The sequence below is a fragment of the Bacillus sp. THAF10 genome (assembly GCF_009363695.1).
In the GTDB taxonomy this organism is placed as follows: Bacteria; Bacillota; Bacilli; order Bacillales; family Bacillaceae_I; genus Sutcliffiella_A.
In genome coordinates this window covers 37,501-95,171 of record NZ_CP045403.1, presented here as the reverse complement: position 1 = coordinate 95,171, position 57,671 = coordinate 37,501, and the positions used below count along the sequence as shown (strand labels likewise).

Annotated in this window: 56 protein-coding genes, 2 tRNA genes and 2 rRNA genes (1 of these 60 running past the window's edge); 3 read left to right on the top strand and 57 right to left on the bottom strand. The window is 41.3% G+C overall.

Annotated elements, in window-relative coordinates; translation table 11 throughout:
* Positions 1 to 309 precede the first annotated feature (309 nt).
* The 19 genes from lysS to spoIIE all read right to left on the bottom strand — a co-directional run bounded on the left by lysS (position 310) and on the right by spoIIE (position 20,724).
* A complete protein-coding gene (gene lysS / locus FIU87_RS00475; RefSeq protein ID WP_152442806.1) occupies positions 310 to 1,800 on the bottom strand; it encodes a lysine--tRNA ligase in 1,491 nt (496 codons plus the stop codon).
* 149 nt (positions 1,801 to 1,949) lie between these two features.
* Complete coding sequence (dusB, locus tag FIU87_RS00470) at positions 1,950 to 2,951, bottom strand: tRNA dihydrouridine synthase DusB (protein ID WP_152442805.1); 1,002 nt, start codon at positions 2,949 to 2,951, stop codon at positions 1,950 to 1,952.
* On the bottom strand, positions 2,951 to 3,181 hold the full coding sequence (locus FIU87_RS00465; protein ID WP_152442804.1) for a helix-turn-helix domain-containing protein: 231 nt from the start codon (positions 3,179 to 3,181) through the stop codon (positions 2,951 to 2,953). The genes dusB and FIU87_RS00465 overlap by 1 nt, the downstream gene beginning before the upstream one ends.
* On the bottom strand, positions 3,133 to 3,651 hold the full coding sequence (folK, locus tag FIU87_RS00460; RefSeq protein ID WP_152442803.1) for a 2-amino-4-hydroxy-6-hydroxymethyldihydropteridine diphosphokinase: 519 nt from the start codon (positions 3,649 to 3,651) through the stop codon (positions 3,133 to 3,135). Before folK ends, FIU87_RS00465 begins: the two co-directional genes overlap by 49 nt.
* Positions 3,648 to 4,013: a dihydroneopterin aldolase gene (gene folB / locus FIU87_RS00455; RefSeq protein WP_152442802.1), complete on the bottom strand. Its 366-nt coding sequence runs from the start codon at positions 4,011 to 4,013 to the stop codon at positions 3,648 to 3,650. Before folB ends, folK begins: the two co-directional genes overlap by 4 nt.
* Positions 4,006 to 4,860, bottom strand: a complete 855-nt coding sequence (gene folP, locus FIU87_RS00450) for a dihydropteroate synthase (RefSeq protein WP_152442801.1) — start codon at positions 4,858 to 4,860, stop codon at positions 4,006 to 4,008. The genes folB and folP overlap by 8 nt, the downstream gene beginning before the upstream one ends.
* Positions 4,832 to 5,731: an aminodeoxychorismate lyase gene (gene pabC / locus FIU87_RS00445; RefSeq protein ID WP_152442800.1), complete on the bottom strand. Its 900-nt coding sequence runs from the start codon at positions 5,729 to 5,731 to the stop codon at positions 4,832 to 4,834. The genes folP and pabC overlap by 29 nt, the downstream gene beginning before the upstream one ends.
* Position 5,732: 1 nt before the next feature.
* Complete coding sequence (gene pabA / locus FIU87_RS00440; protein WP_152442799.1) at positions 5,733 to 6,314, bottom strand: aminodeoxychorismate/anthranilate synthase component II; 582 nt, start codon at positions 6,312 to 6,314, stop codon at positions 5,733 to 5,735.
* Entirely contained in the window at positions 6,311 to 7,744 is a 1,434-nt protein-coding gene (locus tag FIU87_RS00435) for an anthranilate synthase component I family protein (RefSeq protein WP_152446356.1), read from the bottom strand. The genes pabA and FIU87_RS00435 overlap by 4 nt, the downstream gene beginning before the upstream one ends.
* Before the next feature lie 94 nt (positions 7,745 to 7,838).
* Positions 7,839 to 8,765, bottom strand: coding sequence for a cysteine synthase A (gene cysK / locus FIU87_RS00430; RefSeq protein WP_152442798.1), 927 nt, complete (start codon positions 8,763 to 8,765; stop codon positions 7,839 to 7,841).
* Positions 8,766 to 8,866: 101 nt separating this feature from the next.
* Complete coding sequence (locus FIU87_RS00425) at positions 8,867 to 9,796, bottom strand: peptidyl-prolyl cis-trans isomerase (RefSeq protein ID WP_152442797.1); 930 nt, start codon at positions 9,794 to 9,796, stop codon at positions 8,867 to 8,869.
* A 9-nt stretch (positions 9,797 to 9,805) separates the two neighbouring features.
* Positions 9,806 to 10,687, bottom strand: coding sequence for an Hsp33 family molecular chaperone HslO (hslO, locus tag FIU87_RS00420; protein ID WP_152442796.1), 882 nt, complete (start codon positions 10,685 to 10,687; stop codon positions 9,806 to 9,808).
* A 17-nt stretch (positions 10,688 to 10,704) separates the two neighbouring features.
* On the bottom strand, positions 10,705 to 11,484 hold the full coding sequence (locus tag FIU87_RS00415; protein WP_152442795.1) for a type III pantothenate kinase: 780 nt from the start codon (positions 11,482 to 11,484) through the stop codon (positions 10,705 to 10,707).
* A gap of 394 nt (positions 11,485 to 11,878) precedes the next feature.
* Positions 11,879 to 13,810 carry an ATP-dependent zinc metalloprotease FtsH gene (gene ftsH, locus FIU87_RS00410; protein ID WP_152442794.1) on the bottom strand — a complete coding sequence of 644 codons (1,932 nt, stop codon included), beginning with the start codon at positions 13,808 to 13,810 and terminating at the stop codon, positions 11,879 to 11,881.
* 84 nt (positions 13,811 to 13,894) lie between these two features.
* Complete coding sequence (hpt, locus tag FIU87_RS00405) at positions 13,895 to 14,443, bottom strand: hypoxanthine phosphoribosyltransferase (RefSeq protein ID WP_152442793.1); 549 nt, start codon at positions 14,441 to 14,443, stop codon at positions 13,895 to 13,897.
* Positions 14,440 to 15,858: a tRNA lysidine(34) synthetase TilS gene (gene tilS, locus FIU87_RS00400; protein WP_152442792.1), complete on the bottom strand. Its 1,419-nt coding sequence runs from the start codon at positions 15,856 to 15,858 to the stop codon at positions 14,440 to 14,442. The genes hpt and tilS overlap by 4 nt, the downstream gene beginning before the upstream one ends.
* A 123-nt stretch (positions 15,859 to 15,981) precedes the next feature.
* Complete coding sequence (locus FIU87_RS00395; RefSeq protein WP_152442791.1) at positions 15,982 to 17,016, bottom strand: protein kinase domain-containing protein; 1,035 nt, start codon at positions 17,014 to 17,016, stop codon at positions 15,982 to 15,984.
* Entirely contained in the window at positions 16,982 to 17,719 is a 738-nt protein-coding gene (locus FIU87_RS00390) for a VWA domain-containing protein (RefSeq protein WP_152442790.1), read from the bottom strand. The genes FIU87_RS00395 and FIU87_RS00390 overlap by 35 nt, the downstream gene beginning before the upstream one ends.
* A gap of 512 nt (positions 17,720 to 18,231) precedes the next feature.
* On the bottom strand, positions 18,232 to 20,724 hold the full coding sequence (gene spoIIE, locus FIU87_RS00385) for a stage II sporulation protein E (RefSeq protein WP_152446355.1): 2,493 nt from the start codon (positions 20,722 to 20,724) through the stop codon (positions 18,232 to 18,234).
* Between the two features lie 333 nt (positions 20,725 to 21,057).
* On the opposite strand from spoIIE, the gene FIU87_RS00380 reads away from it, so the two are divergent.
* Together FIU87_RS00380 and FIU87_RS00375 are read left to right on the top strand one after the other, a co-directional pair.
* Positions 21,058 to 21,134: transfer RNA gene (locus FIU87_RS00380), tRNA-Met, on the top strand.
* Positions 21,135 to 21,144: 10 nt separating this feature from the next.
* A tRNA-Glu gene (locus FIU87_RS00375) sits at positions 21,145 to 21,216 on the top strand.
* A 125-nt stretch (positions 21,217 to 21,341) separates the two neighbouring features.
* On the opposite strand, the gene FIU87_RS00370 is transcribed toward FIU87_RS00375, so the two are convergent.
* From FIU87_RS00370 to metG, 26 genes are all read right to left on the bottom strand, one after another.
* Positions 21,342 to 21,800, bottom strand: coding sequence for a S1 domain-containing RNA-binding protein (locus FIU87_RS00370; RefSeq protein ID WP_152442789.1), 459 nt, complete (start codon positions 21,798 to 21,800; stop codon positions 21,342 to 21,344).
* A 91-nt stretch (positions 21,801 to 21,891) separates the two neighbouring features.
* Positions 21,892 to 22,275: an FtsB family cell division protein gene (locus FIU87_RS00365; RefSeq protein WP_152442788.1), complete on the bottom strand. Its 384-nt coding sequence runs from the start codon at positions 22,273 to 22,275 to the stop codon at positions 21,892 to 21,894.
* Between the two features lie 15 nt (positions 22,276 to 22,290).
* Complete coding sequence (yabQ, locus tag FIU87_RS00360) at positions 22,291 to 22,929, bottom strand: spore cortex biosynthesis protein YabQ (protein ID WP_152442787.1); 639 nt, start codon at positions 22,927 to 22,929, stop codon at positions 22,291 to 22,293.
* Positions 22,926 to 23,231 carry a sporulation protein YabP gene (yabP, locus tag FIU87_RS00355; RefSeq protein WP_152446354.1) on the bottom strand — a complete coding sequence of 102 codons (306 nt, stop codon included), beginning with the start codon at positions 23,229 to 23,231 and terminating at the stop codon, positions 22,926 to 22,928. Before yabP ends, yabQ begins: the two co-directional genes overlap by 4 nt.
* Positions 23,232 to 23,305: 74 nt before the next feature.
* Positions 23,306 to 23,575 (bottom strand): RNA-binding S4 domain-containing protein, encoded by a 270-nt coding sequence (locus FIU87_RS00350; RefSeq protein ID WP_152442786.1) that lies wholly within the window; start codon positions 23,573 to 23,575, stop codon positions 23,306 to 23,308.
* Positions 23,576 to 23,590: 15 nt separating this feature from the next.
* Complete coding sequence (gene mazG, locus FIU87_RS00345) at positions 23,591 to 25,054, bottom strand: bifunctional methyltransferase/pyrophosphohydrolase YabN (protein WP_152442785.1); 1,464 nt, start codon at positions 25,052 to 25,054, stop codon at positions 23,591 to 23,593.
* 26 nt (positions 25,055 to 25,080) lie between these two features.
* Positions 25,081 to 26,673: a putative polysaccharide biosynthesis protein gene (locus FIU87_RS00340; protein ID WP_152442784.1), complete on the bottom strand. Its 1,593-nt coding sequence runs from the start codon at positions 26,671 to 26,673 to the stop codon at positions 25,081 to 25,083.
* Between the two features lie 118 nt (positions 26,674 to 26,791).
* Positions 26,792 to 27,328 (bottom strand): stage V sporulation protein T, encoded by a 537-nt coding sequence (gene spoVT / locus FIU87_RS00335; RefSeq protein WP_152442783.1) that lies wholly within the window; start codon positions 27,326 to 27,328, stop codon positions 26,792 to 26,794.
* A 207-nt stretch (positions 27,329 to 27,535) separates the two neighbouring features.
* On the bottom strand, positions 27,536 to 31,069 hold the full coding sequence (gene mfd / locus FIU87_RS00330) for a transcription-repair coupling factor (RefSeq protein ID WP_152442782.1): 3,534 nt from the start codon (positions 31,067 to 31,069) through the stop codon (positions 27,536 to 27,538).
* Between the two features lie 101 nt (positions 31,070 to 31,170).
* Entirely contained in the window at positions 31,171 to 31,401 is a 231-nt protein-coding gene (locus FIU87_RS00325; protein ID WP_152446353.1) for an anti-sigma-F factor Fin, read from the bottom strand.
* A 273-nt stretch (positions 31,402 to 31,674) separates the two neighbouring features.
* Complete coding sequence (gene pth / locus FIU87_RS00320) at positions 31,675 to 32,235, bottom strand: aminoacyl-tRNA hydrolase (RefSeq protein ID WP_152446352.1); 561 nt, start codon at positions 32,233 to 32,235, stop codon at positions 31,675 to 31,677.
* Between the two features lie 157 nt (positions 32,236 to 32,392).
* Positions 32,393 to 33,037 (bottom strand): 50S ribosomal protein L25/general stress protein Ctc, encoded by a 645-nt coding sequence (locus FIU87_RS00315; protein ID WP_152442781.1) that lies wholly within the window; start codon positions 33,035 to 33,037, stop codon positions 32,393 to 32,395.
* Positions 33,038 to 33,120: 83 nt separating this feature from the next.
* Positions 33,121 to 34,074: a ribose-phosphate diphosphokinase gene (locus FIU87_RS00310; RefSeq protein ID WP_152442780.1), complete on the bottom strand. Its 954-nt coding sequence runs from the start codon at positions 34,072 to 34,074 to the stop codon at positions 33,121 to 33,123.
* Positions 34,075 to 34,098: 24 nt separating this feature from the next.
* Positions 34,099 to 35,469, bottom strand: a complete 1,371-nt coding sequence (gene glmU / locus FIU87_RS00305; protein ID WP_152442779.1) for a bifunctional UDP-N-acetylglucosamine diphosphorylase/glucosamine-1-phosphate N-acetyltransferase GlmU — start codon at positions 35,467 to 35,469, stop codon at positions 34,099 to 34,101.
* 860 nt (positions 35,470 to 36,329) lie between these two features.
* Positions 36,330 to 36,620, bottom strand: a complete 291-nt coding sequence (spoVG, locus tag FIU87_RS00300) for a septation regulator SpoVG (RefSeq protein WP_152442778.1) — start codon at positions 36,618 to 36,620, stop codon at positions 36,330 to 36,332.
* 129 nt (positions 36,621 to 36,749) lie between these two features.
* Positions 36,750 to 37,127, bottom strand: a complete 378-nt coding sequence (gene ridA / locus FIU87_RS00295) for a 2-iminobutanoate/2-iminopropanoate deaminase (RefSeq protein ID WP_172971147.1) — start codon at positions 37,125 to 37,127, stop codon at positions 36,750 to 36,752.
* A 200-nt stretch (positions 37,128 to 37,327) separates the two neighbouring features.
* The gene (gene purR, locus FIU87_RS00290; RefSeq protein WP_152442776.1) at positions 37,328 to 38,173 is read right to left on the bottom strand and encodes a pur operon repressor; all 846 of its coding nucleotides are present in this window, start codon (positions 38,171 to 38,173) and stop codon (positions 37,328 to 37,330) included.
* A gap of 57 nt (positions 38,174 to 38,230) precedes the next feature.
* Positions 38,231 to 39,100, bottom strand: a complete 870-nt coding sequence (gene ispE, locus FIU87_RS00285) for a 4-(cytidine 5'-diphospho)-2-C-methyl-D-erythritol kinase (RefSeq protein WP_152446351.1) — start codon at positions 39,098 to 39,100, stop codon at positions 38,231 to 38,233.
* Positions 39,101 to 39,247: 147 nt separating this feature from the next.
* Positions 39,248 to 39,427, bottom strand: a complete 180-nt coding sequence (locus FIU87_RS00280; RefSeq protein WP_152442775.1) for a small, acid-soluble spore protein, alpha/beta type — start codon at positions 39,425 to 39,427, stop codon at positions 39,248 to 39,250.
* A gap of 310 nt (positions 39,428 to 39,737) precedes the next feature.
* Positions 39,738 to 40,001, bottom strand: coding sequence for a biofilm formation stimulator Veg (gene veg, locus FIU87_RS00275; protein WP_078378395.1), 264 nt, complete (start codon positions 39,999 to 40,001; stop codon positions 39,738 to 39,740).
* A gap of 250 nt (positions 40,002 to 40,251) precedes the next feature.
* Positions 40,252 to 41,160, bottom strand: a complete 909-nt coding sequence (gene yabG, locus FIU87_RS00270; RefSeq protein WP_152442774.1) for a sporulation peptidase YabG — start codon at positions 41,158 to 41,160, stop codon at positions 40,252 to 40,254.
* A gap of 174 nt (positions 41,161 to 41,334) precedes the next feature.
* Positions 41,335 to 42,213, bottom strand: a complete 879-nt coding sequence (rsmA, locus tag FIU87_RS00265; RefSeq protein ID WP_152442773.1) for a 16S rRNA (adenine(1518)-N(6)/adenine(1519)-N(6))-dimethyltransferase RsmA — start codon at positions 42,211 to 42,213, stop codon at positions 41,335 to 41,337.
* Positions 42,214 to 42,768: a ribonuclease M5 gene (rnmV, locus tag FIU87_RS00260; RefSeq protein ID WP_152442772.1), complete on the bottom strand. Its 555-nt coding sequence runs from the start codon at positions 42,766 to 42,768 to the stop codon at positions 42,214 to 42,216.
* 324 nt (positions 42,769 to 43,092) lie between these two features.
* Positions 43,093 to 44,301 carry a G5 and 3D domain-containing protein gene (locus FIU87_RS00255; protein WP_152442771.1) on the bottom strand — a complete coding sequence of 403 codons (1,209 nt, stop codon included), beginning with the start codon at positions 44,299 to 44,301 and terminating at the stop codon, positions 43,093 to 43,095.
* A 225-nt stretch (positions 44,302 to 44,526) separates the two neighbouring features.
* Positions 44,527 to 45,294 carry a TatD family hydrolase gene (locus tag FIU87_RS00250; protein WP_152442770.1) on the bottom strand — a complete coding sequence of 256 codons (768 nt, stop codon included), beginning with the start codon at positions 45,292 to 45,294 and terminating at the stop codon, positions 44,527 to 44,529.
* Positions 45,295 to 45,431: 137 nt separating this feature from the next.
* The gene (gene metG, locus FIU87_RS00245; protein WP_152442769.1) at positions 45,432 to 47,420 is read right to left on the bottom strand and encodes a methionine--tRNA ligase; all 1,989 of its coding nucleotides are present in this window, start codon (positions 47,418 to 47,420) and stop codon (positions 45,432 to 45,434) included.
* Between the two features lie 544 nt (positions 47,421 to 47,964).
* Here metG and FIU87_RS00240 point away from each other — a divergent pair.
* Entirely contained in the window at positions 47,965 to 48,246 is a 282-nt protein-coding gene (locus tag FIU87_RS00240) for a transition state genes transcriptional regulator AbrB (protein ID WP_152442768.1), read from the top strand.
* A 217-nt stretch (positions 48,247 to 48,463) separates the two neighbouring features.
* Here FIU87_RS00240 and rsmI read toward each other — a convergent pair whose 3' ends face one another.
* The 12 genes from rsmI to FIU87_RS00180 all read right to left on the bottom strand — a co-directional run.
* Positions 48,464 to 49,348 (bottom strand): 16S rRNA (cytidine(1402)-2'-O)-methyltransferase, encoded by an 885-nt coding sequence (gene rsmI, locus FIU87_RS00235; RefSeq protein WP_152442767.1) that lies wholly within the window; start codon positions 49,346 to 49,348, stop codon positions 48,464 to 48,466.
* A 2-nt stretch (positions 49,349 to 49,350) separates the two neighbouring features.
* Positions 49,351 to 50,121, bottom strand: a complete 771-nt coding sequence (locus FIU87_RS00230) for a tRNA1(Val) (adenine(37)-N6)-methyltransferase (RefSeq protein WP_152442766.1) — start codon at positions 50,119 to 50,121, stop codon at positions 49,351 to 49,353.
* An 86-nt stretch (positions 50,122 to 50,207) separates the two neighbouring features.
* Entirely contained in the window at positions 50,208 to 50,579 is a 372-nt protein-coding gene (yabA, locus tag FIU87_RS00225; RefSeq protein WP_152442765.1) for a DNA replication initiation control protein YabA, read from the bottom strand.
* Between the two features lie 12 nt (positions 50,580 to 50,591).
* On the bottom strand, positions 50,592 to 51,419 hold the full coding sequence (locus FIU87_RS00220; protein WP_152442764.1) for a PSP1 domain-containing protein: 828 nt from the start codon (positions 51,417 to 51,419) through the stop codon (positions 50,592 to 50,594).
* Positions 51,420 to 52,415, bottom strand: coding sequence for a DNA polymerase III subunit delta' (gene holB, locus FIU87_RS00215; RefSeq protein ID WP_152442763.1), 996 nt, complete (start codon positions 52,413 to 52,415; stop codon positions 51,420 to 51,422).
* Between the two features lie 15 nt (positions 52,416 to 52,430).
* Positions 52,431 to 52,871 (bottom strand): YaaR family protein, encoded by a 441-nt coding sequence (locus tag FIU87_RS00210; RefSeq protein WP_152442762.1) that lies wholly within the window; start codon positions 52,869 to 52,871, stop codon positions 52,431 to 52,433.
* A gap of 173 nt (positions 52,872 to 53,044) precedes the next feature.
* Positions 53,045 to 53,374 carry a cyclic di-AMP receptor DarA gene (locus tag FIU87_RS00205; protein ID WP_152442761.1) on the bottom strand — a complete coding sequence of 110 codons (330 nt, stop codon included), beginning with the start codon at positions 53,372 to 53,374 and terminating at the stop codon, positions 53,045 to 53,047.
* Positions 53,375 to 53,422: 48 nt separating this feature from the next.
* Positions 53,423 to 54,061, bottom strand: coding sequence for a dTMP kinase (gene tmk / locus FIU87_RS00200; RefSeq protein WP_152442760.1), 639 nt, complete (start codon positions 54,059 to 54,061; stop codon positions 53,423 to 53,425).
* A 6-nt stretch (positions 54,062 to 54,067) separates the two neighbouring features.
* Complete coding sequence (locus FIU87_RS00195; protein WP_152442759.1) at positions 54,068 to 55,513, bottom strand: aminotransferase class I/II-fold pyridoxal phosphate-dependent enzyme; 1,446 nt, start codon at positions 55,511 to 55,513, stop codon at positions 54,068 to 54,070.
* A gap of 198 nt (positions 55,514 to 55,711) precedes the next feature.
* Entirely contained in the window at positions 55,712 to 55,912 is a 201-nt protein-coding gene (locus FIU87_RS00190; protein WP_152442758.1) for a sigma factor G inhibitor Gin, read from the bottom strand.
* 1,021 nt (positions 55,913 to 56,933) lie between these two features.
* Positions 56,934 to 57,050, bottom strand: a 5S ribosomal RNA gene (rrf, locus tag FIU87_RS00185).
* An 84-nt stretch (positions 57,051 to 57,134) separates the two neighbouring features.
* Positions 57,135 to 57,671: ribosomal RNA gene (locus tag FIU87_RS00180) — 23S ribosomal RNA — on the bottom strand (it continues 2,397 nt past the right edge of the window).

Genomic DNA, 57,671 nt, shown 5'->3' with positions numbered 1-57,671 from the left:
GTAAGGTCAACGTGGACGCTGTTGTTTTGTTTAGTTTTCAAAGAGCATCTTGTCAAAAGAGCGACTTTATTATCTTACCAAAACCAAATGATTAAGTCAACATCTTTTTTCATGTTTTTTAAAACTGATGTGTTGTCGTTTGTGACAACGAATATTAATATACCACCCTCTGAAACTAAAGGCAATAGGTTTTTTCTATTATTTTAAGAAAGTGATAATGTTGTAATAGTCTTATAATTCTAAGAGAAGATACGAATGAAAAAACACGACCTCAGATTGTCCCCTGAGGTCGTGTTGTGGTGTTCCTTATTAACGATGTCTCATCTGTGGGAATAGTAGTACATCCCTAATAGATGGAGAGTTTGTTAAGAGCATTACTAGACGGTCGATACCGATACCGAGTCCGCCAGTTGGTGGCATTCCGTATTCTAGGGCTTCAATGAAGTCATGATCCATCTCATGCGCTTCGTCGTTTCCTTGTTCCTTTTCCACAAGCTGGGCTTCAAAGCGCTCTTTTTGATCGATTGGATCATTTAGCTCTGTGAAGGCATTAGCGTGCTCACGACCAACAATGAAGAGCTCAAAGCGATCTGTGAAGCGTGGATCTTCTGCGTTTTTCTTTGCAAGTGGAGAAATTTCCACAGGGTGACCATAGATAAAGGTCGGCTGTATCAACGTTTCTTCCACTTTTTGCTCGAAGAATTCATTAACAATATGACCAAATTGCATGTGTTCGGTTACGTCTACGCCATGTTCTTTTGCAAGAGCACGCGCTTCTTCGTCGGTCATTTGTTGCCAGAAATCGACACCCGTTGCTTCTTTTACCGCATCTACCATATGCAGTCTTTTCCATTGAGGTGTAAGATCAATTTCACTGTCTGCATATTGTACTTTTGTAGTGCCTAATACTTCTTGTGCGATGTGCGCAACAAGGTTTTCTGTTAGTGCCATGATATCCTTGTAATCAGCATAAGCTTCATATAACTCAATCATCGTAAATTCTGGGTTATGTCGCGTGGATACTCCTTCGTTACGGAAGACGCGGCCAATCTCATACACTTTCTCGAGACCACCAACAATTAGGCGCTTTAGGTGAAGCTCAATAGCAATACGCATATATAAAGTCATATCTAGTGTGTTGTGATGCGTAATAAATGGACGTGCAGATGCTCCGCCGGCAATGGAATGCATCATAGGCGTTTCCACTTCTAAATATCCGTGGTCATCTAGGTAGCGACGCATTGCTTGGATGATTCTTGAACGAGCAATAAATGTTTCTTTGCTTTCTGGATTGGTGATGAGATCTAGATAACGCTGACGATAGCGTTGTTCCACATCTTTTAAGCCGTGGTACTTTTCCGGTAGCGGACGTAGGGCTTTGGATAGCAATTCAAAGGACGTTGTTTTAATAGACAGCTCCCCTACTTTAGTTTTAAACACATAGCCTGTTACGCCAACGATATCTCCAATGTCGATAGAATTGAAAATTTCATATGCGTCATCTCCAACTGCATCTTTTCTAACGTACAATTGGATTTGTCCTGTTAGGTCTTGGATATGCGCGAATCCAGCTTTCCCTTTTCCGCGTTTGGTCATGATCCGACCAGCGAGGGTAACTTCGATTGGCTCTTCGTCTAATTGTTCTTTTTCAATTTCGCCATATTTAGCGATTAATTGTTTGGAATCAGCATTGCGCTCAAATCTTGCGCCAAATGGATCCAACCCTTTGTCGCGATGCTTTTGCATTTTTTCCCGTCTTACTAGCAACTGGTCATTGAGATTTAATTCTTCTTGACTCATTTTATATCAACTCCAACTGTGAATTTATCTACTGGTCTATGTAGAATCGTTTCTTTTATCTATCATATAGACTTTCCAACTAATAATAAAGCTAAAACTGCCAGCAATCACTTACTGGCAGTTTCATGGGGCTTCTTGCGTGTAAACCATTAGACTACTTGAGAATTCATTGCTTCTTTTTGTTCCATCTCTTCTACTAATTGATCAACCAGGGTAACAACGTCCAAACGGGTATTACACTCATTAATGGCATTGCGAGCCTTGGCATTTCCTCGAATTCCCTTCAGGTACCATGCAGCATGCTTCCTCATTTCCCGAACTGCCACATTTTCCCCCTTAAGGTCAATGAGACGGTCAAGGTGCAGCTTGCATACATCCATTTTTTCACGTACGGAAGGTTCTCCTACAAGTTCGCCGGTTTCAAGGTAATGAACGGTACGGTAAATCATCCACGGGTTTCCAAGGGCTGCGCGACCAATCATCACACCGTCTACACCAGTTTCATTTAGCATACGCTTTGCATCCTCTGGGGTTTGGACGTCTCCGTTACCGATTACTGGAATGTTAACGGACTCTTTTACACTCTTAATGATATTCCAGTCAGCATGACCTTCATACATTTGCACACGAGTACGTCCATGCAACGCTACAGCCTTACCTCCCGCACGCTCGACTGCTTGGGCGTTTTCAATAGCAAAGATGTGATCCTCATCCCATCCTGTACGCATTTTCACAGTAACCGGTTTGTCCACGGCATCTACAACCGCTGCTACCATTTCATAAATTTTATTTGGGTCTAAAAGCCATTTTGCCCCTGCGTCACATTTTGTGATTTTCGGAACTGGACAGCCCATATTGATGTCTATAATGTCTGCCGTGGTATTTTTATCGACAAATTTAGCCGCTTCTACAAGGGTGTCTTTTTCGCCACCAAAGATTTGCAGGCTTAATGGTTTTTCGCGTTCGTCAATGTAAAGCATGCCCATTGTTTTCGCGTTTTTATAAAGGATCGCTTTATCACTTACCATTTCCGCACATACTAGTCCCGCTCCGAACTCTTTGACTGTTAGGCGAAAGGCAGCATTACACACGCCTGCCATCGGCGCTAAGACAACTGGGTTTTTCATGGTGATATCGCCAATTTTCAGCATTAGTGTTTTACCTCCTCTCTAACTAAATCCGGTGGAGTGAGTTCTTCTACTGTGATGTTTAATTCTTTTGCAATCGATAGAATTAACTCATCATTGGGTAGCCGATTCCCCCGTTCTACTTCTCCTAATACAGAGACGGATATATGAAGATTCTTTGCAAATGATTCTTGGGTATATCCTTTTAGCTTTCGGTATGCCCGGATACGTCTTCCCCATTTTTCGGCTTCCATATGCGTACCCCTTCTCTTTCTTGTAGTGCAAGAAGTTCTTGTTCATTTATTTTTTCGGGTAGATCCTGTCTATCCGCAATCTCTAGTAATGGAATAAAAACAAAAGCCCGCTCCCACATACGTGGATGGGGGACAATAAGCTCTTCATTTTCAATATTTTCTTGGTTAAACAATAAAATGTCAAGGTCTAACGTTCGCGGACCCCAACGAATCACTCTTTTTCTGCCAAAGAATTGCTCCAGCCCCTGCAGAACCGTTAATAAATCAATAGCAGGGAGATCTGTTTTAACTTTAATTACCATATTCAAAAATTGATCCTGATCTGTGTAGCCCACCGGGTCTGTTTCGTAAATGGAAGACCTGGCAAGCAAAGAGATTTCGGCGTGTTGGTCTATTTCTCTAATGGCGTTCTCTAGGTAGGCGGCTCGGTCCCCTTGGTTAGATCCTAGAGCGATGTAGGCAACCTTCATTTCAATCGGCCTCTTGTAATCTCCACTGCTACTGATTCATAGTGACCAGGGATAGGTGGATCGGGTTTTATCACTTTAATGGTGCAGGTTTCAATGATAGAAAATCCACCGAGAACCTCCGCGGCAATTCTCTCGGCAACGGTTTCTACTAGTTTATAGGTTTCGCCCTCCACTACCTTTTTACAGGTATTATAGAGGTCTGCATAGTTCACAGATTGGGTAAGGTCATCGGATGTACCGGCTTTAGAAAGGTCCAACTCTATTTCTAAATCAACGATAAAACGTTGGCCAAGCTTTGTTTCTTCTGGAAAAACACCATGATAGCCATAAAACGTCATCTTGTTCACATAAATTTTATCGATAGGTACCCTCTCCTTTACTAAGCATGGCGTCCATCATTTTTGCCATGCGTGATATTTCTTTCACATCGTGTACACGAACAATCTGGCAGCCCTTTTGAATACCAAGACACACGGTCGCACCTGTGCCTTCCATTCTTTCCTCTGCAGGAAGATCTAAAACATGACCGATAAATCGTTTTCTAGATGTACCGAGTAACAAAGGATAGCCGAGTATGTGGAACTGGTCGAGTTCTCTCATCACCTCAAGATTATCCTCAAACGTTTTGGCAAAACCGATACCAGGATCTAAGATGATATTTTCATTCTTCACGCCGGCTTTTCTCACAAGTGAGATGCTTTCGTATAAATCAGCTATCATGTCAGGAATCAATTGCTGGTAATTTCGCTCTTCGCGGTTTTGCATTAACACAATCGGCACGCCAAGCTCTGCAGCAACACGCGGCATGGCCGGGTCACCCTTTGCACCCCAAACATCATTGATAATATGGGCTCCCGCCTTAATGGCTCTTCTTGCGACTTCCGCTTTATACGTATCAATGGAAATGGGTACGTTTACTTCTTTGGCAATCGCTTGGATGACTGGAATCACCCTCTCTAGCTCCTCAGACTCTGATACCTTTGTCGCACCAGGCCTGGTGGATTCGCCGCCAATGTCCAGAATGTCAGCACCCGCTTCGACTAGTTCCCGTGCCCGCTCCACCGCTTTTTCCGGCAAATTAAATTTCCCACCATCAGAAAATGAATCTGGGGTAACATTCAAGATGCCCATGATAAGCGTTTTTTCGCCAAGTGGGAGTTCATGGGGCCCACATGTTATTTTAGTTTGATATAAGTTGATATTTCCCATTTTTCTCTTCCACTCTCTTTACTTCCTGATAAGTAAGCAGCTGCTCACCTGTACTTTCTTCATATAAACGCTGCAACTTCTTTAACCATTGTGACTCTATTGAAAAAGCTTTGTTGGAAATGCTGCTGATTGGTACCAACTCCTGTGTGGAATTTGTAATGAAAACAGCATCCGCCGCTAATAGGTCTTCTTTTGCAAAAAAACCTATTTTAACCGTTAATCCAATCAGCTTTGCTAGATGAAGGACGAACTGTCGTGTAACTCCCTTTAAAATTCCTGTTTCGAAGGAAGGGGTATACAAGGTATCCTCTTTGATCCAAAAGACATTAGATACAAGTCCTTCCGCAATATAGCCCTCCGCTGTCAAAAAAATCCCTTCAACATCAGGCTTGCTTCCAAGCTCTCTTTTTCCTAAAAGGTTATTAAGATAGTGATGCGATTTTAGCCTGTATTCACCTTCAGGAGTATTGCGTCTGAGATTTAAAAATTCAGCTGTTTTTGCAGAGCCAGGCAATGGCGGAACGGGTCGTGTAAATAACAGGAGAGAGGGCTTGTCATATGTTTCTGTTGGCAAGCCCCAGTTGCTGATCCCCGCAGTTACATTTAAACGAATAATTCCTTCTTGTACCTTGTTATGTTTTAAGGCTTGTGTTACTAGATCTCGTAATTCTTGCTCCTCGTAATGCCAATCTATAAAAACGGACTGCAGTCCTTCTGTTAATCGTTGGAGATGATCTCTGAACAAAAACGGGACCCCGTTATACGTTCGGAAGGTTTCAAATAAGCCCACGCCATATAAAAATCCATGATCCATCACCGATACCTGAGTCTCTTCAATTGGCTTCCAGGCACCATCCTTATAGACAATCATGCTACACCTTCTTCTTAGAGTAAGTGTTGATAAAATTCCTCAGCAATTCTTTGCCTACAGAGGTCATGATGGATTCAGGGTGAAATTGAACACCTTCGATGGGAAGTTCCTTATGACGAATTGCCATGATTTCATCTTGATCTGTCCATGCTGTTATCTCAAAGCATTCCGGTAGGGTCTCTTTTTTAACAATAAGAGAATGATACCTCGTTGCCACAAAAGGATTATCCAGCGAGCCGAAAATTGTTTTTCCATCATGATGCATTTCTGAAGTTTTACCGTGCATTAATCTTTCTGCTCGTACTACGTCTCCGCCAAATACCTGTGCAATGGACTGGTGACCAAGGCAAACGCCAAAAATAGGCTTTTTTCCTGCAAAGTGTTCAATCACATCCAGGCTGATACCTGCTTCGTTTGGAGAGCAAGGCCCGGGTGAAATCATAATAAAATCCGGGTTAAGCTCTTCTATTTCCTTAATGGTTATTTCATCATTTCGTTTTACGATTAACTCTTCCCCTAGCTCACCTAGGTATTGTACTAAGTTGTACGTGAAAGAATCGTAGTTATCAATCATTAGTATCATACTCTCACCTCTGCTCGTTTTTTGTGCTCTTCTTCACTCAGCTCTTTTGCTTTCCATAGGGCTGCCGCTTTTTTCAAGGATTCCTTGTACTCGCGCTTTGGAACAGAGTCGATGACCACTCCTGCCCCAGCCTGCACATAAGCCATCCCGTCTTTTGCAATCATGGTTCTGATAGAGATGTTTAATTCCATCTCGCCATCATATCCAATCCACCCTATGGAACCAGTATAAACAGAACGGCGCACAGGCTCAAGTTCCTCGATGATTTCCATCGTCCGAACCTTAGGTGCACCCGTTATTGTTCCTCCCGGGAAGGTAGCCGCAATAATGGCTGCATTATCCTTATCAGGAGAAAGTTTCCCTTGTACATTCGAGACGATGTGCATGACATGGGAGTATTTTTCAATCACCATAAATTCATTTACTTCTACTGTTCCATACTGACAGACCCGGCCAAGGTCATTTCGCTCGAGGTCTACAAGCATCACATGCTCGGCCCGCTCTTTTTCATTGTCCATAAGCTCGTTGGCGAGCAGTTGATCTTCCTCATCATTGTTGCCCCGTGATCTTGTACCCGCTATCGGTCTCGTACTGACAACAGTCCCTTTTTTCTTTACCAAAAGCTCTGGGGACCCGCTGACGAGCTGGAACTCAGGAAAATGCAAATACCCCATGTACGGGGATGGGTTGATGTCACGGAGTGCCGTGTACACTTCCATCGGGTGTGTTAACAGAGGTTCTGCCTGTCTTACAGAAAGGTTCACTTGGAACACGTCCCCCTGCGCAATGTAGTGTTGCACTTTTTTTACCGCTTCATGAAAAGACTCTTCTGTTAACGAAACCTCTCGCTCTCTCGATGGGGTCCCATCATAATGATAAGGATAAACAGTAGCTTCCTTCCCAACTTCTGTCCATTGCTTTTGGTAAGCTTCTAATCGTAATCTGCCTTCTTCTTCCTGACCTTTTTCTACATGTACAATAAAAAACAGCACTTGCTCGTGTTTGTCATAGACGAATACATCATCAAACAACAAGAAATACAAGTCAGGTATCCCGAGGTCATCGTTTGCAAGCGCTGGGAGTTTTTCAATGTAGCGCACACAATCATAGGATAGGTACCCTACTGCACCGCCTGTGAAATCCGGAAATCCAGAAAGCTTTTCAGAAGACCGCTCAGCTAGTACCTCCTGTAAAAGAGTGAGGGGGTTTCCCTTTCTGATTTCAACAGATGCATCAGGATAGGATATTTCAAGCTCTTCCTCTTTACCTTTTAACGAAGCAATCGGATCAAGGCCGATAATATGATAGCGCCCACCTCGGCCGCTCTCTAATAAAATATGGCTGGGCTTGTCCTTTGCAAGCTCTTTATATTTTGCAAACCATTGATTTTCATTCATCTCTATTTTCAGACCAACAGGTACCTTTTGCATTCTTGCTGTCACGCTCCTACATTTACAATCTACCTCTATATTACATGAAACGAAAAAAGGAAAACAGAACTAAGTCTGTTTTCCTTAAGATAACCTATTCTTCAAATTGGTATAATGGAGTACTTAAATAACGTTCTCCATTACTTGGAATGATTGCAAGAACCTTTTTGCCTTTTCCGAGCTCCTTTGCTACCTGAAGCGCGGCAGAAATGGCAGCTCCTGAAGAAATCCCGCCAAGCAGCCCTTCTTGTCTTGCAGCAAGGCGTGCATATTCGAAAGCTTCTTCATTTTTGATAGTGATTACTTGATCGTATACCGTTGTATTTAAAATAGAAGGGACAAACCCCGCCCCAATTCCTTGAATTTTGTGAGGACCAGGCTTTCCTCCAGATAAAACAGGAGAGTCTGCCGGCTCAACTGCAACGATTTTAATGTCAGGATAGGCTTTTTTCAATACTTCTCCTGCACCGGTAATCGTGCCGCCCGTTCCGATACCAGAAATGAAAGCATCTAGACCATCTGGGAACTGTTCGACGATTTCTTTTCCGGTTGTATCTCGGTGGATTTTTGGGTTAGCCGGGTTATTAAATTGCTGCGGCATAAACAGGCCTTTTTCCTTTGCCAGTTCTTCTGCCTTTCTAATTGCACCGCCCATTCCCTCTGGTCCAGGTGTGAGAACCAGTTCCGCTCCATAGGCACGAAGGAGATTGCGACGCTCCATACTCATTGTTTCCGGCATAACGAGCAACGCTTTTAGCCCTTTAGCAGCTGCGATCATCGCAAGGCCGATACCCGTATTTCCACTCGTTGGCTCAACAAAGGTGTCGCCTTCCTTGAGCTTTCCTTCCTCTATCGCTGCTTCAATCATAGAAAGAGCGATACGGTCCTTTACACTGCTTCCAGGATTCATAAACTCTAGCTTTAAATAGACATCTGCCATATCTTCTTCTACCATTCGATTTAGCTTTACGACAGGAGTCTTTCCTACTAATTCATCAATAGAATTTGCAACACGTGTCATTTACCTTCCCCCAGTCTGCCAAAATTAAAACTTAGTATTCTTGTCGGATTAATCCAACTTTAACACCGCTTAATCTGAATTGTCAAATTATTCGTCTCTATCTACTCTGCAGATGATACATTCCACTCCACGCCAGCTTCCTCCCAAAATATCGAGGCATCCATCGATCCATCCATATGTTCGAGGGCGAGGTGTCGTCTGATTTGATCTTTTACATCCTCATAAGAGTATACGGTCCCTTCCACTTTTTCATGCAAATATAGCACTGCAAAACCTTCATCGACCTTCACTGGCTCACTCCAGGACTTTTCTTTAAGTTTTTTTGCTTCTGTTAAGTAAGCTTGTGGATACACCTGTGATTCATGCGTCAAAAAACCAATATCGCCACCTTGGTTAGCGGTAATCTCATCTGTTGAGACTTCCATTGCAAGTGAGGAGAAGTTGGAGCCATCTTTTAACTCTTTTATTACCGCCTTCGCAGCTTTCTCTTTTTCTAGTACAATGTGGGATAAATGATACGCATCCTCAAAAGTGTATAATGCTTTATTTTCTTCATAATAGCTTTTGAGTTGTTCTTCCGGAATCGTAACATCTTTGATCAGCAATTCCTCTAACAAAAGGCCAGAGCGAATTTGTTCCTTTATGAGCTCATCTGATGTATTGGTGTGTAGCGGCGATCTGCTGTACATCGTTTTAATCATCTTCCATTCCCGATCAACAGATTGATCAGACACTTCGACTTGATACTTTTTCGCCATTTGCTTGACTACTTCATTATTGATCATTTTCGTAAGCATTTCTTGTCCATACATACCTTCTAGCTCTTTTAGCATATCTTTTCTCGTTATCACCGTATCGCCTACCGATGCAAGGTGATTCGAATCTCCGTTCACAAAAGCACTTGCTTCGCTAGCTTCTTTTAACGAAAAGCCCTGCTTCACCACAATGGCTAAAGTCAAGCAGTTGATAATAACAAGGCCAAAAATAATGCGCCAAATCCACTCTTGCTTTAATCTCCTTTTTTGTTTCATTGGAGCCCCCTAATGTTTAAGTTGATCCCTCATTGCTTCAAGTTCCGCTTTGCTGAACATAAATGTAGCATTACAGAAATGGCAGTGAGTTTCTGCTTGTCCATCTTCTTCAATAATGTCGGTAATTTCATTTTCCCCAAGAGAGATAATTGCCTGTTCAAAACGTTCTTTGGAACATTTGCATTTAAACTCTATAGGCATCGTCTCTAAAAACTTAATATCCTCGCCACCTAGCACTTCTTCTAAGAGCTCTTCAGGTGTTAGTCCCTTTTCAATGAGCTTAGAAACTGGTGTCATGTTGGTGATTTTTTCTTCAATGATAGAAATGGTTTCATCCGATGTCCCCGGAAGAAGCTGAATGATAAATCCACCAGCTGCTAGGATACTGTTATCTGGATTCACCAATACTCCTACTCCAACCGCCGAAGGAATTTGTTCAGAAGAAACAAGATAATAGGTAAAGTCCTCTCCAAGCTCCCCTGAAACAAGCTGGGTTTGGCCGGAAAAATGTTCTCTTAATCCAAGGTCTTTTACAACGGATAGGGTTCCATTTGTACCTACTGCCCTCGCTACGTCCAGTTTCCCATGCTGATTTAAATCAAAATGAGTTTGTGGATTTGTTACATAGCCTCTGACATGTCCCTTTGCATCACTATCAACAAGGATGGCACCAATTGGCCCGCCGCCTTCAATTTTCACCGTTAATTTATTTTCTCCTTTTAACATGGCACCCATCATGACAGAAGCAGTCATTGCTCTCCCTAATGCTGCAGAAGCAGTAGGCCATGTCTGGTGCCTGCGTTGTGCCTCACTTACTGTATCTGTTGTTCGAATTGCATATGCTCTCACCTGGCCATCAAAAGCCAAGGCTTTCACAAGATAGTCTGACATTCGTACTTGCCCCTTTCTTAGACTCCATCCTCTTTCGTATTTTTCATATAGATTAAATGAAGACCTTTTAATGTTAAAAATGGATCAACTGTATCGATCACTTCTGACTCATTCCCGATAAGAGTAGCCAGGCCACCTGTTGCAATCACTTTCGGTGCTACCTTGCTTTGTTTCTTCATACGATTTACAATGCCCTCAACCTGACCAACATAACCGAAAAGAATTCCAGCCTGCATCGCACTGACTGTATTTTTTCCAATCACTCCATCTGGACGAGCAATTTCAATTCTAGGCAACTTGGATGCCCTAGAGTAAAGGGCTTCAGTAGAAATACTAATACCAGGCGCTATCGCACCGCCCATATATTGCTTATGTTCATTGATGTAGCAATACGTTGTTGCTGTCCCAAAATCAACGATAATTAATGGGCCACCGTACTGATGAATGCCTGCCACTGCATTGACAATTCGATCCGCGCCCACTTCTCTTGGGTTTTCATATTTTATGTTAAGACCCGTTTTTATTCCCGGCCCGACAATTAACGGTTTCAAATGAAAATATTTTTGGCACATTCTTTCTAATGAAAACATAATTGGCGGAACAACGGAGGAAATGATGATTCCTTCAAAGTCTTTGAAGCTAAGTCCCACATGTTCAAGCAGTGATTTGAAGATCATCCCAAATTCATCTTCGGTTTTATTGCGGCTTGTTTCGACACGCCAATGATGCTTTAATTCTTCTCCATCGTATACACCTATTACCGTGTTGGTATTTCCAACATCTAAAACAAATAACATCTACAATCCCCACCATGCTTTAAAATTAGTTTTATTATACTATATGGTAACCGTACAAACCCAATAGAAATTGTTAGTTTTCTAAGCTCTTTTCTAAAAGATGGTTGCTATTAACGATGAAAAAGTCAGCTTTAAGACTTTTTCTACTCTTTAAGGAAGGCTCTTTTCTTAATGATTGTTGCCTTTAACCAGAGAAGTGTAGGCTTTAGGACTTCTTCCAATCTGAAGGTAAGCTAAATTGCCACACATTTATATCTCCTCTCTTCGAAAAGAGAAACAACCTTTTTCTATTATTGCTCGGGAAATTTCGACACGGTTGGTCATATCCCATTCTTATCATTATTTTACTGGATAAAAAGAAAAGATGCCTGAGTTTCCCCAGGCATCTTTTTAGTTATTCCGGTTTTTTATCGTCAGATTCTGGTTTATCAGAGTCTTTTTTCGAGTTGATGTTTACTTTCACATCGTCTCCACCATCTGTTTTCAAAGGTAGCTCTGGTAGCTTCCCATGCTCATAAAGGTTTTTGATTTGATCTGCATCCAATGTTTCCACTTCAAGTAATGTTTTTGCAACGAGCTCCAGTTTATCACGATTTTCCGTAAGAATCTGTTTTGCACGCGCATAGGATTCTTTAATGATGCGTTGGATTTCTGTATCAATGTCGTGAGCAATCGCATCACTGTAGTTTTGCTCATTTTGAATGTCTCGACCGAGGAATACTTGGCCTCCTGATGCTTGACCAAATTGAAGCGGTCCAAGCTTTTCGCTCATTCCGTATTCAGTCACCATCTTGCGGGCAATTCCTGTTGCGCGCTGGAAGTCGTTATGTGCGCCAGTACTCGCTTCTCCAAACGTAATTTCCTCCGCAACACGGCCTCCTAAAAGACCAGTGATCTTATCAAGCAATTCTGGTTTTGTCATGAAGTAACGGTCTTCTTTTGGAAGCATTACCGCATATCCACCAGCCTGGCCACGTGGTACGATGGTAACCTTATGTACCATATCCGCTTCATCTAGGACAACACCAATAATGGTATGACCCGCTTCATGGTACGCCACAATATTACGTTCTTTTTGCGAGATGACTCTGCTCTTTTTCGCAGGTCCCGCAATGACACGGTCAATGGCTTCATCAATATCGAGCATATCAATGCGCTTTTTGTCCTGTCTAGCCGCGACAAGAGCTGCTTCATTTAACAGGTTTTCAAGGTCGGCACCAGAGAATCCTGGTGTGCGCATCGCGATGGTTTTCATGTTGATATTTTCATCAAGCGGTTTGTTTCTTGCATGTACTTTAAGCACTGCTTCACGACCTTTTAAGTCAGGACGATCCACGGTAATTTGACGATCAAAACGGCCTGGTCTTAACAATGCCGGGTCAAGAATGTCCGGTCTGTTTGTCGCTGCAACGATGATAATACCTTCATTTGCACCGAATCCGTCCATCTCCACAAGCAATTGGTTAAGGGTTTGTTCACGCTCATCATGTCCACCGCCAAGGCCAGCGCCACGCTGACGTCCAACGGCATCAATTTCATCGATAAAAATGATACATGGAGCATTCTTTTTTGCATTTTCAAACAAGTCACGTACACGGGATGCACCGACCCCGACAAACATTTCCACAAAGTCTGAACCACTGATAGAGAAGAATGGTACACCAGCTTCCCCAGCTACCGCTCTTGCAAGCAAGGTTTTACCAGTACCAGGAGGTCCAACAAGCAGAACTCCTTTTGGAATGCGAGCACCAAGCTCAGAGAATTTGCGTGGATCCTTTAAGAATTCCACAACCTCCACAAGCTCTTGCTTTTCTTCATCCGCACCAGCTACATCCTTGAACTTCACCTTTTTCTTTTCTTCACTATAAAGCTTCGCCTTACTTTTACCAAAGTTCATCACACGACTACCGCCGCCTTGCGCTTGGTTGAGCAAGAAGAAGAATAAAATAAAGATGATGACAAACGGAATGATGGAAGTAAAGAAGGTTACCCAACCACTTGTTTCTTCCGCTTCTTTTACTGTCATTGGTATATCTTGTTCATCAGACACGTTTTCTACACGCTCTAACGCACTTGCGCTGTTTGGGAATATCGCTACGAATGATTCCCCTTCTTTCGCACCAACAAGGGTACCGCGCGCTTCATATACAGAACGGGTAGGCTGAATCGTAAATTTCTCTACCTCGCTGCTTTCAAGTTTTTGGATGAATGTATTGTAAGTAATCGGTTCTTCTTTCGGATTAGGGTTATTAAAGAAGCTGACAACACCGATAACCACTAAAAATATTAATAAATAAAAGATGGTATTTCGAAATATTCTGTTCATCCCTTACCTCCTCCCACAATAGACAAACTAAACCAATAGTAACATAGTAAATTAATCCAATTCAAGGAATCTGTGTTGGGTTGCTTACTCTTCCACATTTGTATAAATTCTTGGCTTTAACACACCAATGTAAGGTAGATTGCGGTATCTTTCTGCAAAATCAAGACCGTATCCAACCACAAACTCATCGGGTACAATAAAACCAACATAATCAGCAGTGATATCCGCTTTTCTTCCGCTTGGCTTGTCAAGAAGCGTAACGATTTTAATTGTTTTAGCTTTACGGTAGCGGAACAGTTCCACAAGGTAACTTAGTGTTAAACCACTATCAATAATATCTTCAATAATTAAGATGTCTCTTCCTTCTACAGACGTATCTAAATCTTTTAGAATTTTTACTTCTCCAGAGGAAACAGTGGAATTTCCATAGCTTGAAACATCCATAAAATCCATTTCTAAGTATGTATCCATTCGCTTAATCAAATCACCCATAAATGGCATGGCACCTTTTAGTACACCAATTGCCAAAGGAAAACGATCTTTGTAATCTTCTGTTAATCTTGCACCAAGTTCTCTAACCTTTGCTTGTAGTTCTTCTTCTGAAAAGAGTACTTTTTCGATATCTTTGTTCATTTCTTTGTTGCCTCCCAGACTTTTTGACTCATCATGCATGTTAATACTAAAACAGGACCCATCGTTTCCTCTGTAACCTCATAAGATGAACGTGTAAGCATTGGAACCCACAAAATTTCGTTAGTAGCATCTGTTACTAGTGGCCAACTATCCCTTTTCGTTCGAGGGATTTTGTCATCAATGAAAATACGTGATAATTTTTTTGAACCCTTAGTTCCCTTGAGCCTCACCTTATCTCCTTCTGCTCTTGTCCTAATGATAAGAGGAAGGGTGACATTGGCAAGATCAATTGCGGCTTGGTTTCTTTTTAAGTCAGACATCTTATAGTGTGTCCAAATCTCGCTTTTGATAACGGCCCCAGTTGGCAATTTTACTTCCCCAGGTGCACTTAGCACGTATTCGTACGCTTTTGGCTCTGACCTATTAAATGCCAATGTACATTCATCATAAGATCTGAGAACCTGTAAACCTGAAGGGAAATCCAACTTTCCAGAAGGGTGTTCACTTTCCAATAAGGATAATAAATTATCAATATGTATAGAGGAAAGAGATGGAGGAATTTCATTATTATAGAGATAGTTTAATATTAGTTGAATCCCTCTTCTTTGTAAAGGTTTAGCCATTAAAAGCAACGGCTTTCTCATGAAAACGATAGCGGAATCCGTTTTGCTTTTAATAACTTTATTCCATTCCTCTTGTGTTAATGCTTGTAAATAAGTTTCATCTTCATGGAGTTGCTCGCTAAAGGATTGGAATTTCTCATGAAGATTTGGGAATTCTTCTTTTAACAACGGAAGAACCCGATGTCGCAGACGATTTCTGCGGTATAGGTCTTTATCATTGCTAGGATCGTGCCTATATGGGACATCATGGTTCTCTAGATACGTGAAAATCTCCTCTTTTGTTACAGAAAGTAAGGGCCTTATAATCACACCCTGACCAAAATCCCGCTTTGGCAAAATGCCAGCATACCCTTTCATTGAGGAACCCCTGCCAAGCCTCATCATGATGGTCTCGATTTGATCATCTGCATGATGCCCAAGTGCTAAGATATCTGCTTCATATTTACCCATAACATTTTGATAAAAAACATATCGACACTCTCTAGCTGCTACTTGCGCGCTAAGCTTATGCTCTATTTGATAGCGAGAGACATCCACTTGAACTCCCTCAAAAAGCAAGCCTCTTTCTAAACATTGCTCCCGAACGAAATCCAGTTCTTGCTTTGACTGTTCTCCTCTGAACATATGATCCATATGTGCGCCGATAAGTGTTAAGTTCTTGGTGTTTTTCAAGGAATGTAAATAATGGAGTAAGCTCATGGAATCGGCACCACCGCTTACCCCGATCACGATCGTTGAATTATCAGGCAGCAACTTTTTTTCTTCTATAAATGCAGCAACTTTTCCCCACATATCGTTCTCATTCCTTTAATCTACACGTATATTTTCTATCTTATCCTACCATTTGCATACTTTCCCTGCAAAAATAGATGCTTGAGGAGGTTGTGGAAAATACACCCACCTTCTACCCAAAGTTTACATCATTTGACCATATAAATAGAAAAAATAAGCGAAAAGAACAATCGATAATAAAACAGCTGTTTCCATCCATCCCTTTTTACTAGAAGCGGAAGGAGTGTTCGTTGCAACAGAAGCTTGGTGATGTTTCAGACTGCCTTTCCCTTTAACAGACTGGGTTTTCTTTGCTGAATTAGGTGCTGCAGCCTTCGTTGTGCTAGTGGTAGCGCCTGATTTTTTCTGACTCATGTGCGAAAGCATTTCTTTTTTCATGGTCTCTGCAGAAGGGTAGCGACCGGTAAGAGCTTGAACCAATACCGGTTCATATTGCATTAACCAGCTGTTCTTTCGGATATATCCCCTCAGTTGCTCTAGCCCGTGCTGCCCATTTTTCTGAAATTGCTTTGGATAGCAAATATGAATCATGATCATCGCAACAGCAAACAAATCGTAAGCGCTGTCTGCCTTACGAGAACCGAGCCCCCAATAGCCTCTGTCAAAGAACTCGGTGAATTCCTTTATAGCGCGTCCATTCAGTGTGGTTCCTCCAACATCCAATAACCTTATTTTTGGAGGAGAGGAAGTAACAATTAAATTATCCGGCTTTAGATCTCCAAAGACCCACCCTTCGTTGTGTAAGGTTTGCAGGTCGGTTAACAATTGCAAGATGAGAATTCCTGCCCATTCCATGCCTCTTTTTTGCAGAAAAATGTGGAGGGATTCTCCCTCTAAATATTCCATCACATAAAAGGAGTATGTCTTGTTGGTACCTTTCATTTCCCAATCATCCACATCTAACAAAGAAGGCCCTAGGGAGAACCCTTGGACCTTTGAAAAGTGACGCAGAACATTCACTTCGGACGTGATGGACGTACTGTTCTCACTAATTTTTAAAGCAGCAAAGCCCTTTGGACCTTTTGTTAAATAGACATACCCTGTTGCGCCATAGCCAAGCGTTTTCCACACTGTATAGCTTTGGTTATGCCATTTACCAAGTAGGACAGTCCCTTTTGGAAGATTAGCCACCGAATTCTTCATCGAATTGTTCATCATCGGAAATCATGCTCCTTAAGGCTCGCGTTTCTTTAAAATATGGAATAGCTTCTTGCAGCGCTGGTCCAGTAGGCGTAATACCTCCCGTTGTCAATTTAGGGAAGATGGAGGACAACGACTCAAGCTTTGGCGTCCAATCCAAAATCTTCTCTACTTCCTGACGTTTCCCCGGGAAAACAAAGGCAGAAAATAGATTATCTCCCATTCTTGCATTTAAGCTTAAGGCTAAATCTAATAATGCTTCCTTCACAGTAGGAAGCTTAGATTTCATACTTGCACTAGTATCTACAAGAATTAGCACATGTAGGGCAACGGTCTCCCCTAGCTCATCCACCACTTCCATTACCTCGCCACGCTTTTCAGGTGGAAGATCCTCCATGGAGGTTTCAGAGCCTAAAATTTGCTGAAGCTCTTTATTGATAACCCCTTGTAAGGTTTGGGTCATTGCCTTTCTTGTGACCATTTGCACGGTTTGAGATAAATTTTTTGCATATACAACCTGGCTTACCCCACCGCCAGACATCGCAATGCCATCAATCTCACTCATGCCTTTTTCATCTATGGTATCTTGATCCATTACCCCAATGACATTAACAGTAATATCCTGCTCCTTGGCCAATGCTGCCATTGCAATGGGATCTTCCCCAGAGTTGGAACACCCATCCGTAATTAATAGAATTTGCTTTAACGTTCCTTTATACACGTTTTGTCCCCTCCTAATGCGTATAGTAACATTAGCCATCATGGACGAGATGGGGAGAAAATATACCTTTTTCAAACCAACTAGCTTATGTATTTACTAGACTTTTTTCTTCATAATTGTTGCGTTTAGCCAGGAAAAAGTCGCTTTAGGACTTTGCCACATATATATCTCCCTCTTTGAAAAGAGCACGACAGCCACATCGTTTACGGGATTCTTTAACATACGTAGCAGCAACAAAGATTGCGAAAACAGCCATTTACTATTTTTTATGTATTCAAGAGGGGGGTGGGGTGGGGAAAACGCCGAAATGGGGATTTATCTGCTAAAAATAATCTGGAGATACTAACATGATATCAGCCAAAACGGCCTATTTATCGGACAGGGTACAAATTTATTGGTTTTTCAACAGGGGACCACGAACTGCCGGGTCCCCCCTGGCCTTTCCTTTAACAATGAACTCGGATGCGGACAGATTTACTTTTTTCACGTTTAAAAGGAACATGTTTACCATATTAAAGCGCCTCCTTCATCCGTTGCGGATTTTTTGATAGATAGTGATAGGCAGGAATGGCTGCCCATTTTGGAATATTTCTCTCTATTTTTGCGACCACGACCGTCATGTCATCCTGAATTTGTCCTGATCTTGTACGGATAACCTCCTCCATAATTAAATCGGCCATCTCTTGCGGATCATCTGTTCTGATTTCGGATACTTTGCGCTTCATCCATAAATCATAGTTTTCTACGTGCTTAGGTCCTTCAAAAATTCCGTCGCTCATCATAATCAGCAAATCTCCAGCCTTTAACTGGGAACTAACGACGTCCACATCGAACTCTTGAATGATGCCCATTGGTAGATTACTAGCTTCAATCTTGATAATCTTTTCTCCCCTTTTTATAAAACTAGGGGTAGACCCGACCTTCAAAAATTTCGCGGATGCATCCTGCAAATCAATCATCGCCAGATCTAATGTTGTAAAAATTTCATCTGTCGTTCGTAAGGAAAGCACCGAATTGACAGATTTGATGGCAACCTTCTCCCGGATGCCAGATTGTAAAATTTCTTGGAGCAGACGCAAAGTTTCTTTGCTCTCGTAATGCGCACGCTCTCCATTACCCATGCCATCACTAATGGCAATGGCATATTTACCATGACCCAATTCTATGGTGGAATAACTATCACCTGAAATCAGCCCTCCTCCTTTTGCAGCATGAGCTACGCCAGTTTCCACTACAAACGCTTTCGCAGACCCAAAAGATACGTGACAGTACCCATTGTTGTCTGTATTGCACTCCTCTTTTTTCACAATAATATTTTCATGCAATATATCTGAAAGCATTGGGGCGATCAGCTTTTCGCATTCTCCCCGCCCTTCGCAGTATGGAACGGTCATTTCAATGTCCACATTCCCCTGCTCAACGCTGTATATTTCCACTTGCTCAATTTCAATCCCAAATGCACTGAGAGCATCTAAAATCTGCTCTTCCTGCACATAATGATTTTCGCGCTCACGCTGAATTTCTCTAGCAAAATCCTCCATTACTTGTGAAACTCCTAATAATTGATCAGCTACCAACCTCCTACTCTCCATTAATTGGCGTTTTAATTTTTCATTCGCGTGGAACTGGGCTAATTCGTTTTTGATAACCGACCTTACTTTTTCGGATTTTACGCAATGTCGATCCCACTCCTTTTTTAATTTGACATTTAGATTGATGGTGCCCTCTTCTGTATCTGCCATTAAATGTGTCATGTAATCATAGGTTTTTTGGAAGTTTTGCGTCCAGCACTGCTCCTTTTTGAAGCAATTTTGACATGTCTTCTCTGTCACATTGCTTAAGAATAGGTCCACTTCTTTCTCAGAGTCTGGATGCTCAGCTTGAAATTTGGAAAAACTGTTGGACAGAGCTTGGAATACATGGGAAAACTGCTCTACTCTATTTGCGGTAACATCGCGCACTTTTCTCATATATTGTTGCTGCTCTGCGTTATATTCAGCTGTTCCAGGAATATATTTAGCGAGATTTGAAATTGCCTTTTGTGGTGTAATTAAAAATATAGCAACGGCTACCATCGATTCCATAATGGTAGGCACAAGTAGCGTCATCCCCTCCCCATAAATGCCAATCAATAAGGTTCCTAGAAGTAATCCCACCGATACGCCCAGCTTGTTGCCTTCTCGTAACAGCCCACCTAATAACCCAGCAAAGGCCAGTAAGCTCATTTGATATAGATTAGATACCGTTGCCAGGCTGAGGATTAAGCCTGTTACCACTCCCACAGTGGAGCCAATGGTCGCTCCGGCAATAAAAGCAAAGAGAAGTACTAAATACCTCGACATAATATGTTCGATACTCATATCGTAAATTGCCCAACCTATCGTGCCTGTTAACACAGAGGCAAGCAAAATGATAAGACAAATGATTTCTTCTGTTTTATAGGACTGCCGCTTTTTTCTGCCGGTAATTAACGGAATGCTTTGGAAGAAGATGAGGGTGAGAATAAAGCCGAGCCCTGCCTCTACTCCGATCATCAGCCAGTCATACGTGACAATCCCGGTTGTAAAATACAGCATCGTAGTTTTTGAGAGAAATGCCGAGATGAACACGAGAAACGGTAGGGACTTAATGGGTTCCACCTTAAGTGCTTGGGCCCATTTGAATAGAAGCATGAACAGAATCATTCCACCCAAAATATAAATGCCTGTCATGGCTGAAACAGTGACCGATCCCCCAAGCAGCGCAATTAAAGTTAACCCTGCCCGCTTTTTCTTCATAAAATAGACTGCTGCAAAAAATGGTAAAGCAAATGGGGTAATTTCATTTAGAATTAATGCTCGTCCTAACAAAAATCCGATAAACACTAGCAAAAATCCTTGATGAAATAAAATAGAGGAAAGCTTCGTTTTGGTAAGATGTACTGACCTCATCATGGAACCTCTGAGTTTCCTCAGATGATCATTTGCTTGTACAACTGGTTCAGCTTCTCTTTCAAGACCCTGCATCATATCCACTCCCAAATATTATCTATTGGGGTCATTATACAAGCTGAAAAGAAAAACTTTTGTCAAACGAACAAATGAAAAAGACTGAAAAGTTCGACTTTTTACATGAAAAAGACGGAAAAGCTGTCACGAAACCATCCCATCTGTCATTCACTTCCATCATTATTTGTTAATTTGTAAGATAATAGCTAGATAAATGTTCTAATTTTTCTTACATTTTATTATTCTATTGACATATGCAGGATAAGTTAGTATTATAACTCTTGTGTCTTCTAGCAGAAGAAGGGACATACTTCAACCTTATAACGCCTACAATGGGGCGTAGATTAACATGGCGGTGTAGCTCAGCTGGCTAGAGCGTACGGTTCATACCCGTGAGGTCGGGGGTTCGATCCCCTCCGCCGCTACCATATTTTATTTGGCCCGTTGGTCAAGCGGTTAAGACACCGCCCTTTCACGGCGGTAACACGGGTTCGAATCCCGTACGGGTCATTCATATAAAAACTGTCAGTGCTTATGCGCTGGCAGTTTTTTTTCGTTCTAAAAGTAACAAAAAAACACGCCCCACACCGGTTGTGGGACGTGCCGTAAATATTATATAGGTATTCAGCAGCAAGTTAGCCTCTTCTTGCTCCGCGACCTCCGCGTTTTGATTCCGTGTTACGCTTAAGGGAAGTTAAGCGGTCTTCACTATCTTTTAAAAACCTTGCCATTTTCTGTTCAAAGTTTTCCTTTGGACGGAATTCTTCTCTTTTTCCACGTGGTGGTCGCTGACTTGAGCGTTGTTGGCTGTTTGGGCGTTGTGTTGATTGAGCTGAACGTGGTTGCGGCTCGCGGTACGTGTCACTTGCCTTTTTAATAGAAAGACCGATTTTTCCGTCCTTCTCCACGTTAATTACTTTTACCTGGACTTCATCACCTACTTTTAAGTGATCGTTAATGTCCTTAACATAATTGTCAGCTACTTCACTAATGTGAACAAGCCCTGTTGTTCCTCCAGGCAATTCAACAAACGCGCCGAAATTAGTTATTCCTGTTACCTTACCCTGTAACTTGCTGCCTACTTCGATTGACATAAAAAAAATGCTCCTCCTTAAAATCATAAAAAATAAAACTCTTCCTTACCTACCATTATACCTACAGCAAAATTAAGGTGTCAATATCACCCTAATCTGATGAGGAGTCATCTGGAACATTGAAGATGATTTCATCGTCCTCAGACATGAAATAATCACGACGTGCTATCTTGGCAATATAGTCATCATCGTTTAACTTCACAATTTCCTCTTCTAAATGCTGTTGTTCTTTTTCTAGTTTTCCTAGTTCCTGTTCCACAACTGTTTTTCTATCCTCTTTTTCCTGGAGGATAGCGCGTTGGTCTAAGAGTGTTTTCCCCATTAAAACGGCAGTGACAAGGGCTAAACAAAAAAATAATGATAAACGGCGATATAGTCCACGGCGTCTTTTTTGTTGCTTTATCTGCTGCTCCTGCTTTTGTTTGGAATAGTCTGAATGGATTTTTGCTACTTTTTTATCCCTAGCCGCGCTCATCTTATCATTCCTCTCCTAGCGCTTTTTCCAAAATTTTTTAACTCTGTCCACTATACTATATTTTCTATTCTTTATTGTTGTGAAAAAACCTTCAAGATTTTTGAAAATTTTGTATAAATATTTTTGGAGTACTTTCGGAAGCAATCTCCATCCTAACACAGCGATCCATCTTAACGGCAGTGTACAAAGTTTGATTATTCTCCATGCCAAAAGAAGGGTAAATCGCAGGGTAGAAAGGATGAATTTCCATAATCCAATTATTACTATTATACCTGCTTGTACCAATATTTGTATAGGCTTAATCACTAGCATTCTTACAACTTTTGCTAGAAATTGGTATACCTGCACCGTTACATGAATAATGGTTTCTAGTAGGTTTAAATAAACGTACCGTAAAATGCTTTGATAAGCGGCAAACCCACAGACAAGTGCAATAAGAATATAAAAGCGCAGCGCTCCTTCGTTTACTAAAAGCAGGACATAAAACGCGATGAGGCCTTGTAAAAGCCAAAAGAGAACGTCGTGGACAAAGACAACCCATTTGGCTCTTTTTTCACGCTTTAGAAAGCGACCATAAGTATCTATGGCCGCTCCCAGCCATGCACCAACACCAATCATGGCAAGCATAGTATAAAGCTGGGTCGTTAAGGTCATTTGAACAGCTTACTAAAGAAGCCTTTAGCTTTCTCCCCCTGTTGATCGTCCAAGTAGATAATCTCCATTATTTTACCCTTGATGGAGACTACGCCCTTTTCTACATCGAGGTTTTTCATTTGCAAGTTTTGGCCTCTGACAGCAAGAAAGCCCATCACCGTTTCTAGCAAAAATTCTTCATTATCAAAGCTTTCCACTTGCTTTACTCCGGTGATGTCGAGCATTCTCCGGCTTCGCATGACAATGTCCTGTTCTTGAACAACCGTTTTGTTTGCTTGATTCTGATCATAATATTGATTCATCATCATCCCTCACCTATCCATTACTTCAAGATAGTACATGTATATGAGAGGGAAATTTATTTAGAACAAGCCTTCTATTCTTCTGATTGTTGTACTCTTTCTTCCTTTATGATGGTATACATCATCGCGGCTTCTTCTTTTTTTGCATTTTCCTGAATGCTGTCAACAGATGCGGTGACTAGCTTTTGTCCAAAATGGATCGTTAATTCATCGCCGGCTTTTACATTGCTGCTCGCTTTGGCTTGATTCCCATTAATGAAAATACGGCCTTGCTCTGCCACTTCCTTTGCAAGAGTCCGACGTTTTATTATTCTTGATACCTTTAAAAATTTATCTAAACGCATGCCTTCTGCTCCCCCTTATAGTCCTTGCTTTTTTGCTTCTTCCCAAATCGCATCTAGTTCTGTTAATGAGAATTCATCAAAGGTTTTCCCCGTTTCTTTTACCTTCTTTTCAATAAAGGTAAACCTTTGGTAGAATTTGCGGTTCGTCATCGCCACTGCTTCTTCTGGGTCAATCTTATAAAACCTTGCAATGTTCACAAGTGCGAATAACACATCGCCAAATTCTGACGCAACACGCTTGGAGGTGGCGTCTTCGTTTATTTCCTCTTTTAATTCATTCAGCTCTTCAGACACCTTTTCCCACATTGGCTCTACTTCCTTCCAGTCAAAGCCAAGCTTTCCTGCTTTTTTCTGGTATTGATAGGCCTTTGTTAAGTTTGGCAGTCCTTTGGCGACAGCATCTAGGATAGATTGCTCCAGACGTTCGCCTTTTTCTTCCGCTTTAATCTGTTCCCAGTTTTGCACAACATCGTCTGCATCCTCAACAGAAACCTCGCCGAAAACATGAGGATGGCGACGAATCATTTTTTCATTAATGCCTTCTATCACATCGTCTATGGAAAAATACCCGTCATCTTCCCCAATCTGTGCGTGTAGCATCACTTGCAATAAAACATCCCCAAGCTCCTCGATGATTCCGTCTGTGTCTTCCTCATCGATGGCATCCAATAGCTCGTATGCTTCTTCAATCAAATATTTCATTAGCGAGGTATGTGTTTGCTTTTGATCCCACGGACAACCATCAGGTCCCCTTAATGTAGCAATGGTTTGTCGGAAGAAGGAAAAACGTTTATAGAGTAACTCTTCTTCTTTTACTGGAGGTACATACACGCTTGTTAGGTTATTGATTTGTGTCACACGGTCTAGCTCATACAGTGGTACTTCGATGATGGATTCCATGGAAGACCCCACGGCTGTCACAACCGTCACCGGATAATCATCAGGCAAAAGCTCCATTAACGTAAGCTTCACCTCTGAAGCAATAAAGGAATCATAAACCTGGCAAAAGATCATCGCTTGGGTTGGCTCGATTGCCTCTTTCACAAGTGCGGTCGCATCGTGAAATTGAAAGCCCTCAATTGGATCCAGTCCGATGGCCGTAAACATTGGATCGAGAAAGCTCTGTCCCCCTTTAATTTCAAGGGACACCTGGCCTTCTTTTTCCTTTTGGAGTAATAACTGTACCGTCATCTCTGCCACCAATGGATGACCAGGCACGGCATAGATAATGGGTTGGTGCTCACTTTTTGACAGTAGCTCCTGACAAATCGCTTCATACACCGAGTCAAAAGCGTCGTTTTGCTCATAGATCGTATCAAAGGATTGATAGTTCAACCCTTCTTTTTCTAATTCTCCTATAACAGGATGTTCTTTTGTTCGTAAAAACAGGTGCTCCGCATTCATCAGCTCTCTATAAACACCGATGGGCAGCTGCTCTAAATCTCCTGCACCAAGACCTAATACGGTAATTTTTCTCATCGTTTCCATTCACCAACTTCACAGGTTTATTTGCAAAGCTTTGCCAGCTTTTTTCCTAGCGGCAAAAGCAATAATTCTTCTTTTGTAAAATACTGATTTTTTATCATTAATACTAAGTATACCGCTCCGCCTACCATCACACCCAAAAGTCCCTGCACGGTGGCAAAAAGCCGTCCATCAACTGTCATGAAGCTGGTGACATATAGGTAAACCATTAATGCTACTGACATGATGGTGAGACTTACAAGCAACGGCGTGAGGCCAATTCTCTTTAAGATGGAGGTACCTGTTTTCTTTTTTAACGCCAGCAGCAACAAGAGAGCAACGATGGCAAATGCAGCCAAGGTACTAAAGGCTGCACCCAAGGTATAAAGCGCTGGAATGAGGAGTGAATTTAAGAAGAATTTCAATCCTATGCCGATTGTCACAAAGAGTGCTGGCAAATAGGGATGTCCAAGTCCCTGCAAAATAGCCGCTGCGGTTAGCGAGATACTGCAAAAAAGGATAGAAAGCCCGAGCACAAGCAGTACATCCGCTCCATTCGCGTCTGAAAATAGCATCGTATTAACAGGTGTAATCAGAAGAGCAAGACCAAGCGACGCCGCAGCCCCAATAGAAATACTCACGCGAATAGCTAAGTTGATTTTCTCCTGTACATCCCGCTTATCGTTTCGGGCGAGAATAACAAAAGGCACAAGAGATAGCGAAAAAGCAGTGGCAACTACTGTACCAAGCTGAATTAAGGGCTGCCCACGATCATATACCCCTTTTAATTCCTTAGCTACCAGCTCGTTCATCCCGCCATCCACTAAAGTCGCATAAATGGTAAAGGCATCGACCATCTGGAATAGAATTAGTAAAAGACTTGTAATACAAATCGTGAAACCTTGAAAACTTAGTGCTTTTATTATGGACATTGCTTTTGGCAACACTTGCGCCGGAGCATTTGGAATGTGTAGCTTCTGCAGCTTCGTTTTTTGATAGAAATATAACAGAATGATCACCGCACTTATTCCACCTGCCACCGAACCAAAAATGGCACCTGCACCGACTTCATATAGACTATGGCCCGCACCTGTTAGCGTATACGCTAACAGTAAGATGGTCCCCACCCTCACCAGTTGTTCTCCTATTTGGGAGGCCGCTGTTGGTCGCATGTCTCCTAAACCTTGAAAGCTTCCTCTCCAAACAGAAACAAGTGGCACGAGCATAAAGGAAAAGGCAGCAATCTTTATTAGAACAAACAGCTCCTTATCTCCCATCATCGCTGCTAATGATTCTGCTCCAAAATAGAGCAATAGAAAGCCAAGAACTCCTAGGCACGATAAAAAAAGAAAAGAAATCCACCTTATCTTTCTTGCCGCCGCACTACGATATTTTGCGGGCTGTTCTGCAACTATCTTCGAGATGACAACGGGAAATCCATATGTAGCTAAAATCATCGCTACCCCAAAGAACGGGTAAACTTGCTGGTATATATAAAAACCAACATCCCCTACAATATTTTGAAAAGGCACACGATACGCAGCACTTAACACCTTCGTTAGGATCCCTGCTATCGTAAGGATCATCGCGCCTTTCCACACTTTTTGGTAGGAATGAGGAGATTGAACATTCATCACTAAATCCGCCTTCAATAAGAATCTTACAATTGTATAATTATAGCATATTCGCTTCTCTTGCTGCCGAAAAGAACAAAAAGAAACAGCAGAGAGCATTCCCTGCTGTTTCTTCTTTTTATTGTTCCATTTGTCTCGCTAAGAAGCCTGCAGCCGTTTCCACTGCCTTTTGTTCTACTTGACCAAGAGACTTGTCCTTGGACATGATGACCACTGCCCCAATCGGATCGCCATTTGCGACAATAGGTCCGATCGTATAGGACGCAAGTGTTTCTACATGTCCATCCACAATTGCCAGCTGTTGCTCGTCTGTTTTTAAAACAGAGTTGCGGTCTTCCATGGATTTCTCCACAACTTCGCTGATGTTCTTGTTCAGATACTCTTTTTTGGAGCTGCCTGCAACCGCAATAAAGGTATCACGATCACAGATAAGAACAGGGTGACCAAGGCTGTCATAGAGAGCCTCCGCATATTCTTTCGCGAAATCACTTAGCTCGCTAATAGGAGAGTATTTCTTTAAGATTACTTCTCCATCACGATCTACGAAAATTTCCAATGGGTCTCCCTCACGAATACGCAAGGTTCTTCTTATTTCTTTAGGAATTACAACGCGACCGAGGTCATCAATACGTCGAACAATACCAGTTGCTTTCATTTCTTAGGTTGCCTCCTTCATCCGATGATAAAAAGAGATGAGTTAAATTGGTGGAATTGATCAAGATGTCCTGCTTTTGAAGAATTCACCATTTCTTTGAAGTTAGTATCTTACACTCAGGGAGTTATATACATGTTGGAAAAGTTTTTTTCTGCTAGTAAAATCCCCCAGTATTTATATAGACATTATTCGATATACTCAAACCTTTTATGACGCATTTACGCTTTCTTTTTTGACTTTTCGCAATCCTTTTATCATCGCGTCCGCGATTTGCAACCATTCATCAGCTGATATGTTTTTCGTTTGAATAGCGATCTTTAAGCTTTTCCCTTCCATACCAAGGCTTACTTTCCTACCGTATTCATTGCCTAGAAGGAACAGTTTATGGCCATCAATGTTATTGCTTGCTTCCTCCGATATAACTATAGCCACATCCTGTTTCCCTTGTTTAATGGTATCGACTTTTTCTTTTCGTCCATGAACCCTCAGGCTTGATACATAGAAAAGATAGTCCACTTCCTTAGGGTAGGCCCCAAATCTGTCCTTCATCTCTTCTTTCAGCTCTTTGAGATCTTCTTCTGTTTCAAGTCCTCTGAACCTTTTATACATATCAATTTTTTGTTTGCTGTCTGGAATATAAGATTCTGGAATATAGGCATCCAGTTCTACATCGATGGTAATCTCATGCTCAGGCTTTGTCACCTTATGTCCTTGACGCTGTTCAATTGCTTCTTTTAACATCTGGGAGTACATATCAAATCCAACAGAATCAATAAATCCATGCTGCTGTGCACCAAGAAGGTTTCCAGCTCCTCTAATGGAAAGGTCACGCATCGCGATCTTAAAGCCTGAACCAAGCTCTGTGAACTCTTTGATGGATTGCAGACGTTTTTCAGCTACCTCTGTAAGGACTTTATCTTTTCTGTACGTAAAATAAGCGTAAGCCACACGATTAGACCGCCCTACACGTCCACGAAGCTGATAAAGCTGAGACAACCCCATTCTATCAGCATCAAAGACAATCAACGTATTTACATTAGGAATGTCTACCCCTGTTTCAATGATCGTTGTGCTGACTAAGACATCCGCTTCCCCTTCTAGGAATTCAATCATCACAGATTCAAGCTCATTTTCGGTCATTTTTCCATGAGCATACGCGATTCTAGCTTCTGGAACAAGCATGGAGATCTCATCTGCTTTCCGTTCAATATCTTCCACCCGGTTGTATAAAAAGTAAACCTGACCTCCGCGTGCCAGCTCCCGCTCAATTGCTTCCTTCACCAGATTTCCGTTGTACTCCATTACATACGTTTGGACAGGAAACCTGTTTTCAGGCGGTGTTTCAATGACAGAAAGGTCTCGCACACCAAGCATGGACATGTGAAGTGTCCTTGGAATTGGCGTGGCAGTTAGGGTGAGCACATCAATATTGGCCTTCAGCTGTTTAATTTTTTCTTTATGTGTCACGCCAAAGCGTTGTTCTTCATCAATAATTAATAGCCCTAAATCTTTGTATTTGATATCTTTCGATAATAATCGGTGTGTACCAACGACAATATCCACCGTTCCGTTTCCAAGACCTTTGATGGTTTCATTTTGTTGTTTCCTAGAGCGAAACCTGCTCATCAGGCCGATATTTATTGGATAATCTTGAAATCTTTCACGGATTGTTTCATAATGCTGCTGCGCCAGAATCGTGGTTGGCACTAAAATCGCCACTTGCTTGCTATCGGCAATCGCTTTAAAGGCTGCGCGTATTGCTACCTCTGTTTTCCCATAGCCAACATCTCCACAAAGCAGTCGGTCCATCGGGCGAGTTCGTTCCATATCCAATTTGATTTCGTGAATGGAGCGTAATTGGTCCTCTGTCTCCTGATAAGGGAAGGTTGCTTCAAATTCTCTTTGCATTTCACCATCAGGGGAGAATGAATAGCCAACACTTGCTTCTCTTTCGGCATATAACTTAATCAGGTCATCGGCAATATCTTGAACAGAGGATTCGACTTTCGTTTTGACCTTCTTCCAGTCCGTTCCGCCTAATTTATAAACTTTCGGTTCTTTTCCTTCTGAGCCGACATACTTCTGAACCTGATCAATCTGCTCAACCGGTACATAAAGCTTATCGGAGCCCTGATATTTAATATGAATATAATCCTTATGAAGGCCGTTAATATCCAAGGTTTCAATGCCTAAATATTTCCCGATTCCGTGGTTAATATGGACCACATAATCGCCAACATTTAATTCAGTGTAATTTTTTATTCGTTCCGCGTTGGTAAGCTTTTGGCGGCTTTTCGGCTTCTTTGCCTTCTTTTTAAAGAGCTCTTCTTCTGTAATGACTGCCAGCTTCTGCATTGGTAGCTCGAAACCAGAATGGAGATCTCCTTCTACGATTTGCACCTCGCCATGAGCAAAAGCGGAGCCCTTTGAAAGCTTACGGATATCCATTTCATAATCAGCAAACACAGATTCTAGCTTTTCCATGCGTTCCTGATTGGATGCCAGGACCACGACGGCATAATTGGCCTTTCTCCATCTTTCCACCTCAGATTTTAATAGATGCATCTGACCATGGAAGTGCTGCATGCTTTTTGACGACATGCTAATTAAATTCTCTGGGTGCGTATGTGGCACCCCTCTTAAAAATAAGGACAAATACAAAAATGGATGATCGCTACTGTGAATGACTTCCGCAAAGGAATGGGAGAACGTCAAATCGTGCACCGCTTTCCCTTCCTCCAACAGCTCCACAAGCCACTCTGCCTCTTCTTTATCTAGGTTTTCAGCTGTTTCATGAATACGGCTGATTTCATCAAGCACTACAAGACCACCCTCAGGAAGATAGTCTAGTAAACTAGCGGGGGTATGATAGAAAAAGGAAAGATATTTATACAGCTCAGAAAACACTTGTCCGTTGTTTAACTGCTCAATTTCATAAGATATGTTTTCGGTTAATAGCTGCTTCACCTTTTCATTTTTAACTTTCTTCAATGTTGTTGCTAGTTCACGCTCGAGCTTTTCCTTGCCCATAGCGATTTCTTCGTTGGTAAGGATGATTTCCGTTGCTGGTCCAATCGTTACCTTGTCCAGATTACCTTGAGAGCGCTGATCCTCCACGGTAAAATAACGAATGGATTCTACTTCATCATCAAATAGCTCTATTCGAATCGCATACTCCTCGGTAATAGGATAAACATCAATGATACCTCCCCTAATACTGAAATCTCCAGGGGTAGACACCATGCCGACTCTTTGATAGCCCAATCTGACAAGCTTTTCAGCCAGATTATCCAATTCCAATGTTTTTTCTACTTCAATGGTTAACAAGGTTTGCTGCCATTTGGCTTTAGTCGGAAGGATTCTCTTCAAACCCGCAATTGGCGCGATAATGATCCCTGATTTCTTGGTTGCCCAGTGGTTTAACGCCTCAATCCGCTGTGCTTTAAGCTCAGGACTAGCAATCCCAATTTCTGCAGCTAACACGTCATTTACAGGATAAAGATAGAGATCTTCCTCTGGTAAAAATCCGACAAGATCGTCATACACCTTTTGTGCATGATATAAATTATGGGTAATTAAAAGAATGGGCCCTTTTCTTTCCTCATAAATAGAGGAGATGAGCATGGAACGAGCAGAATTGGATATCCCGGATACAAGCTGCTCTTTCATCCCTTCCTGTAGCCCTTCCATAATGGATTGGAAGTCATCATTTTCTGTAAAATATGGGATAAATCCATTCATATCAGTATCCCTCCTCTCCTAAATCTCTCTTTCTGGAAGCGCCTCTACTTCCAGCATCGTCTAAAATACGCAAAAAGGCCTTGGTATTCACCAAAGCAACTCTATTGTATAAACTGTTCTTGTTCATGCCACGAAGGGTTTCGCTCCAACGCCTCCTGACAATCCTCACAAATTGTTTTAACATGTACATCACCATTTTGTTGATATGAAATCATTTCTTGGCGGTCGGTATCTGATAACTGATGGAAGCCTAAATCAGCTGTATAGACAGATGCGGCATCGATTTTCCCTATTTTGTAACCACAATGCCTGCAATGATAATGAATAGCCATCATCTTCCCCCCTGTTTTTTTACCAATAGTATGAACAGGGAGAAACATTGTTATACTTGCCGACCTTTTTGACTACTTTATATTTTATTACATGTTGGCTGTTCTTATCACTCTCTTACTTTTACGTAAATTCATGAACATGCACCTATCCAACGTGGCTGTTGTGCTCATTTCACATATACATTATTGATGATTGGTTCCACTTTTAGGCCATATACTTGTATCAAAATCAAAACCGACTTAGTTACTAGCAATAATCCTTTAGAAATGAGCTTATTTGTTAAAGCTGTTCATAACCTGCAAAAACTCTTTTGATACGTTTGCCTCACAGGCTTCTGTTGCTTTTTTTATGCTGTCATCAATCGCCGGTCTTTCCTCTGTATGAAATTTCCCAAGCACATAATCAGAGATGGATGGACCATTTTTCGGCCGGTCAATCCCCATTCTAATCCGATTAAACTCTTGCGTTTGCAAGTGCTGTATTAACGACTTAATGCCGTTGTGTCCTCCTGCGCTCCCTTTTTGGCGCAAGCGTAGTTTTCCTGCCGGAAGGTCAAGGTCATCATAAATCACAACCAAATCCTCTACATCAAGCTTATAAAAGTCTAATAAGGGACGCACACACTCACCGGATAAATTCATGTATGTAAGAGGCTTTACTAACAAAACCTTCTCTCCTTGTACGATACCTTGGCCGTATAACCCTTTAAATTTAGACTGGGAAAGGGATATATTCCACTTCTCCGCCAGCTCATCTATCACCATAAATCCAATATTATGTCGCGTTTCTTCGTATTGTCGTCCAGGGTTGCCTAAACCAACAAAAACCTTCATTATCTTTCCTCCTGAATCCTCTTCCTTTGTTGCAAACAAGGAGCGTAAAAATTTCTTCATGAAATCCTCCAAACATAAAGAGATTATCTTTTATTTTACTTGAATCAAGAGGGAAAGCAAAATGGTTTGCGAAAAAGAAAAGACGCAACCTAAACGGTTACGCCTCCTCCTTGTTTTCTTCTGATCCTTCTCTGCCTTCTACACGCTCTGGTTCACCAGGCTCTTGCTCTTCCCCGCTGTCAATTTCTTCTTCCACTCGAGGAGGCAGGATGGATACAATCACTTCATCCTCTTCATGATTGAAGCTGTATTTACCTGATGTATCTAAATCGCCAATAGAGATATTCTCATTCACTTGTAGCTCAGAGACATCGACATCAATAAAATCTGGTACATTGTTTGGTAGCGTTCTGACCGATACTTCATGAAGCACCTGCTGCAATACGCCACCGTCCTTCACACCTTGCGCATCTCCGACAACATGTACGGACACATCCACATCAATTTCCTCTTTAAAGTTAACCACGTGGAAATCTAGATGAACAAATGATTCACTCTTTAATGGATCTATTTGATAATCATATAGCATTACTTTACGTTTATCAGAACCGATTTCTAGTGAGATGATTCCATTTCGGCCTGCCTCACGAATCGTCTTAATAAAATCCTTGCTATCTACTGTAATTGATTTATTCTCAGTATTGTTCCCATATACTACCGCTGGAATTAACCCTTCCTCGCGGATTTTTGTTCGTGAAGATCGTTTGAACTCTGTACGCTCATTCGCATGTAATACTGTCATTCTAATCACCTTCCTGGGAAAATAAAATACTTGTCTTACTTCAATTTCCCCAATTTACAGAAGGTTAAACATAAATGTTGAGATTAATCGAATAAAGTACTTACGGATTTTTCTTCATGCACACGCACAATTGCTTCTGCAATAAGCTCTGCCACAGAAAGCTCCGTAATTTTTTCAATCTTCTTTTCTTCTGATAGTGCGATTGTATTCGTTACAACCAACTCTTTTATTTTTGAGTTTTGGATGCGCTCAATAGCAGGACCAGACAGTACTGGGTGTGTACAGCATGCATACACTTCCTTTGCACCGTTCTCGATTAAGGCATTAGCAGCAAGAGTAATGGTTCCCGCTGTATCAATCATGTCATCAATTAAAATAGCCGTTCTTCCTTCAATTTGACCAACAATGTTCATCACTTCTGCCACATTTGGACGAGGGCGGCGTTTATCAATAATCGCAATTGGCGCTTTTAAGCGGTCCGCAAGCTTTCTCGCACGTGTAACCCCACCGTGGTCAGGTGATACGACAACAATATCACTAAGCTCTTTGCTATCGAAATACTCTGCTAAGATAGGAACACCCATTAAATGGTCAATCAAAATATCAAAGAACCCTTGAATCTGTGGCGCATGTAAATCTAACGTAATAACACGGTGCGCTCCCGCTGTTTCTAACAGGTTTGCAACTAATTTTGCCGTGATTGGCTCACGAGCACGAGCTTTTCTGTCTTGTCTGCCGTAACCATAATATGGCATTACAATGTTAATTGTTTTCGCAGAAGCACGTTTTAACGCATCAATCATAATAAGAGTTTCCATGATGTGTTCGTTCACTGGTGCGCTCGTTGATTGAATAACGAATACATCACAGCCACGGATACTTTCCTCAATGTTGATTTGCACTTCCCCATCACTAAAACGGGAAACTGAGCATTTTCCAATCGGTACTCCTACATTTTGGGCAATCTCTTCCGCTAGGGCAGTATTAGAGTTCAAGGTAAAAATCTTTAAGTTAGAATCGGTATACTTTTGTGACATGATAGATAAAATCCTCCGCTAGATTTATTTATTGTGAAGCTTTTCAACATAATTTTCTTTGTTTACTTGTCGTGCACGTGCAATCGAAAGCGCTTCTCCAGGAACATCCTCCGTAATCGTGGATCCTGCTGCTACATAAGCATTCTTTCCAATCGTTACAGGTGCAACAAGGTTTGAATTACAGCCTACAAACACGCCATCTTCAATCTTTGTTAAATACTTCTTCTTTCCATCATAGTTTACAGTAATAGAGCCACACCCTAAGTTTACATCAGCTCCTACTTCTGCATCGCCAATATAACTAAGATGAGACGCCTTGCTTCCTTTGCCGAAAGTCGCTTTTTTCACTTCCACAAAGTTTCCAAGCTTTACTTCGTCTCCAATTACAGAATTCGGTCGCACATGTGCAAATGGCCCAATGTTTACTTCCTGGCCAATTTCACTGTTATGCGCAACGGAATGCCTAATCGACGTTTTATTCCCTATTTGGCAATCGCTAATTTCTGTGTTTGGACCAATTTCACAATCTTCCCCAATACGGGTTGCACCAAGAATTACTGTTCCAGGATGGATAACAGTATCTCTTCCAATTTCCGCATCTGCAGAAATATAGGTATTGTTTGGGTCAATGATACTAACTCCATTAATCATATGTTTTTTATTTATCCGCTTTTTCATGGTGATTTCAGCCTGTGATAGCGCAACTCTGTCATTTACACCAAGTGTTTCATCAAAGTCCAGTGTTTGGAAAGCAGAAACAATATCTCCACGCTCTTTTAAAATTTCAACTACATCCGGAAGGTAGTACTCCCCTTGCACATTATCATTGGAAACATTGTTTAGTGCTGCGAATAATGCTTCGTTATCAAAGCAATACGTACCCGTGTTAATCTCGGTAACTTTTCGCTCTTGTTCATTGGCATCTTTATGCTCCACAATCTTCCCAACATGGCCTTCTTGGTTGCGGATAATCCGTCCATACCCTGTTGGATCCTCCGCATATGCAGTTAGAATGGTTGCCTTTGCCCCTGTTTCTTCATGCAAGTCTAACAACTTTTGCATCGTTTCTGGGGTGATAAGCGGCGTGTCGCCACAAATTACTAACGTCACACCTTTCTTACCTTCAAGCATTGGCGCAGCTTGCATCACAGCATGAGCCGTTCCTAGTTGCTCCTCCTGCAAGGCATAATGACTTCTATCTCCAAGGTGTTGTTTCACCATTTCTGCACCATGCCCAACAACGGTAACAATCTCTTCAAAATCCAGGGCAGATACATGATCCACCACATGCTGTACCATTGGCTTGCCACATACAGGGTGTAACACTTTATATAATTTTGATTTCATTCGTGTACCTTGACCAGCTGCTAAAATTACGGCATAACGATTTATCATAACAGGCCTCCATTTTCACCTAATTATCCATTACGAATATATATCAAAATGGGGCCCATTTCAAGGAAGGACACGAAAGTACATTATTTTGACAAAAAATGAGGGGTATTAGGGATTACGTTTTACATGTTGAGGAGGTGGTGGTGAGACGTACGGACTTGTTTTAGGTATTATGCAAAAGAGAGTTTAGTGGACTCTTTTGGTGGATTCTTAGGAGAGGTCTTGAAGGCTTTTTTGTCGGACAATTTTTTGGTTTTTTCCCAGAAGAGGTCTTGAGCACATCTATTTCGGACACTTTTGACGCCTTTTCCCCAAAAGAGGTCTCGAGCTCTTCTATTTCGGACACTTTCGCCCCCCTTTCCCCAAAAGAGGTCTTGAGCTCTGCTATTTCGGACACTTTTGACGCCTCTTCCTCAGAAGAGGTCTTGAGCACGTCTATTTCGGACACTTTTGACGCCTTTTACCCAAAAGAGGTCTCGAGCTCTTCTATTTCGGACACTTTTGACGCCTTTTCCACAAAAGAGGTCTTGAGCTCTTCTATTTCGGACATTTTTGACGCATTTTCCCCAAAAGAGGTCTTGAGCTCTTCTATTTCGGACACTTTTGACGCATTTTCCCCAAAAGAGGTCTTGAGCACGTCTATTTCGGACACTTTTACCCTCTTTTCCCCAAAAGAGGTCTCGAGCTCTTCTATTCAGGCATTCTCTCGGAATTATCCCTAAAAAGGTACGTAGTAACCGACCATAGTTTACAGGTGGGCGCCCACACTACTCTTTTAGCCATTCCCCTCAAACTAACCTTTAAATTTGCCCAAAAGAAAAAACAGGCTGCAAATTGCATTGCCTGTTTTAGCTTATTAATTAAGAAGCACCTGCTTCTTCGTATTCTACTTCTAATTCGCCTAAGCGGTGATATTCTGATAATACCGCTTCCTGGATTTTTCCACGCGTACCGGAATTGATTGGATGAGCGATGTCGCGGAACTCTCCATCAGGAGTACGTTTACTAGGCATCGCAACAAATAAGCCATTGTTCCCATCAATTACACGGATGTCATGAACAACAAATTCATGGTCCAACGTGATAGATGCGATAGCTCTCATGCGACCATCGGTATTTACGCGGCGTAATCTTACGTCAGTTACTTCCATTCTGTTCACCACCTTTTTGTCCCAATAAAAAACTTAGTATTATAAATTCTCTAAATTTTCTTGGATTCCTTCTTATTTTCAAAAATTTTTTTGAAAAATTTGGACAAATTGGTGTAAAAAGAACAGATTCTATTTTACTAGAGCAATAACCTCGATTTCGACAAGAACATCTTTCGGTAAACGAGCAACTTCGACACAAGATCTAGCTGGTTTATGGGTGTGAAAATACTGTCCATATACCTCATTGATCTCACCAAACTGATTCATGTCCTTAATAAAAACGGTTGCTTTTACTACTGTTTCTAATGAAGCGCCTGCCTCCTCTAGTACCGCTTGGAGGTTTTTGAATACTTGGTGAGTTTGTGCTTGTACATCTCCTTCAAGTAGCTCTCCATTTGGAAGCAACGAGATTTGCCCGGAGCTGTAAAATAGATTGTTGACAACTATTCCTTGTGAGTAAGGTCCTATTGCTTTTGGCGCAGCTTCAGTATGAACAACTTTCATGATTCAGCACATCCTTATTTAAAATTTATGTCTGTTAAACTACGCTGTTGATTGCCTCATTTGGATCCGCGTCCTGGGAGGAGATGCTGGAGCCTCCTTGACCACGAATGTGGAGTCTCAAGTCTATCGCTTCGTTTCCCGCGGGAGTCTCCGTTTTTGCTCCAATCAACAGCTAAAAACTTCTCTAAATCAAACTGTCCTCTTTAAAGCCTAAAGTTAAAGTTATCCTTCACGTGTTGAAGGTAATTGCCTGCTTGTACTTCGATTTGTTTTTCTCTTTCGCTTACTTTTTCAAGTTTCACCAAAGATACGTAATCATCGATCAAGCGTTCTTCTATGTTTTCAGACTCGACAAGGATTCCAATTCCGGCCACTTCTGCCTGGAATTCAGCTAGCAAATTAACCATCCCATTGACCGTTCCGCCTGCTTTCATGAAGTCATCAATGATTAATACATTAGATCCCGTTTCTAGACTTCGCTTTGCAAGCACCATCGTTTGGATTCTTTTGGAGGAGCCAGACACGTAATTAATACTAACGGTCGAACCTTCTGTCACTCTGCTATCGCGTCTGACGATGACAACTGGTACATTTAAATAGCTTGCAACAGCGTGTGCAAGTGGAATCCCCTTTGTTGCCATGGTCATTACTATGTCCACCTTTTTATGACTAAAAGCTGTGGCAAACATTTTTCCAACCCTATTTAAGACCTTTGGGTTTCCAAGAATATCTGTCATGTACAAATAGCCACCAGGTAACAACCTTTCGGGCTTTGCGATAATGTCACAGAGCTCATTCAAATAAGCAGCAGCTTCTTTGTGGCTCACATAAGGAATATATTTCACTCCACCTGCTGCACCTGGAACGGTGATAAGAGTTCCAATCCCTTGTTGTTCAAAGGTTTGCTTTATTATCCCTAAATCTTCACTGATAGAAGACTTTGCGGACCCATAGCGATCTGCAAAGAAAGAAAGCGGTACCAACCCTTGTGGGTGCTGCAGCAAATAGTGTGTCATATCTACAAGACGACCACTCCGACGTAATTTCATGCTATTTCCTCCTAAAATCCGAATATTCTAAAGTAAATATAACATTAATATACGGATTTAATCAAGGGCGTTACGCTCTCCTAGGATTCTCACTGCAAACACCTGATCACAAAATCCTCTCAGGCCATTATACATACGGTGCATTCTTGAATCATATTCGACAATTCCAAACACCGTTGGACCACTTCCACTCATCAACACCGCATCTGCCCCAAAGCGCTTCATCTGGTCTTTGATGTGAGAAACCTCCGGATATAGCTTCAACGTAACAGACTCTAAAACATTGCCTACAAGGCTAATCATTTTATCATAGTCATTCTCATGGATTGCCTCTACCATTCCCTTCACATCGGGGTGGCTTACCTTATCCAAATGAAGGTTATTATAAATCTCCGCTGTAGAAACCCCTATCGTTGGCTTTGCAAGCACAACCCAGCAATGCGGTGGCGCAGGTATATGCTTGATGATTTCTCCTCTGCCTGTTGCAAGGGCCGTTCCTCCATAAACACAAAAAGACACGTCAGATCCAATTTCCGCTCCAATGCGAGCTAGTTCATCTAGTGACAAATCCAATTTCCATAGTTTGTTCAATCCTCTTAAGGTTGCTGCTGCATCGCTGCTACCTCCTGCAAGACCGGCTGCTACAGGAATCATTTTTGTGATGGCAATCGACACGCCCTTTTGAACCTTGTACCTTTCCTTCAACAGCGCTGCTGCCTGATAAGCCAGATTGCGATTATCATCCGGAACATATCGGCTATGGGAAATAATGCGAATTTGTCCGTCTTTACGCTCAGACAGTTCAATGCGGTCCGCAAGGTCGATGGTAGTCATGACCATCTCTACCTCATGATAGCCGTCCGGACGCTTATGTAGCACATCGAGCGACAGGTTTATTTTCGCTGGTGCCTTTTCTAACAGTCTCACTTTCTTCACCTACTTTTTTCGTCTCCAATTATTAATGTATTGTACCATATTCGAGGAAATAAATATCTCCATGATTGGGAAAAATTGATGCTACGCTACAAACTCACTAAAAAACCGAAGTGATTTACCACTTCGGTTTTCATCAAGCTATTTATTTTGTTGGCCTAGTTGTCGCTCCGCTATTTCAATTGCACGCTTAACCATGTTTCCTGCATCCTTTGCTTTAATGCCACCCCAGCCCTCGCTTTGGACGACATCGTAAAAGCCTAGCTCTTTTGCTAATTCTTCTTTCAGTTGATGTGACATGATGCTTCGTCTTCTGCTCATGATAAAAGCCTCCTAATTGATAAAATTAGCGACATTCTTAGTATTAGGAGGGATGTGATGTTTTACAAGCGGATAAATATGTATGTTAAACAACGTACGGATTAAAAAAATGTTATTAATTTCTGCATATGGCTCCACGTCCTCAGGAGCGATGCTTGAGTCTACTCGGCTACGCCTGTCGGGCCTAAAGTCTATCGCTTCATTTCCGTGGAAGTCTCCTACAATCAACAGCTAGGTAAAATTTGGAATACGTATCATTCACCTATAATATAATTCAAGGCAAAATAAAAAGCAGCAAACGTTTTGTCGTCTACTGCCCACTTATTGCCATATTTCCTTCTTCAAAAAATGTAAGTTGTACCGTCTCTGTGAGGACATCTGCATAGCTGTAGGATACACGCTCAAAAGCATTTTCGTCTTGATCTAGTTCTATTACAAATACGGATGGATAAGTTTCTGCCAATACCCCGATGCGTTCAATTGTCTTTCTGCGACCACCGTTTGCGCGAAGAGTTAACTTTTTCCCTAAATTAGAATCTAACGTTCTTTTGATATCAACTAACGTTTTTCCCATTTTACTCCACCTCACTATACTAAAGTTAGTGTAACATAATTTTAATAATAAATCAAATAAAACTTAAAATTATAACAACCAGAAAAGCAACATGTCAATACATTTCCTTCAACAATTATCTTCATATGTCTACATTTACTATGCTCTATGGGAGGAAAATTTATGTATAAAAATTGAAAACTACTGAAAAGCTTGATTTCATCGCATTATTTTAATATAAAAAAACGACAAAAAACCCTTAACTTTTTAGTTAAGAGCTGCTTTCACTATTAGAATCTTCCTCGTCCACGTAAGTGTGAACAGGCATTCCAGTTCGTAATACGCCTCTTGTTTCTATTCCGCCAAGTCCCTTATCTCCGGTTAAAGTATTTCGCAATATATCCCATACATTCACTCTTTCCATAAAAGGGGTATAACAAATCCTTCCGACAATATAGACCGGGTCAAGGGCATGTATGTTGACACGTGAAGGGGAGCTTGCAAAATTTGCTCCAGCCTGTATTAATGACTCAAAATGAGATTGACAAGCTCCAGCAAAAATAACGAGCTGATCAAGATTAGGTTGGATTTTCCTTGCTTCTTTAACCGCCTGAACAAAATGCCAGGAATGGCGATATGCTTGGAGATCTGTGACCTTTCCCTTACTTTTGGAATAAGCATCATGACCAGTGATGACAAGAATATCTGGACGGTATTTCTCCATGAGGCTTTTCACCTTGTTTGGCATTTCTTTTTCGTTAGCATGTACACCGTATACCGGTACACCCACTCTTTCATAAAGCTCTAAGCATTTTTTTAAGTAAAGGGGGTCCCCATCTAAGTGCAATACTTTTCCTGGTACTTGGAAAAAATTTTGATCGGTACTATATCCATTTGTTGCTTCATATTCATTCTTTTCGCGAATGAGCTGATAATCCTGTTCTAGTAGCTGTAACGATCGATTTATCTTTGACTCCGCTCTTTGCTTTCGATGCATCTGCTCTCTGCCATCTACGATCTTTAAATCGTGAATGGGTGCATCTGCTATTAGCCTGACATCTTCTCCATAGAGGATGACGATAGGCTCGTTATGTTCATTATGAGAGATATCGATTACACGGAATAACAAATCGAACCCATGCGATTTTCGTGCTACGATGTCGCCAATTTTTATATTCATCTTTTTCCCTCCAACTGGGGGAAGGTCATTACCCCAACTGTCTATCTAACCTAGAGTATGCAGTTTATCGGGGGTGTGTGTGCATTTTCAGCGCCTTGGGTGTTCTCCTACAATATTTTTACACCTCTTACTTAAACGAATAAAAAAACGGCCCGCTATAGGCCGTTTGATTTGTTATTTAAAATGGGCGATGAGCTCGTCACTTAGCGCGCCAAATTCTGCTATTGAGAGGGTTTCTCCTCTTCTTTTTGGATCAATGGAGGCATTGGCAAGCGCAGCCTCAATTTGTTGTTTCTTTTGCTTTCCATCTGGTAAATTGCTTGTAAGGTTATTGAGGATGGTTTTTCTTCTTTGTGCAAAGCTTGCTCGAACGACTTCAAAGAAGAAATCTTCATTTTTTACCTTAACTGCTGGTACTTCCCTCTTGATAAGGCGAATCACAGCTGAGTCCACATTAGGTTGAGGAACAAAGACTGTTTTCGGTACGATCATGACGGTTTCTGCTGTTGTGTAATATTGAACGGCGATGGAAAGAGACCCATACTCTTTTGTACCTGGCTTTGCCGCCATCCGTTCTGCAACTTCTTTTTGCAGCATTACCGTAATACTTGTTAGGGCAATATTCTCCTCTAAAAGCTTCATGATAATCGGTGTGGTCACATAGTATGGCAAGTTTGCTACCACACGGACCTCTTCAAAGTCTTTTAATTCGTTCCCAATTAGCTCCTCAACATTCGCTTTTAAAATATCCTTATGAATCACCTTTACGTTATCATAAGGGGATAGCGTGTCTTCTAGAATAGGTAAAAGGCGCTGGTCAATCTCAAAGGCGAAAACCTTGCGAGCTTTTTTTGCAATTTGTTCTGTGAGGGCGCCAATTCCAGGCCCAATTTCTATCGCTACTGTTTTCTCAGAAACCTCCCCGTACTCCACTATGTTTCGAAGGATGTTTGTGTCAATTAGAAAGTTTTGTCCTAAGCTTTTCTTAAAGGAAAAACCATATTTATCAAGAATTTCTTTTGTTCTTTTCGGTGTGGCAATATCTCTATGCATTTAATGCTCCTCCTGAGTCATTTTGGTCATGGCTTCTTCCAGCTGAATCAATGGTATATGAAACATTTGCAGGCGTTTTTGCAGCTGCTTGCCATTGGTGTACCCGATATTCAGCTCTTGACCAAGCTTTTCCCGTCTGCTTTTCGCTTGTGGTCCTGCTATTAATCCATAGTCTATCAGAACCTCATAGGGGATAGCTTCGATTTCTTGTTCATATTCCTGATGCAGACCCTCCAATGCTTGCTTAATATCGCTTGGAGTGGCATGCTCCACACCAATTCCTTTGCCATGTTTTGGACGTGCTTTATGTTTAGGCAAAAAGGCATGCTTACAACCAGGAACGGCCTGGGTAATCGTTTGCCGTATTTTATCACCTGGAAAATCTGGATCAGTAAAAACAATCACACCCCTGGTCGATTGGGCGTGCTTTATTCTGTTTAGTATTTCATCATTGATGGCAGAACCGCCTGTTTCGATGGTATCAGCGTCAACCGCCCGTTTAATCGCTACCGTATCATCTTTTCCTTCCACCACAATTATTTCTTTTATTTTCATTTTTTCCTCCAAAAAGGTGAAACTTTTATACTGTTACAAACGTCTAATGTTATGAATAGCCCACAGGACGTTTCTTTCTCCTTTAGCAGTATGTATTCTACTGTATTTTCCCTGGTTTGACCATCACGTATTATTTTATCCTAAAACGAAAAAGTTCTTTTCTAATAGTTTGTTGTGATAACTAGGAAAAAGTCAGGTTTAGGACTTTTTCTACTCTTAAGTATAAATAATTTTATGAAGGAAGCAAAATCACTCCACAATCTAAGCATGCGAAATCAGATAACACAAAAAAGCAGAGGCATGAAAACCCCTGCTGAGTTTGAATTAATCTAACACTTTGATTTTTACTTTTTTCCTGCCCCAACGATATGCAGAGTCTTTGTCAGCAAAGAACACATCAATTTTATGTCCTTTAATAGCGCCACCTGTATCCCCTGCAACAGCGTAGCCATAGCCCTCTACATACACCTTCGTTCCTAGTGGGATGACTGATGGATCGACAGCGATCACTTTAACATCAGGATTGGTTCTCAGGTTTATCCCTGTCGTCGTTACGCCACTGCACCCATTGCAATATGCCGTATAGGCAGTTGCCGTCACATAGAATTCCTTGGAGCTTGACGCTGTGCTTCTTGACACCACCTGTTGAGGCTTTGGTGGTGGAGGGGACTTTGTACCTACAGCAACAACGCGATCAAGTGATTCTTTTACTGTTTCTGTTTTCACTAACTCACGGGACACTTCTTTGCCATTCTCAAGAATTACTTCATAATGGTTTGCAACTGTCCCAGCTTTTCCTTCCTGAACAACTTTCTCTTTCCCTTTATCCAGGTTGCTATCATTTCTCGTAACGACAGCGAAATCAATAGGCTCTTCCACTACATCGGTGACCTTTTCAACTCTAGTTATTTTCACTACAGAATCTTTTGCTACTAATTCTTCTAGACTAGGCTCTACTCGATCAAGTTTATTTACTGCGATATCGTGCTGTTCTAAAAAGTCAGCGACCGTAGTCGAAGTGGACCATACTTGCTTCTTTTCACCACCGTCATTCAAGGTGACTTCAAATGCTTTATTGATTTGTATCACCAAATCATTTTCAATGGCGGTGTTCAAGCTATGATTTAATTGATCATGCTCTTTTACATCTATATCTTGCTCGGTAAGTAATTGTTTTACTGTCTCTGCCGTGGTGAAAACTTTCTGTTCCTTCTCATCCATGACAATCGTCACTTCTTTTGCTTGCATCCACGTAATATTCATGGAATTTGTGACGGCCGTATCTTTTGAAGGTTCTAACTGATCTTGCGGGTGAACAGATATATCCAGCTCTTTCAAAATATCTGCTACAGTTTTCGCGTGCGTGCGCAACGTGACTTCCTCACCGTTGGCATTCACAGTTACAGCAGCCTTTGTGCCCTCAAAGACACTCAAGCCAAGTATCGTTGACAAGACTATGAAACTAGTAATTATCATTCCCAGCTTCGTCCTGCTTAACGAACCAGAAAACAGTTTTTTCATGCTATTTAACATGCAAAAAAACGCCTCCTTCTCCTCGAATGGATTATATAGACAGTTATGTAACTTGTCAACCCTTTCCATCAGTTCGACGGTAATGTCTATTATGCAGAAAATTCTCACAAAAGAAAAGTGAAAACTATCGACACGATTATCCTATGTAGAGAAGGAGATTGGTAGAACTCTTTTGTTTTTGCCCGATTTTGGACAAGTATCCGCTTATTTTGACATGTTTCTTTGTCAGTTTATGCCGAACAATTTTTTAGCATTTGCTGTTGTTTTTTCTGCTACTTCCTCTACTGACATCTCTCTCAGCTCAGCAATTTCATTTGCCACCAACCGCACATAGCTTGGTTCGTTCCTTTTTCCCCTGTACGGATGTGGTGTTAAGTACGGACAGTCTGTTTCAATTAACAATTTATCAAGCGGGATCTCCTTGACGACTTCTTTTGGCTTTTTGGCATTTTTGAACGTAACAGGACCACCAAAGGAAATATAAAAATTCATCTCCATACATTCCTTCGCAACCTCCAGGCTACCTGTAAAGCAATGCATGATTCCTCCTACTTCTTGTGCGTTTTCCTCCCGAAGTATTTGGACCACATCAGCTGTTGCATCTCTGTTATGAATGATGATTGGCAGCTTCACTTTTTTCGCAAGGGCAATTTGCTTACGAAATACCTCTTTTTGCACATCCTTTGGTGACTTGTCCCAATGATAATCAAGCCCCATTTCTCCAATGGCTACTACTTTTTCATGATGAGTTAGCTCCTCGATCCACGCCAGGTCTTCCTCTGTCATATCAATTGCGTCTACTGGGTGCCAGCCGATAGCGGCATAAAGAAAATCATAGGCCTCCACTAGCTCCATTGCCTTGTTAATGGTCTTTTTATCAAAGCCCACGACCACCATGTTTTCCACTTTTTCCTCTTTTGCTCTATTGATGACTTCCTCTAAATCTTCGCTATACTGATCTGCATTTAAATGTACATGTGTATCGAATAACAATGAAAACACTCCCGTTTTTTTGTTTTCTTAATATAATATCTACAAATAATATTCTTAAAAAGAAAAGAAGAGATGCAACCCGTTGTTACACGTGGAACACCTCTTTTTTAATAAAAATATTTTTCAAAGAAACCTTTTTATTTCACTTTTGCACCAAGTGGTAGAGACTCATCAACAGATGCTAAGGAGAGCACTCCATCCTTTTGACCTGCCAAAATCATCCCTTGTGACAGCTCACCGCGAAGTTTTACTGGCTTTAAGTTTGTTACACAAATGACCCGCTTGCCTACTAATTCTTCAGGAGTATAGAATTTTGCAATTCCTGAAACAACTTGGCGTGTTTCATAGCCAAGATCCAATTGAAGCTTTAATAATTTATCAGCTTTTTTTACAGGCTCACAATGCGTTACTTGGGCTACTCGTAAGTCTACCTTCATAAAATCATCAATTGTAATTTCTTCCGATTCAGGTGCCGCTTCTACTGGCTTTTCTTCTTGCTCTTTTTCAACAACAGGTGGCTGCATAACTGATTTAATATGCTCCACTTCCTCTTTTACATCTAGTCTAGGGAAGATTGGCTCTGCCTTCGTTGTTTTTGTACCCGCTGGAATTTGACCGAACTGCGCGAGACTATCCCATTCTGTTTGCGCATCCGCTACTCCAAGCTGGGCAAAAATTTTCCCAGGTGTTCTTGTTAGGAATGGCTTTAGTAGGATACCGATAAAACGAAGAGATTCTGCTAAATGACCCATTACAGATGCAAGCTGATCTTTCGTTTCTTCATTTTTAGCTAAAACCCAAGGCTGTGTTTCATCAATGTATTTGTTTGTTCGGCTCACAAGCTGCCAGATGGAGGATAACGCAACGGAGAATTCCATATTTTCCATCGCTTCTTCATACTGCTGAACAATATTTGTTGCGAGTTTGCTTAGAGTTTCATCAAATTCCGTAACATTCCCATTATAAATAGGAATTTCCCCATCAAAGTACTTATCTATCATTGCCACCGTGCGATTCAACAAGTTCCCAAGATCATTAGCGAGATCATAATTCACACGCTCCACAAAGCCTTCAGGCGTGAACACTCCATCGGCTCCAAATGGAACCTCTCTTAATAAATAGTAACGAAGTGCATCTAAGCCGTAACGGTCAATCAACGTGACAGGGTCTACGACATTCCCCTTTGATTTAGACATCTTTCCATCCTTCATTAATAACCAGCCATGGGCAAACACCTTTTTCGGTAACGGAAGGTCAAGAGCCATCAGCATAATTGGCCAATAAATAGTATGGAAACGGACAATTTCCTTTCCTACAAGATGCACATCTGCAGGCCAATATTTTAAATATTTCTGATCGTTGTCGGTACCATAGCCAAGAGCGGTAATATAATTGGACAACGCATCAATCCATACATAGATAACATGCTTTGGATCACCAGGAACTTTTACTCCCCAGTCAAAAGAAGTACGAGAAACGGCCAAGTCCTCAAGTCCAGGCTTAATAAAGTTATTCACCATTTCATTCTTCCGGGACTCCGGCTGAATGAACTCAGGATTTTCTTCGTAATACTGTAGCAATCTGTCTACGTATTTGCCCATTCTAAAGAAATAGGACTGCTCTCTCACAAGCTCTACCGGATGCCCGCTGTCAGGACTTTTCCCTCCAACGACTTTTCCGTTTTCCATAATTGGATCGACAAGCTGATGTTCACGATAATAAGTTTCATCTGGAACAGAATACCAGCCTTCATATTCATCAAGGTAAATATCGCCTTGATCTAGTAGCTGCTTGAAAATCTTTTCGACTACCTCTTTGTGGCGACTCTCGGTTGTACGAATAAAATCATCATATGAGATATCTAGTTTTTGCCAAAGATCCTTAATGCCTGACACTATTTCATCCACATATTGCTGTGGTGTGATGCCTTTTTCCTCTGCTTTACGTTGGATTTTTTGGCCATGTTCATCTGTACCTGTTAAATACATAACATCATAGCCCTTTAGTCGCTTATAACGAGCCATTGCGTCTCCCGCAACTGTCGTATAGGCATGACCAATATGTAAATTACCACTAGGATAATAGATAGGCGTCGTAATATAAAAAGTTTTTTTATCGGCTACCATCAAAAATTACCTCCCTAAAGTCGAAACATATAAAAGTAGAAAACTCCCGCCCAATGGACGAGAGCGATGAGCGTTTTCAAGTTCATAAGTATATAACAACATCATAACCTATTTGTATTTATTATTATACATGGTTTTATGCGGTATTGTTAAGGATTGAGCAAAAACTTTTTGCAAATCATTTGAGAGGATTTCTAACGTTTCGCTCCCCTTTCCCCTATTCGACAAAAAAGAAGAAAATTGTCGAATGACAAAAGTCGAATTATGTCGAATAAACAAGAATAATAGGTTGACACTTTATTGAAAATTAGTCACTATCTGTAAATGTTAACCAAATGTCTATTCAGGTAAACCCTTATTACATAGCTATTTCTACGTATAAAAGATACATTTTTTTTAATAAATACAAATATTTTCAAACAAAAATGTTGACGAATTTTGTAAAAATTGTTATGATTAAATCACGTTAGATTTGTCGAATAATGACGAAAATGATAGATTTATAGAAACAAGCTATTTTATCTTTAGAGAGGAGAATTTTTTTATGAAATCTACTGGTATTGTACGTAAAGTTGATGAACTAGGTCGTGTGGTTATTCCTATCGAGCTTAGAAGAACATTAGGCATCGCTGAGAAGGATGCTTTAGAAATTTATGTAGATGACGAAAAAATCATCTTGAAAAAATACAAGCCAAACATGACTTGCCAAGTTACTGGTGAAGTATCTGACAGCAACCTTTCTCTTGCAGAAGGAAAAATCATTCTTAGCCGTGAAGGTGCAGAAAAGATTATCCAAGAAATCCAAAACAATCTTCAAACAAAATAATGACCATGTAAAAAAAGGTTGCCTCGGCAACCTTTTTTTATGTTCTTTTCTAAAAGATTGTTGTTAAAACCTAAGAATAAGTCGGCTTTAAGACTTTTTCCAATCTCTATCCAAAGATAAATTTCCACATGTTTAAAGCTACTTCCACGAAAAGAGCACGACTGCAACGTTGATTACGATATCCACAGTAGCAACAAAGGTTACGAATAGAGATTTTTTATTCGTTCACATGATAAGCTTGGTATACTTCTCGTTTAGAAATTCCTCGATCCTTTGCCACCATTTTTATCGCTTCCTTTGATGAGACACCCTTTGATTCTTCATAGTGGTGGACATGGGCTTCTAGTGAAAGATTTTCCCACCAAGTGGCATCCTCATCGGAAGTCGTTTCCTTGTTTCCTTCTATTATAAGGCAGCATTCACCCTTCACTCCCTGCTCTTCATAAAGAGCTAACACCTCAGAGATTTTTCCACGCGTAAACTCTTCGAACTTTTTTGTCAGCTCCCTGCTCACAACAATCGAGCGATCACCGATGATTTCTAGCATCAGCTTTAACGTGTCCTTCAAGCGATGAGGAGACTCATATAGAATAAAGGTTGCCTCGAGCTTTTTTAAGGTTTCTAATTCCTTTTTCTTGTCTTTTTTCTGACGATCCAAAAAACCATAAAAATAGAACGGCTGCGACACTAATCCTGACGCAATTAAGGCAGTTAAAGCAGCGTTCGCACCAGGGAGAGGGACAACAAAAAGCTTTTGCGCTAAAGCTTCTGTTACGATTTCATAGCCTGGATCGGAAATAGAAGGCATGCCAGCATCGCTCACCAGCGCCACATCTTTTCCTTCTACAAGCAGTTCTATTAGCTTTCTGCCACTCTTTTCTTTATTGTGCTCATGGTAGCTTAGAAGCGGAGTTGTTATTTCAAAATAATTACATAGCTTCTTTGTTTGTCTTGTGTCCTCTGCAGCAATAAAATCAACTTCCTTTAATATTCTTAAGGAACGATACGTAATATCCTCCAAATTACCAATGGGAGTAGGGACAAGATAGAGTCTTCCTTTCGTATAGCTGTCTGAAAAACTATTCTGCTGCCATAATTCCATTGTTATCCCTCTCTTTCTTGCCTTTCTGGTTGGTCCCCAAAAAGGAGCTTCTTCACTTCAGCAGTATAGTTGCCTTCCTCATCATATACAAGCAATGGCGGCAATATAGTTAAATCCGCATTTCCTTGTTTAATTCCTTCTATTAATATGGTGTTTGCTGGCTTACCTAGCTTTGCATGAACGAACTGCAGTCTCTTAGGTTCGATACTATATTTTCTCATTAAAGTTACAATATCAAGAAGCCTTCCTGGTCGATGCACAAAGGCTACTTTTCCCCCTTGCTTTACGATTTTGCTGCTCACCTGCACCACATCCTCTAACGTACAAGCAATTTCGTGTCTGGCAATAGCAAAATGGGTATTGGCATTTATTTTCTCCCCTTTTTCTGCAACCGGAAAATAAGGAGGATTACAGGTGACCACATCTACCTTTTTATTACCAAGCATAGCAGGTAGTTCTTTTAAATCCATCGGTAGTACCTTCAGACGATGCTCTAATTCATTGTACTGAAAACTACGCTCTGCCATATTTGCAAGCCGCTCCTGAATTTCTACCCCCGTAATGGTTGCTTTTGATCGCTTGCTTAGCAATAGAGGGATGATGCCATTTCCTGTACATAAATCGATAATGTTGCCTTGTTGTATTGGTACATAGGCAAATTGAGCAAGAAGCACGGCATCTAGAGAGAAGGAAAAGACAGAGGGACTTTGAATAATTCGGAGATTCTCTGCCAATAAATAATCCAACCGCTCGTCATCCAATAATCTAACCATTTCCAAAATCCTTTCCAATCATGTTCTTTCGTTAGTATACCTTATCGTGCATAAAATAAAGCCGCTGCTCTGGTGTGAGAAGCGGCTCATTTTTTATTAAGGAAAGATAAGCAAAACATGCAATCTCCTTCTTTTCTAGGACTGCCGAAATTAAGATTACAAATATGAAAGCCTTCTTGATATAATCTTGCCAGATTATCATAGCCCTCACCAATATCGGTTTGCTTGTTTGTTTCCTGCTCTTTTTTCTTTTGCTTTTTTCCCTTAGGGGAGAGGTGCTCTTCCGTTGCTGTCATCTGTTCTAAGCGTTTTCTTAAATGGCTATTTTCCACGAGCACGCTATTGTTTTCTTCTATTATAAGAGCTAAATGCTCCTTTAATTCTCCGAGCTGCTTATATAGACTTCCTATCTGTTCTTCCATGTTGCTGACAGAATCGAAAATTTCCTTCTTGTCCAAGTTTTCCACCTCTTAATCTGTGGCTTGCGTTGAAAGGGTTCCTTCTTGCATCAGTTCATCAAGTGAATATTCCACTACCCGTTCCTTGCCAGATAGCTCCACCTGTAATACACGTTCAAGAATATTAAGTCCAACTACTCGTCCCATTCCACTTGGAGTTTTAACTACCTCATCCAAATCAGGTAATTGTTCTTTAGCTGACTCATATTCGTCATTCTCATACTTTAGGCAACACATAAGTCTGCCACATAAGCCGGAAATTTTGGAAGGATTCAATGACAAGTTCTGATCTTTTGCCATTTTAATCGATACTGGTTCAAAATCTCCAAGAAAGGTAGAACAGCACAGCATCCTGCCACACGGTCCAATTCCACCAAGAAGCTTGGCCTCATCCCGCACACCAATTTGTCTAAGCTCAATTCTTGTACGAAAAATGGATGCTAAATCCTTAACAAGCTCTCTAAAATCCACTCGTCCGTCTGCTGTAAAGTAAAAGATAATTTTATTGCGGTCAAATGTATATTCCACATCAACAAGCTTCATATCAAGCCCATGATCATTTACTTTGGAAAAACAGACATCAAACGCCTCAGATGCTGCCTTTTTATTTTCATCGACAATCAGACGATCCTTTTGGTCCGCTTTACGTAGCACCTTTTTCAGCGGAAGAACCACATCGTTCTCCTCCACTTTTTTCTTACCAAGTACAGCTTTTCCAAATTCAACGCCTCTTACCGTTTCGACAATGACAAATTCATTATCATGTATATCAAGCCCATTTGGGTCAAAATAATATATTTTACCTGCCTTTTTAAATCGTACTCCAACTACTTCATACAACTAATATCCCTCCTGCAAGTTTAACGCTAAATGTTCCATGAGAAGGTGCGGGTTCACATTGGATGCTAGCCGAGACTTACTTTGCAATATATAGGATAAATGCTCGGTAACACGATGCTGGGTCGTCTGGAGAGCCAACTTCTGGACTAATTCCTTACAGTCGACAAACACCAATTGCTCCTCTTTCGCTAACTGAGCATATAGCATATCTTTATAAATATAGAGCATTAAATCTAAACCTATCTCTAATTGCTTTCTCTCTGAAAAATGTGGCATCCACTTTTCTTGAACAAACAATAAGGATGCTTGTGGGCGATGAAAGATCGCTTCATACAATTTTATCACTAAGCTTCTTGCTTCTGCAAACCAATCATCTCGACATAATTCTACTGCTTCCTCAAGACTGTTCGTTAATGCGGCTGCTGACTTTGCTAATGGAAGCGAAATTCCTTCCTCAACTAGCTTGTCTACCAAGCCATCAGACGTTAAAGCACGGAACGATAAAGGCTGACATCTAGAAATAATGGTGTTTAACATTTGATTCACATTTTCCGTTAGCAAAAAGGCAAATGTTTCCTGATTTGGCTCCTCTAAAAACTTCAGCAAGCTGTTGGCAGCATTCGTAGTCATCTTATCCGCATGCTCCAGAATATATACCTTACGCTTTGACTCCAGGCCTGTTTTCGTAAACTCCTCTTGCAAAAATTGAATCTGCTGCTTCTTTATTGAATTACCATCCGGCTCGACCACATGAACGTCTGGATGATTTCGTGAATCAATCCGCTTACAATTGGTGCATTCCTGACACGGATGAACGCCTTGCCTATTTTTACACAACAGGCTTTTTGCAAAAAGATAACTTACCTCTTTCTTGCCAGTTCCTTTCATTCCGTCCAGCAAATAGGCATGAGCAATTCGATCGCGTTCTAAACTATTCATCACTATTCTTGCCACTGTAGGCTGACTTTCTAGGTCGTTCCAATTTTTCAACACCATTTTTCACTCACTACCTTACATATAGAGATTGATGAGTAAACCTTTAATCTCACCAATACTGCTTAATATGTTTATTCTCGATTCCTCTTGATTCATCACTGATTCGGTAAGCCGAATTAGTTCTTCATCCACTCGCTTCACTAGATGTAGCTGCCGTGATTGGCCATCCTCTGTCCAATGGTGGGATTGGTTTAAGTTCATCCCAAATTCCACGGATTCCTCCATAAAGCGTTTTATGAGTGTTTTGTATTTGGCCAAGTCCTGTAAAGAGCGGGAATTACTTAATCTATTTCCAGCAACATCGATATTGGCCAACAAGCTATGCAGCTGTTGATGATGCAACTTATTTGCATGCTTTTGCATAACCTCACCAAAGGGTAAATGGGAAGAAGAACCTGCCTTTTGGTCTGTTCTCCCTTTATCTAAATTTGTACGGTAATCCGTGGATATTTTCATCGTGTTGTTCCCTTTCCCAAAGTACTAAGAATTTTCTAGGGGAATAAAAGTATCGTAAAAAAGCAGCCTTTCAGCCGCTAATGTATTAAACAACATATGTGTATCAATCAAATGTTTGTAGCAGCGAAAGCTCCATGCACCTGTGACTTTAAAAGTGCATACCACTCTTGAGTTTAAAACTGATGGAATTGCTCAATTGGTAGGACAAACACCGTTGCGCCGCCTACTTCCACCTCAACTGGATACGGAACGTAGGAATCTGCGTTTCCACCCATAGGGGAGACAGGAGCGACTAGCTGTTGACGATGCTGACAATTGTCCTTAATAATATCCAACGCCTTTTGAACACGAACATCTTCCGTCCCAATCATAAACGTTGTATTTCCAGATTTCAAAAATCCACCTGTACTTGCAAGCTTTGTCGCCCGGAAATTATTTTCAACTAGAGCATTCATCAAGCGGTTACTATCTTTATCTTGAATCACAGCCATGATCATTTTCATCTTATAGCGCCTCCTTTATTTTACCATTAATTAAGTAGAACTTCATTATTAATACCCGTTTTCCGTAAGATAGGAAATGAGGATGTTCTTTGTTTGTTCATAAACCGAATGAAAGTCTTGCGCGGCATCCACGTCCACAAATCTATTTCGATATTTTTCTTTTACTAAATCATACCCTTCTTTCACCTTGTAATGAAAGTCGAGTTTTTCTTGATCTAAACGGTTTATTTCACGTTTATTATTCGCTGCAATTCGCGCAAGTCCTGCCTCTGGCTCAATATCAAAGTAAACAGTTAAGGAAGGAAGCATCTTTTCTGTAGCAAATTCATTAATGCTAAGCACATCCTCCACCCCTATTCCACGCGCAAAACCCTGATACGCTAAGGAACTATCAATAAACCGATCACATAAAACCACTTTGTTTTCCCTTAGTGCAGGCATTACCCGTTCCACTAAATGCTGACGGCGTGCTGCCGCATACAACAAAGCTTCTGTTCTTGCATCCATCTCGGTATTATCGCAATCTAATATTACGTTTCTAATTTGTTCTGCAATCGCAATACCACCTGGCTCGCGAGTTAACAGCACAGGATACCCTATTTCCTGAAGCTCTTCTGCTAGCTTCTGAATAACAGAGGTTTTCCCTGCTCCCTCTGGACCCTCAAATGTAATAAATAATCCCTTCACTACTTCTTACTCCTTTTCCTTATATATATTCATATATCCTTTATATAATTGTTCATTTCCTTGAAACCTAGCACCAAGCTCCACAAGTTGCTTTAAGTACTCCACTATACTCGCTGTCACCCGTTCTCCCTTTAACACAACCGGTATCCCTGGTGGATATGGAATAATGCTCTCTGCCGCAACTTTACCCACTGCTTCCTCTAGGTGACATTTTACAGCCTTATAGTTCTCCTGCTCCCCCAATGGAATCGCCAATTGACCTAACCCGTTTGGTGGTGTAGGCAACTTCACTATTTCCACTTCAGGGGTCTTTTCATGCTGATGTAAAACGGCTCTCGTTAATTTTTCGAGCAATTCCTGTTTCCTATCATTTATTGCCAAAGGCAGGACGAGCAAAACATTTTTGGCGTCTGCCAATTCTACAAATATTCCTTCTTTCTCCAGAAGCTTTTGTAACGAGAATCCACTTATTCCTTGCGTAGAACGTAACACTAGTTTTAACGGATCCTTCTGCAACAGCTTATTCTTTGGAACTACTACTCGTATTTCTGGCATTTTTCCTATCTGTAATTGAAGATCCTCCATATCATGAAGCAATTCCTGGATCGCTTGTTTATCGAAGGAAGCAAGATAATACCGTGCTAAATCTAAGGAAGCCATGATAGGGTAAGATGGACTACTCGATTGCAGCATCTTCAAATAATAAGCTAGCTTTTCTTTCTTTACTCGCTCTCCATTAATATGTAAATAAGAGCCCATCGTCATCGCGGGCAGCGTTTTATGAGCAGAATGAACAACCACATCTGCACCACAATCTAACGCAGAATTAGGAAAACCCTCACCCACCGTAAAATGTGCCCCATGCGCTTCATCCACCAACACAGGTACGTTATAACGATGAACCAAATCAATTATTTCTTTCATTTCATAAGAATGTCCATAATAATTAGGATTGGTTAACACCACTGCTTCAATGCCGGAAACCGAGTCTAAAGCTTCTCTCAGTTCTTTCAGCGAAAAATGAGTGGCTACTCCTACCTCGCTATCTGTCTCACATGATAAGAAAATAGGATCTGCCCCGGCAAGCTCCACTCCATGTAAAATAGATTTATGGCAATTGCGCTGCACTAGTACCTTACTTCCCCTTTGACAAGCAGCTAGAATCATCGCAAGATTTCCAACAGTGGAGCCATTCACAAGAAAAAATGTAGCCTCCGCACCGTAATAATTCGCTGCTAACCTTTGCGCCTCATCAATCATACCTTCTGGATCATGTAAATCATCTAGACCAGAAATCTCCGTCGCATCCAGCTTTAAAATTTCTTGAAAATATGAGTAACCAATCTCCGGAAAAACCTGTCCATACTTATGACCTGGCACATGCCCAGAAACCGGATTTGCCTCCCAATGCTTCTTGAGCCCTTCAAACAATGGGGCTTTTTTTTGATTCACCAATCGCACATCCTCTATCTTAAGAATTCGCCTTCCTTCTATTATAACGGATATACTCCCTTACTTATAGTCGAGGACGGGTAATACTTTTATGGGTATGTGAAGATTGCGCAGGAACAAGTGAACATCATTCCAAAACCTTTGCTTCAAAAAAATAAAAGCCCTTGTAAAGGACTTTTCGTGAAGCTTATTTCTGGATTAGGAATATATTTTCGGTATGGTAATCTTCTTTAATTGCTGCAAATAAAACTTATACAGCGGATCCTTCACATCAGTTTGCAGCATTGCTGTTTCACATTCGGTACAAATAAACTCGGTATAAAGATGTATGCCACGTTTTTTCTCCTCTTCGCACACAATACACATTTTCCCCTCAGATGAATGAATGGTTGACTCCATATCTCTCCCCACCTCCATCCATTATTCTAACCAAAACAACAATTTGTATACCAAATTAGCAAAATAACAGCCTAGTAATCTTCTACATCTAGTGTATGTTACGTCAACTAGTCTGTGTCTGTCTTGAAATGAAAAAAATGGTGAGGATGGCTGACCCAAAAATTGCTTCGGCATCAACTTGGGGGTTTTTGGCAGGATTTTGGCATGAACTCGCACCCTTTCGGCATCAACTTGCTTGGTTTTGGCACGAACTTTTGAAAAAAAGCTTTTTGATTACCTAATTTTATAATAAAAATCCTATTTGCTGTGGGGTTTTGAACTCTATGTTATACCGGTATGCAGTTTGAAGGGTGGCTGGGACGGACTAGGAGCATAGGATGGGCGGCTGGGATGGCGGCGTGGATACGAGTGGATCGGTGCTGTTTTGGTTGCTTGACCTATTTTTACGGGGCGAATGCTTTTTTGTGTCGTCCAGACTAGCTGCTCGACCTATTTTTTTGACTGCTACTCATTTTTACGTCGTCCACCACCTCTGCTCCACCTATTTTTACGAGTGCTACTCATTTTTGTGTCGTCCACCACCTTTGCTCGACCTATTTTTACGAGTGCTACTCATTTTTGTGTCGTCCACCACCTCTGCTCCACCTATTTTTATCAGCTCATTTCGTTTTTCGGTTGTCCGATCGAGAAAATTTGTGACTAAAATAGGATCGGCATCAACTCGGGGCTTTTTGGCATGAACTCGACCAATTTTGGCACGAACTCGGACCCTTTCGGCATCAACTTGCCTGGTTTTGGCACGAACTTTTGAAGAAAATCATTTTGATTACCTTTTTTTGTAATAAATGCCTATATTACAGGTGTTTTTACATCGCTACGTCTCACCAGCACATCAATCTTGGCCATCAAACCAAAATAATCACCCCAAAACCCGTCTCTTCATCAAAAATAAGCAAATTTTTCTTTTGAAAAACACAAAAAAACCAGCGCCTATTCACATAAGCACTGGTTCTTCTCATTTGCCTGGCAACGTCCTACTCTCACAGGGGGACAGCCCCCAACTACCATCGGCGCTGAAGAGCTTAACTTCCGTGTTCGGTATGGGAACGGGTGTGACCTCTTCGCTATCGCCACCAGACATATTCAGTTGAAGGTTTATTCCTTCAAAACTAGATAATGTGTTCATATCAAGAATTCTATCGTGTCATCATGTAAATCATATTGGGTTAAGTCCTCGATCGATTAGTATTCGTCAGCTGCACGTGTCGCCACGCTTCCACCTCGAACCTATCTACCTGATCATCTTTCAGGGATCTTACTTACCGAAGTAAAAGGAAATCTCATCTTGAGGGGGGCTTCATGCTTAGATGCTTTCAGCACTTATCCCGTCCGCACGTAGCTACCCAGCTATGCCTTTGGCAAGACAACTGGTACACCAGCGGTGCGTCCATCCCGGTCCTCTCGTACTAAGGACAGCTCCTCTCAAATTTCCTGCGCCCACGACGGATAGGGACCGAACTGTCTCACGACGTTCTGAACCCAGCTCGCGTACCGCTTTAATGGGCGAACAGCCCAACCCTTGGGACCGACTACAGCCCCAGGATGCGATGAGCCGACATCGAGGTGCCAAACCTCCCCGTCGATGTGGACTCTTGGGGGAGATAAGCCTGTTATCCCCGGGGTAGCTTTTATCCGTTGAGCGATGGCCCTTCCATGCGGAACCACCGGATCACTAAGCCCGACTTTCGTCCCTGCTCGA

Coding starts and splice junctions, on each gene's coding strand:
- veg (WP_078378395.1), bottom strand. CDS start 40,001: ATGGGAAAAACGTTAGTTGATATCAAAAGAACGTTAGATTCTAATTTA.
- FIU87_RS00425 (WP_152442797.1), bottom strand. CDS start 9,796: ATGAAACAAAAAAGGAGATTAAAGCAAGAGTGGATTTGGCGCATTATT.
- FIU87_RS00210 (WP_152442762.1), bottom strand. CDS start 52,871: ATGAAAATATCCACGGATTACCGTACAAATTTAGATAAAGGGAGAACA.
- rsmA (WP_152442773.1), bottom strand. CDS start 42,213: ATGCATAGAGATATTGCCACACCGAAAAGAACAAAAGAAATTCTTGAT.
- tilS (WP_152442792.1), bottom strand. CDS start 15,858: ATGTGGGGAAAAGTTGCTGCATTTATAGAAGAAAAAAAGTTGCTGCCT.
- dusB (WP_152442805.1), bottom strand. CDS start 2,951: ATGCTGAAAATTGGCGATATCACCATGAAAAACCCAGTTGTCTTAGCG.
- mazG (WP_152442785.1), bottom strand. CDS start 25,054: ATGAGAAAAATTACCGTATTAGGTCTTGGTGCAGGAGATTTAGAGCAG.
- FIU87_RS00370 (WP_152442789.1), bottom strand. CDS start 21,800: ATGTCAATCGAAGTAGGCAGCAAGTTACAGGGTAAGGTAACAGGAATA.
- FIU87_RS00350 (WP_152442786.1), bottom strand. CDS start 23,575: ATGCGTTTAGATAAATTTTTAAAGGTATCAAGAATAATAAAACGTCGG.
- FIU87_RS00205 (WP_152442761.1), bottom strand. CDS start 53,374: ATGAAAATGATCATGGCTGTGATTCAAGATAAAGATAGTAACCGCTTG.
- FIU87_RS00365 (WP_152442788.1), bottom strand. CDS start 22,275: ATGAGCGCGGCTAGGGATAAAAAAGTAGCAAAAATCCATTCAGACTAT.
- FIU87_RS00255 (WP_152442771.1), bottom strand. CDS start 44,301: ATGTTAAATAGCATGAAAAAACTGTTTTCTGGTTCGTTAAGCAGGACG.
- pabC (WP_152442800.1), bottom strand. CDS start 5,731: ATGATTGTCTATAAGGATGGTGCCTGGAAGCCAATTGAAGAGACTCAG.
- purR (WP_152442776.1), bottom strand. CDS start 38,173: ATGAAATTACGTCGGAGTGGTCGTCTTGTAGATATGACACACTATTTG.
- FIU87_RS00395 (WP_152442791.1), bottom strand. CDS start 17,016: ATGATGAACAATTCGATGAAGAATTCGGTGGCTAATCTTCCAAAAGGG.
- spoVG (WP_152442778.1), bottom strand. CDS start 36,620: ATGGAAGTAACTGACGTAAGATTACGCCGCGTAAATACCGATGGTCGC.
- FIU87_RS00310 (WP_152442780.1), bottom strand. CDS start 34,074: ATGTCACAAAAGTATACCGATTCTAACTTAAAGATTTTTACCTTGAAC.
- FIU87_RS00230 (WP_152442766.1), bottom strand. CDS start 50,121: ATGGTTAGATTATTGGATGACGAGCGGTTGGATTATTTATTGGCAGAG.
- holB (WP_152442763.1), bottom strand. CDS start 52,415: ATGGTGTTGAAAAATTGGAACGACCTAGAAAGTCAGCCTACAGTGGCA.
- yabQ (WP_152442787.1), bottom strand. CDS start 22,929: ATGACCTTAACGACCCAGCTTTATACTATGCTTGCCATGATTGGTGTT.
- ftsH (WP_152442794.1), bottom strand. CDS start 13,810: ATGAACAGAATATTTCGAAATACCATCTTTTATTTATTAATATTTTTA.
- yabP (WP_152446354.1), bottom strand. CDS start 23,231: ATGAATCAATATTATGATCAGAATCAAGCAAACAAAACGGTTGTTCAA.
- rnmV (WP_152442772.1), bottom strand. CDS start 42,768: ATGAAAATAAAAGAAATAATTGTGGTGGAAGGAAAAGATGATACGGTA.
- FIU87_RS00325 (WP_152446353.1), bottom strand. CDS start 31,401: ATGGCTATTCATTATCATTGCAGGCATTGTGGTTACAAAATAGGGAAA.
- FIU87_RS00340 (WP_152442784.1), bottom strand. CDS start 26,673: ATGAATGTTCAATCTCCTCATTCCTACCAAAAAGTGTGGAAAGGCGCG.
- FIU87_RS00190 (WP_152442758.1), bottom strand. CDS start 55,912: ATGGAGTCAACCATTCATTCATCTGAGGGGAAAATGTGTATTGTGTGC.
- metG (WP_152442769.1), bottom strand. CDS start 47,420: ATGGTAGCCGATAAAAAAACTTTTTATATTACGACGCCTATCTATTAT.
- FIU87_RS00280 (WP_152442775.1), bottom strand. CDS start 39,427: ATGAGCAGAAGACGAAGCATCATGTCACATCAACTGAAAGAAGAATTA.
- folP (WP_152442801.1), bottom strand. CDS start 4,860: ATGGGAAATATCAACTTATATCAAACTAAAATAACATGTGGGCCCCAT.
- spoVT (WP_152442783.1), bottom strand. CDS start 27,328: ATGAAAGCAACTGGTATTGTTCGACGTATTGATGACCTCGGTCGCGTT.
- yabG (WP_152442774.1), bottom strand. CDS start 41,160: ATGAATATAAAAATTGGCGACATCGTAGCACGAAAATCGCATGGGTTC.
- mfd (WP_152442782.1), bottom strand. CDS start 31,069: ATGAATGGATTTATCCCATATTTTACAGAAAATGATGACTTCCAATCC.
- folK (WP_152442803.1), bottom strand. CDS start 3,651: ATGAAGGTTGCCTACATCGCTCTAGGATCTAACCAAGGGGACCGAGCC.
- cysK (WP_152442798.1), bottom strand. CDS start 8,765: ATGACACGTGTTGCAAATTCTATTGATGAATTAGTAGGAAAGACTCCT.
- pabA (WP_152442799.1), bottom strand. CDS start 6,314: ATGATACTAATGATTGATAACTACGATTCTTTCACGTACAACTTAGTA.
- hpt (WP_152442793.1), bottom strand. CDS start 14,443: ATGAACAAAGATATCGAAAAAGTACTCTTTTCAGAAGAAGAACTACAA.
- FIU87_RS00315 (WP_152442781.1), bottom strand. CDS start 33,037: ATGACAGTATTACATGCGAATGAGCGTACAGAGTTCAAACGATCTTCA.
- FIU87_RS00435 (WP_152446356.1), bottom strand. CDS start 7,744: ATGCAAAAGGTACCTGTTGGTCTGAAAATAGAGATGAATGAAAATCAA.
- FIU87_RS00465 (WP_152442804.1), bottom strand. CDS start 3,181: ATGGAAGCCGAAAAATGGGGAAGACGTATCCGGGCATACCGAAAGCTA.
- FIU87_RS00415 (WP_152442795.1), bottom strand. CDS start 11,484: ATGTTATTTGTTTTAGATGTTGGAAATACCAACACGGTAATAGGTGTA.
- FIU87_RS00240 (WP_152442768.1), top strand. CDS start 47,965: ATGAAATCTACTGGTATTGTACGTAAAGTTGATGAACTAGGTCGTGTG.
- rsmI (WP_152442767.1), bottom strand. CDS start 49,348: ATGGAATTATGGCAGCAGAATAGTTTTTCAGACAGCTATACGAAAGGA.
- pth (WP_152446352.1), bottom strand. CDS start 32,235: ATGAAGGTTTTTGTTGGTTTAGGCAACCCTGGACGACAATACGAAGAA.
- spoIIE (WP_152446355.1), bottom strand. CDS start 20,724: ATGCAGGGTCTTGAAAGAGAAGCTGAACCAGTTGTACAAGCAAATGAT.
- glmU (WP_152442779.1), bottom strand. CDS start 35,469: ATGATAAATCGTTATGCCGTAATTTTAGCAGCTGGTCAAGGTACACGA.
- hslO (WP_152442796.1), bottom strand. CDS start 10,687: ATGTCAGACTATCTTGTGAAAGCCTTGGCTTTTGATGGCCAGGTGAGA.
- lysS (WP_152442806.1), bottom strand. CDS start 1,800: ATGAGTCAAGAAGAATTAAATCTCAATGACCAGTTGCTAGTAAGACGG.